Origin of the sequence: Methylobacterium sp. 37f (genome assembly GCF_023093475.1) — a bacterium.
Lineage (GTDB): Bacteria > Pseudomonadota > Alphaproteobacteria > Rhizobiales > Beijerinckiaceae > Methylobacterium.
This window is the reverse complement of the sequence record NZ_JAGHKN010000027.1, coordinates 1-56,841: the sequence shown is the minus strand read 5'-3', so window position 1 is coordinate 56,841 and position 56,841 is coordinate 1. Positions and strand designations below refer to the sequence as shown.

General features: G+C 67.2%; 53 protein-coding genes and 1 tRNA gene (1 of these 54 only partly in view). 37 read left to right on the top strand and 17 right to left on the bottom strand.

Annotated features, from left to right (window positions below; all coding sequences use genetic code 11):
- The 3 genes in view from J7U37_RS17310 to J7U37_RS17300 are tightly spaced (at most 3 nt apart) and all read left to right on the top strand, a layout consistent with a single transcriptional unit that may run on beyond the window.
- On the top strand, positions 1-2,106 hold the 3' portion of the coding sequence (locus tag J7U37_RS17310) for an ATP-binding protein (protein ID WP_247636499.1). The gene continues 282 nt to the left of window position 1, outside the view; only the last 2,106 of its 2,388 coding nucleotides appear in the window; its start codon lies beyond the left edge, outside the window; its stop codon occupies positions 2,104-2,106.
- A gap of 3 nt (positions 2,107-2,109) precedes the next feature.
- On the top strand, positions 2,110-2,574 hold the full coding sequence (locus J7U37_RS17305; RefSeq protein ID WP_056184535.1) for a response regulator: 465 nt from the start codon (positions 2,110-2,112) through the stop codon (positions 2,572-2,574).
- Complete coding sequence (locus J7U37_RS17300) at positions 2,556-4,328, top strand: hybrid sensor histidine kinase/response regulator (protein ID WP_082507898.1); 1,773 nt, start codon at positions 2,556-2,558, stop codon at positions 4,326-4,328. The genes J7U37_RS17305 and J7U37_RS17300 overlap by 19 nt, the downstream gene beginning before the upstream one ends.
- 209 nt (positions 4,329-4,537) lie before the next feature.
- On the opposite strand, the gene J7U37_RS17295 is transcribed toward J7U37_RS17300, so the two are convergent.
- The 8 genes from J7U37_RS17295 to J7U37_RS17260 all read right to left on the bottom strand — a co-directional run bounded on the left by J7U37_RS17295 (position 4,538) and on the right by J7U37_RS17260 (position 13,602).
- Entirely contained in the window at positions 4,538-6,115 is a 1,578-nt protein-coding gene (locus J7U37_RS17295; protein WP_056184537.1) for a mechanosensitive ion channel domain-containing protein, read from the bottom strand.
- Positions 6,116-6,131: 16 nt separating this feature from the next.
- Positions 6,132-7,022, bottom strand: coding sequence for a DUF3365 domain-containing protein (locus tag J7U37_RS17290; protein ID WP_056184540.1), 891 nt, complete (start codon positions 7,020-7,022; stop codon positions 6,132-6,134).
- Between the two features lie 254 nt (positions 7,023-7,276).
- Positions 7,277-7,519, bottom strand: a complete 243-nt coding sequence (locus J7U37_RS17285) for a hypothetical protein (protein ID WP_247636488.1) — start codon at positions 7,517-7,519, stop codon at positions 7,277-7,279.
- A gap of 83 nt (positions 7,520-7,602) precedes the next feature.
- A complete protein-coding gene (locus J7U37_RS17280; RefSeq protein ID WP_247636487.1) occupies positions 7,603-8,508 on the bottom strand; it encodes an NmrA family NAD(P)-binding protein in 906 nt (301 codons plus the stop codon).
- A gap of 140 nt (positions 8,509-8,648) precedes the next feature.
- Positions 8,649-9,380: an MIP/aquaporin family protein gene (locus J7U37_RS17275; protein WP_247636486.1), complete on the bottom strand. Its 732-nt coding sequence runs from the start codon at positions 9,378-9,380 to the stop codon at positions 8,649-8,651.
- A 74-nt stretch (positions 9,381-9,454) separates the two neighbouring features.
- Positions 9,455-10,960 (bottom strand): glycerol kinase GlpK, encoded by a 1,506-nt coding sequence (glpK, locus tag J7U37_RS17270; RefSeq protein ID WP_056481930.1) that lies wholly within the window; start codon positions 10,958-10,960, stop codon positions 9,455-9,457.
- A gap of 196 nt (positions 10,961-11,156) precedes the next feature.
- A complete protein-coding gene (gene glpD, locus J7U37_RS17265; RefSeq protein WP_247636485.1) occupies positions 11,157-12,689 on the bottom strand; it encodes a glycerol-3-phosphate dehydrogenase in 1,533 nt (510 codons plus the stop codon).
- A gap of 85 nt (positions 12,690-12,774) precedes the next feature.
- Positions 12,775-13,602, bottom strand: coding sequence for a DeoR family transcriptional regulator (locus tag J7U37_RS17260; protein ID WP_247636484.1), 828 nt, complete (start codon positions 13,600-13,602; stop codon positions 12,775-12,777).
- Between the two features lie 393 nt (positions 13,603-13,995).
- On the opposite strand from J7U37_RS17260, the gene J7U37_RS17255 reads away from it, so the two are divergent.
- Positions 13,996-15,150 carry an MFS transporter gene (locus J7U37_RS17255; protein WP_247636483.1) on the top strand — a complete coding sequence of 385 codons (1,155 nt, stop codon included), beginning with the start codon at positions 13,996-13,998 and terminating at the stop codon, positions 15,148-15,150.
- A gap of 122 nt (positions 15,151-15,272) precedes the next feature.
- Here J7U37_RS17255 and J7U37_RS17250 read toward each other — a convergent pair whose 3' ends face one another.
- Both J7U37_RS17250 and J7U37_RS17245 read right to left on the bottom strand, forming a co-directional pair.
- Positions 15,273-16,067 (bottom strand): ABC transporter, encoded by a 795-nt coding sequence (locus tag J7U37_RS17250; RefSeq protein WP_247636482.1) that lies wholly within the window; start codon positions 16,065-16,067, stop codon positions 15,273-15,275.
- A gap of 320 nt (positions 16,068-16,387) precedes the next feature.
- A tRNA-Arg gene (locus J7U37_RS17245) sits at positions 16,388-16,464 on the bottom strand.
- 102 nt (positions 16,465-16,566) lie between these two features.
- Here J7U37_RS17245 and J7U37_RS17240 point away from each other — a divergent pair.
- The 8 genes from J7U37_RS17240 (at position 16,567) to J7U37_RS17205 (ending at position 25,533) form a co-directional block, all read left to right on the top strand.
- The gene (locus J7U37_RS17240) at positions 16,567-16,752 is read left to right on the top strand and encodes a hypothetical protein (RefSeq protein ID WP_247636481.1); all 186 of its coding nucleotides are present in this window, start codon (positions 16,567-16,569) and stop codon (positions 16,750-16,752) included.
- 271 nt (positions 16,753-17,023) lie between these two features.
- On the top strand, positions 17,024-17,113 hold the full coding sequence (locus tag J7U37_RS17235; protein ID WP_247636480.1) for a K(+)-transporting ATPase subunit F: 90 nt from the start codon (positions 17,024-17,026) through the stop codon (positions 17,111-17,113).
- Between the two features lie 50 nt (positions 17,114-17,163).
- Positions 17,164-18,879 (top strand): potassium-transporting ATPase subunit KdpA, encoded by a 1,716-nt coding sequence (gene kdpA / locus J7U37_RS17230; protein ID WP_247636479.1) that lies wholly within the window; start codon positions 17,164-17,166, stop codon positions 18,877-18,879.
- Between the two features lie 3 nt (positions 18,880-18,882).
- Entirely contained in the window at positions 18,883-19,110 is a 228-nt protein-coding gene (locus J7U37_RS17225) for a hypothetical protein (protein WP_247636478.1), read from the top strand.
- A 104-nt stretch (positions 19,111-19,214) separates the two neighbouring features.
- A complete protein-coding gene (gene kdpB / locus J7U37_RS17220; protein ID WP_247636498.1) occupies positions 19,215-21,326 on the top strand; it encodes a potassium-transporting ATPase subunit KdpB in 2,112 nt (703 codons plus the stop codon).
- Between the two features lie 32 nt (positions 21,327-21,358).
- Complete coding sequence (locus tag J7U37_RS17215; protein ID WP_247636477.1) at positions 21,359-21,964, top strand: K(+)-transporting ATPase subunit C; 606 nt, start codon at positions 21,359-21,361, stop codon at positions 21,962-21,964.
- A gap of 36 nt (positions 21,965-22,000) precedes the next feature.
- Positions 22,001-24,781: a sensor histidine kinase KdpD gene (locus J7U37_RS17210; protein WP_247636497.1), complete on the top strand. Its 2,781-nt coding sequence runs from the start codon at positions 22,001-22,003 to the stop codon at positions 24,779-24,781.
- Positions 24,782-24,831: 50 nt separating this feature from the next.
- Positions 24,832-25,533, top strand: a complete 702-nt coding sequence (locus J7U37_RS17205) for a response regulator transcription factor (RefSeq protein WP_056184566.1) — start codon at positions 24,832-24,834, stop codon at positions 25,531-25,533.
- On the opposite strand, the gene J7U37_RS17200 is transcribed toward J7U37_RS17205, so the two are convergent.
- A complete protein-coding gene (locus tag J7U37_RS17200; RefSeq protein ID WP_338011506.1) occupies positions 25,488-25,790 on the bottom strand; it encodes an RAG2 PHD domain containing protein in 303 nt (100 codons plus the stop codon). The two genes, J7U37_RS17205 and J7U37_RS17200, sit on opposite strands and share 46 nt — an antisense overlap.
- Before the next feature lie 371 nt (positions 25,791-26,161).
- Between J7U37_RS17200 and J7U37_RS17195 the strand changes: the two genes are divergently transcribed.
- The 8 genes from J7U37_RS17195 to J7U37_RS17160 all read left to right on the top strand — a co-directional run bounded on the left by J7U37_RS17195 (position 26,162) and on the right by J7U37_RS17160 (position 31,330).
- A complete protein-coding gene (locus tag J7U37_RS17195; protein ID WP_247636476.1) occupies positions 26,162-28,126 on the top strand; it encodes an oligopeptide transporter, OPT family in 1,965 nt (654 codons plus the stop codon).
- 34 nt (positions 28,127-28,160) lie between these two features.
- Positions 28,161-28,679, top strand: coding sequence for a DUF2243 domain-containing protein (locus J7U37_RS17190; RefSeq protein WP_247636475.1), 519 nt, complete (start codon positions 28,161-28,163; stop codon positions 28,677-28,679).
- Positions 28,676-28,846: a hypothetical protein gene (locus tag J7U37_RS17185; protein WP_247636501.1), complete on the top strand. Its 171-nt coding sequence runs from the start codon at positions 28,676-28,678 to the stop codon at positions 28,844-28,846. Before J7U37_RS17190 ends, J7U37_RS17185 begins: the two co-directional genes overlap by 4 nt.
- Positions 28,847-28,949: 103 nt before the next feature.
- Positions 28,950-29,150, top strand: coding sequence for a hypothetical protein (locus J7U37_RS17180; RefSeq protein ID WP_056184573.1), 201 nt, complete (start codon positions 28,950-28,952; stop codon positions 29,148-29,150).
- A gap of 181 nt (positions 29,151-29,331) precedes the next feature.
- Positions 29,332-29,841 carry a ferritin-like domain-containing protein gene (locus J7U37_RS17175; protein ID WP_056184574.1) on the top strand — a complete coding sequence of 170 codons (510 nt, stop codon included), beginning with the start codon at positions 29,332-29,334 and terminating at the stop codon, positions 29,839-29,841.
- Between the two features lie 196 nt (positions 29,842-30,037).
- On the top strand, positions 30,038-30,499 hold the full coding sequence (rplM, locus tag J7U37_RS17170) for a 50S ribosomal protein L13 (RefSeq protein ID WP_056184577.1): 462 nt from the start codon (positions 30,038-30,040) through the stop codon (positions 30,497-30,499).
- A 2-nt stretch (positions 30,500-30,501) separates the two neighbouring features.
- Positions 30,502-30,981, top strand: coding sequence for a 30S ribosomal protein S9 (gene rpsI / locus J7U37_RS17165; protein ID WP_056184579.1), 480 nt, complete (start codon positions 30,502-30,504; stop codon positions 30,979-30,981).
- Between the two features lie 97 nt (positions 30,982-31,078).
- Positions 31,079-31,330 carry a hypothetical protein gene (locus J7U37_RS17160; protein ID WP_247636474.1) on the top strand — a complete coding sequence of 84 codons (252 nt, stop codon included), beginning with the start codon at positions 31,079-31,081 and terminating at the stop codon, positions 31,328-31,330.
- A 21-nt stretch (positions 31,331-31,351) separates the two neighbouring features.
- Here J7U37_RS17160 and J7U37_RS17155 read toward each other — a convergent pair whose 3' ends face one another.
- Positions 31,352-31,864 (bottom strand): hypothetical protein, encoded by a 513-nt coding sequence (locus J7U37_RS17155; RefSeq protein ID WP_056184638.1) that lies wholly within the window; start codon positions 31,862-31,864, stop codon positions 31,352-31,354.
- Positions 31,865-32,085: 221 nt separating this feature from the next.
- Here J7U37_RS17155 and argC point away from each other — a divergent pair, with 221 nt between their 5' ends.
- Together argC and J7U37_RS17145 are read left to right on the top strand one after the other, a co-directional pair.
- Positions 32,086-33,024 (top strand): N-acetyl-gamma-glutamyl-phosphate reductase, encoded by a 939-nt coding sequence (argC, locus tag J7U37_RS17150; RefSeq protein ID WP_247636473.1) that lies wholly within the window; start codon positions 32,086-32,088, stop codon positions 33,022-33,024.
- A gap of 960 nt (positions 33,025-33,984) precedes the next feature.
- Positions 33,985-34,524: a MucR family transcriptional regulator gene (locus tag J7U37_RS17145; protein WP_056184585.1), complete on the top strand. Its 540-nt coding sequence runs from the start codon at positions 33,985-33,987 to the stop codon at positions 34,522-34,524.
- A 234-nt stretch (positions 34,525-34,758) separates the two neighbouring features.
- Here the strand turns inward: J7U37_RS17145 and J7U37_RS17140 are convergent, their stop codons facing one another.
- Together J7U37_RS17140 and J7U37_RS17135 are read right to left on the bottom strand one after the other, a co-directional pair.
- Positions 34,759-35,469 carry a L,D-transpeptidase gene (locus J7U37_RS17140; RefSeq protein ID WP_247636472.1) on the bottom strand — a complete coding sequence of 237 codons (711 nt, stop codon included), beginning with the start codon at positions 35,467-35,469 and terminating at the stop codon, positions 34,759-34,761.
- 349 nt (positions 35,470-35,818) lie between these two features.
- Positions 35,819-37,129: an MFS transporter gene (locus J7U37_RS17135; protein WP_247636471.1), complete on the bottom strand. Its 1,311-nt coding sequence runs from the start codon at positions 37,127-37,129 to the stop codon at positions 35,819-35,821.
- Positions 37,130-37,374: 245 nt separating this feature from the next.
- On the opposite strand from J7U37_RS17135, the gene J7U37_RS17130 reads away from it, so the two are divergent.
- Complete coding sequence (locus J7U37_RS17130; RefSeq protein ID WP_056184591.1) at positions 37,375-38,550, top strand: MFS transporter; 1,176 nt, start codon at positions 37,375-37,377, stop codon at positions 38,548-38,550.
- 27 nt (positions 38,551-38,577) lie between these two features.
- Here J7U37_RS17130 and J7U37_RS17125 read toward each other — a convergent pair whose 3' ends face one another.
- Positions 38,578-39,834 carry a hemolysin family protein gene (locus J7U37_RS17125; RefSeq protein ID WP_247636470.1) on the bottom strand — a complete coding sequence of 419 codons (1,257 nt, stop codon included), beginning with the start codon at positions 39,832-39,834 and terminating at the stop codon, positions 38,578-38,580.
- A gap of 385 nt (positions 39,835-40,219) precedes the next feature.
- On the opposite strand from J7U37_RS17125, the gene J7U37_RS17120 reads away from it, so the two are divergent.
- Genes J7U37_RS17120 through J7U37_RS17065 form a run of 12 tightly spaced genes read left to right on the top strand, consistent with a single transcriptional unit; the run spans position 40,220 to position 53,260 of the window.
- Positions 40,220-41,332: an SDR family NAD(P)-dependent oxidoreductase gene (locus J7U37_RS17120; RefSeq protein ID WP_247636469.1), complete on the top strand. Its 1,113-nt coding sequence runs from the start codon at positions 40,220-40,222 to the stop codon at positions 41,330-41,332.
- Positions 41,329-42,393: an NAD-dependent epimerase/dehydratase family protein gene (locus tag J7U37_RS17115; RefSeq protein ID WP_247636468.1), complete on the top strand. Its 1,065-nt coding sequence runs from the start codon at positions 41,329-41,331 to the stop codon at positions 42,391-42,393. Before J7U37_RS17120 ends, J7U37_RS17115 begins: the two co-directional genes overlap by 4 nt.
- Entirely contained in the window at positions 42,390-43,682 is a 1,293-nt protein-coding gene (locus J7U37_RS17110; protein WP_247636467.1) for a TIGR04295 family B12-binding domain-containing radical SAM protein, read from the top strand. Before J7U37_RS17115 ends, J7U37_RS17110 begins: the two co-directional genes overlap by 4 nt.
- Positions 43,667-44,797 (top strand): glycosyltransferase family 4 protein, encoded by a 1,131-nt coding sequence (locus tag J7U37_RS17105; RefSeq protein WP_247636466.1) that lies wholly within the window; start codon positions 43,667-43,669, stop codon positions 44,795-44,797. The genes J7U37_RS17110 and J7U37_RS17105 overlap by 16 nt, the downstream gene beginning before the upstream one ends.
- Complete coding sequence (locus J7U37_RS17100) at positions 44,794-45,918, top strand: glycosyltransferase (protein ID WP_247636465.1); 1,125 nt, start codon at positions 44,794-44,796, stop codon at positions 45,916-45,918. Before J7U37_RS17105 ends, J7U37_RS17100 begins: the two co-directional genes overlap by 4 nt.
- Positions 45,915-47,021, top strand: coding sequence for a glycosyltransferase (locus J7U37_RS17095; RefSeq protein ID WP_056184605.1), 1,107 nt, complete (start codon positions 45,915-45,917; stop codon positions 47,019-47,021). The genes J7U37_RS17100 and J7U37_RS17095 overlap by 4 nt, the downstream gene beginning before the upstream one ends.
- The gene (locus J7U37_RS17090; protein ID WP_056184608.1) at positions 47,018-48,139 is read left to right on the top strand and encodes a glycosyltransferase; all 1,122 of its coding nucleotides are present in this window, start codon (positions 47,018-47,020) and stop codon (positions 48,137-48,139) included. Before J7U37_RS17095 ends, J7U37_RS17090 begins: the two co-directional genes overlap by 4 nt.
- Positions 48,136-49,239, top strand: coding sequence for an inositol-3-phosphate synthase (locus J7U37_RS17085; protein WP_056184610.1), 1,104 nt, complete (start codon positions 48,136-48,138; stop codon positions 49,237-49,239). Before J7U37_RS17090 ends, J7U37_RS17085 begins: the two co-directional genes overlap by 4 nt.
- A complete protein-coding gene (locus J7U37_RS17080) occupies positions 49,236-49,823 on the top strand; it encodes a histidine phosphatase family protein (protein ID WP_056184612.1) in 588 nt (195 codons plus the stop codon). Before J7U37_RS17085 ends, J7U37_RS17080 begins: the two co-directional genes overlap by 4 nt.
- 10 nt (positions 49,824-49,833) lie before the next feature.
- On the top strand, positions 49,834-50,598 hold the full coding sequence (locus tag J7U37_RS17075; RefSeq protein ID WP_247636464.1) for a TIGR04290 family methyltransferase: 765 nt from the start codon (positions 49,834-49,836) through the stop codon (positions 50,596-50,598).
- Positions 50,595-51,509, top strand: a complete 915-nt coding sequence (locus J7U37_RS17070; RefSeq protein WP_247636463.1) for a beta-xylosidase — start codon at positions 50,595-50,597, stop codon at positions 51,507-51,509. The genes J7U37_RS17075 and J7U37_RS17070 overlap by 4 nt, the downstream gene beginning before the upstream one ends.
- Entirely contained in the window at positions 51,506-53,260 is a 1,755-nt protein-coding gene (locus J7U37_RS17065; RefSeq protein WP_247636462.1) for a hypothetical protein, read from the top strand. The genes J7U37_RS17070 and J7U37_RS17065 overlap by 4 nt, the downstream gene beginning before the upstream one ends.
- A gap of 26 nt (positions 53,261-53,286) precedes the next feature.
- Here J7U37_RS17065 and J7U37_RS17060 read toward each other — a convergent pair whose 3' ends face one another.
- Complete coding sequence (locus tag J7U37_RS17060; RefSeq protein ID WP_247636496.1) at positions 53,287-53,655, bottom strand: PaaI family thioesterase; 369 nt, start codon at positions 53,653-53,655, stop codon at positions 53,287-53,289.
- A 212-nt stretch (positions 53,656-53,867) separates the two neighbouring features.
- On the opposite strand from J7U37_RS17060, the gene J7U37_RS17055 reads away from it, so the two are divergent.
- Entirely contained in the window at positions 53,868-54,296 is a 429-nt protein-coding gene (locus tag J7U37_RS17055) for a CoA-binding protein (protein WP_247636461.1), read from the top strand.
- A 198-nt stretch (positions 54,297-54,494) separates the two neighbouring features.
- The gene (locus J7U37_RS17050; protein WP_247636460.1) at positions 54,495-55,496 is read left to right on the top strand and encodes a (p)ppGpp synthetase; all 1,002 of its coding nucleotides are present in this window, start codon (positions 54,495-54,497) and stop codon (positions 55,494-55,496) included.
- Positions 55,497-55,524: 28 nt separating this feature from the next.
- Here the strand turns inward: J7U37_RS17050 and J7U37_RS17045 are convergent, their stop codons facing one another.
- Positions 55,525-56,799, bottom strand: coding sequence for an MFS transporter (locus tag J7U37_RS17045; protein ID WP_247636495.1), 1,275 nt, complete (start codon positions 56,797-56,799; stop codon positions 55,525-55,527).
- Positions 56,800-56,841: the final 42 nt, after the last annotated feature.

Below are 56,841 nucleotides of genomic sequence, written 5' to 3'. Positions count from 1 at the left end.
GAAGGTCTCGGGGCCTACGATCTCGCGGTTCATTGTCCGGGCGACCTGGGTTCGGGCGATCCTGCTGCGGGCGATCCTGCTGCGAGCGATCTTGCCGTCCTCGAATTCGAGGCGGTCCCGAACGCGCTCGCCTCCGAGCACAGCCTGGACGCGCTCTATCCGCGCCTCAGCCGCTTCGTCGAGGGCCTGCACGAGGCCGCCTCCGTGGCGGAGTTGTGCGATCTCGTGGCGGTCGACATCCGCCACATCACAGGCTTCGACCGAACCCTGGTCTACCGGTTCGACCGCGACTGGCACGGTACCGTCATCGCCGAGGACGGGAACGGCGCCCTGCCCTCCTATCTCGACCTGCGCTTCCCCGCGACCGACATTCCGGCCCAGGCCCGGGAACTCTACCGTCGCAATCGCCTGCGGATCATCCCGGATGCGGGCTATCGGCCGGTGCCGATCCTGCGGGAGGCCGCGCTCGCCGACGCTGAGCCCTTCGACCTCAGCCAGTCGATCCTGCGCAGCGTCTCGCCGGTGCATGTCGAATATATGCGCAACATGGGCACGATGGCATCGATGTCGGTGTCGATCCTGGTCGACGGTGCGCTCTGGGGCCTGATCTCCTGCCACAATCGCGAGGCCCGCCGGGTGCCTCTTCAGGCCCGCAACGCCTGCGACTTCCTCACCCGCATCTTCGCGCTGCAGCTCGCCGCCAAGGAGCGCGGTGCCGAGGCCGAGCAGCGCCTGCGGCTGGGGGCGATCCAGGCCCAGCTGCTGGGCTATATGGCGGAGGAGGAGAACTTCGTCGACGGCCTGCTGCAGCATCCCGACGACGTGCTGGCCCTGGCCGGCGCCTCCGGAGCGGCGGTGATCACCTCCGACAGCTGCCGGCTGATTGGGGCGACCCCGCAGGAACCCGAGGTTCGGGCGATCTACCAGTGGTTGTCCAGCGGCCCCGGCGGTGCGGATCTCGTCGTCACCGACTTCCTCGGCGAGGCCTATCCTCCGGCGCGGGCCTTCGCCGCGCGGGCAAGCGGCCTCCTGGCGATCTCGATCTCGCAGAAATACGCCAGCTACGTGTTGTGGTTCAGGCCGGAGGTGGTGCGCACCGTCAAGTGGGGCGGTGATCCCACCAAGGCGGCGGTGCCTGATCCGGCCGGTGGGCCGCAGCGCCTGCACCCGCGCAAATCCTTCGAGACCTGGAAAGAGACGCTGCAGGGCCGCTCCCTGCCCTGGTCCCGTGCCGAGACCGACGCAGTGAAGGATCTTCGGACCTCCGTGCTCGGCATCGTGCTGCGCCGGGCGGAGGAACTCGCCTCCCTCAGCGAGGAACTGCAGCGCTCCAATAAGGAGCTGGAGGCGTTCTCCTACTCGGTCAGCCACGATCTGCGCGCGCCCTTCCGGCACATCGTCGGCTATTCGGAGCTGCTGCGCTCGCGCGAGGGCAGCCGCCTGTCCGAGAAGGGCCGGCACTACATCGACACCATCGTGGAGGCCGCTTTCTCGGCCGGCACCCTGGTGGACAACCTGTTGCGCTTCTCGCAGATGGGCCGCAACGCCCTGAACCCGGTCACGGGCGACCTCAATGCCCTGGTCGAAGAGGTTCGCCGCTCGACCCTGCGGGACGCTGGACCGGACCGGACCATCCATTGGACGGTGGGGCCGCTCGGCCGGGTCCATGCCGACCCGGTGATGCTGCGCCTCGTCATCGAGAATCTGCTTTCGAACGCCATCAAGTACACCCGGCACCGGGCCGAGGCGACGATCGAGATCGGGCGCCTTGAGGCGCCGACGACCGGCCTCGATCCGGAAGGCGCCCCCTCCGGTCAGGCGGTGTTCTTCGTCCGCGACAACGGCGTCGGGTTCGACATGGCCTATGTCGGCAAGTTGTTCGGCGTGTTCCAGCGCCTTCACCGGGTCGAAGAGTTCGAGGGGACTGGCATCGGCCTTGCCAACGTCCGCCGCATCGTCGAGCGCCACGGCGGCCGCACCTGGGCCGAGGGTGCGGTGGATGCTGGCGCGACTTTCTACTTCACCCTTCCGACACCGACTCCGGTCCCCAATCCGAATGCCGGGGGCAGGTCCCGTTCGCCGAGGAATTCGAGGGAAGCACGCTGAGCCATGGCGGACCTGAAGCCGATCCTCCTCGTCGAGGACAATCCCAACGACATCGAACTCACCCTCGCGGCGCTGGAGAAGAGCCAGCTCGCCAATGAGATCGTCATCTGTCGCGACGGTGCCGAGGCCCTGGATTTTCTGTACCGCCGCGGCGCCTACGAGATGCGGGACAGCCGTGATCCTGCGGTGGTGCTTCTCGACCTCAAGCTGCCGAAGGTGGATGGCCTGGAGGTCCTGGCCCAGGTCAAGGGCGATATCCGCACCCGCGCGATCCCGGTGGTGATGCTCACATCCTCGCGCGAGGAGACCGATCTGGTGCGGTCCTACGATCTCGGCGTGAACGCTTTCGTGGTCAAGCCTGTTGGGTTCACGGAATTCTTCGAGGCGATCCAGGATCTCGGCGTGTTCTGGGCGGTGCTGAACGAGCCGCCGCCGCACCGTGGAGGAGGATGGCCATCGAACACGTGACGCAGCGCGATCCGGATCGGGAGATGCAGGACGGCTTCGGATCGGAGCCGTTGAGAATCCTTCTCCTGGAAGACAGCGACCTCGACACGGAACTGCTCGGCGCGGTGCTCGACGATCTGGGCCACCCCTACGACCTCGACCGGGTGATGACCGCGGCCGACTTCACCACTGCGGCCGACCGGTGCGAGCACCACCTCATCCTGGCCGATTACGTGTTGCCGACCTTCGACGGCCTCAGCGCCCTGGCGATCGCCCGCGCCCGCTGCCCCGGAATCCCTTTCGTGTTCGTATCCGGGACGCTCGGTGAGGATGTCGCTGTGGAGGCCCTGAAGCGCGGGGCCACCGATTACGTCACCAAACAGCGCCTCGACCGCCTGCCCCGCACCATCATGCGGGCGCTCGCCGAGGCGCGCGCCTATGCCGAGCGTGAGCGCGCCCTGCGCGACCTGCGCCACCTCAACGAGACCCTGGAGGCGCGGGTCGAGGCCCGGACCAGCGAACTCGCGGCCAGCAATGCCGAGCTGCATCGCCAGATCGTCGAGCGCGAGCGGGTCGAGGAAGCTCTGCGGCAGGCCCAACGCCTGGAGGCGGTCGGGCAGCTCACCAGCGGCGTTGCCCACGACTTCAACAATCTCCTCACGGTGATCTCCGGCAACATCGCCTTCCTGGAGCGGGTGGTGAACGACGAGCGCTCGCAGCGCCGCCTGACGATGATGCGCGGAGCCGCCGACCGGGGCGCTCGCCTCACCGCCCAGCTCCTCGCCTTCTCGCGGCGGCAGCGTCTCGAGCCGACGCCGGTGGAGCTGAACCAGACCGTCTCCTCCATGCGCGACCTGCTTCAGAGCTCGATCGGCGGGGCGGTACGGATCGAGATGACGCTGCAATCCGACCTGTGGTCGGCCCTCGTCGATGCGACGCAGATCGAACTCGTGATCCTGAATCTCGCGATCAACGCCCGCGATGCCATGGCGGTGGGCGGTTGCCTCACCATCGAGACCGCCAATGTCAGCCTGACCCCGGCTCCGACCCGCGCCGAGGAGCCGGCCCCCGGCGAGTACGTGATGCTGGCGGTGAGCGACACCGGCACCGGCATCGCCCCCGAGGTCCTGGCCCGGGTCTTCGAGCCGTTCTTCACCACAAAGGCGGTCGACAAGGGCTCGGGCCTCGGCCTCGCTCAGGTCTACGGCTTCGTCAAGCAGTCCGGCGGCGGCGTCCGCATCGACACTCGGCTTGGCGAGGGAACGTCCGTCCGGGTCTACCTTCCGCGTGCCGAGGGCGGGTCCGACGCCGCCGAGAGTCCGGCTCCGGGGATCGACTGCGCCGCGCAGCGCAGCGCAGGGGACCGGCCCGTGGTGCTGGTGGTCGACGACGACAGCGCGGTCCGCGAGGTCACCACCACCATCCTGTTCGAGGCCGGCTATCAGGTCCGCGAGGCGGGCTCCGGCCTCGCCGCCCTCGCCTCCCTGGAGGGGGATCCCTGCGTCGACCTGATCGTGCTCGACTTTGCCATGCCGGGCATGAACGGCGCCGAGGCGGCCTGCGAGATCCGGCGGCGCTGGCCGCACCTTCCGGTGATGTTCGTGACCGGCTACGCCGACACCACCGCCCTGATGCAGGCGGGCGAGGTCGGCGCCGACCGCATCGTCCAGAAGCCGTTCCAGGACGGCGAACTCCACCGCAAGGCGGCGGCGATCCTGGCCGGCAGGCCCGCCCCGGCGGCCCTGCGGCTCGTCTCGAGCCGCAACTCGGCCTGAAAGCCCATCCGGCAAGTCATCAGGCGCGTTCAAGCCTTCGGACGAGGATCATGACGGCTGCGGCGTTGAGGAAGGCTTGAGTCGAGGCGAGGGTCGCTTCGAGGGCCGTCTCTCCGCCCGCGTGTCTGCCGCGTATCGAAGTTGGTACCACGGCGCGCGCGGCTCTTCGTCGCCACAATTCCCGCTCCGCGCACCCAGAACCGCGAAGCTCAGTGGATGTCCACCCTCGTCGGTGCATCGCCTTGCGACGCCGGGGCGTTCGCCGGCATCCCGTCCGGCGGGGCGATGCCGGGATCGATGGGCCGGCGCGCGAGATCGACATCGTGCGCGGCAAGATCGGCGTCGTGCGCGGCGAGATCGGCTGGTGTGATCACCGCGCGGTCGATGGCCTCGCCCAGGGCGGCGGCCGAGAGGTGCAGGATCTCGCAGCGACGGTTGCTCACGATCCGACCGTTGCCGGGCGTCGACGGGGCGAGCAGGCGCGCGAAGCCGATGCCGGCGCCGGGTTCGAGCCGGCGGGAGGTGTGGCGCGGCGCCTCGGCCAGGAAGACCTCCCGGTCGGGTTCGTCCTGGATATGGCTCGCCAGGGCGAGGTGCAGCAGGCGCGGGTCGTCGGTCCGCGTGGCATAGCCGTGCGCCAGGGCGTAGGCGTAGGGGCCGAGATGACGGGCGGCGCGCTCCCCGATGACGGCGAGGGGCGCTGCGGCCATCCGGACGGTGCCGTGCTCGTCCGGCCCGTCATCCATCAGACGGGCGAGCTGCGCGCGTTCCGCGTCGAGGCGCGCCTCGCGTTCCTCGCGCGCCGAGCCGCGCAGGAGGAGGGCCGCGCCGCCTCCCAGGGCGATCTCTTCGCCGGGGCCGTAGCTCCGGCGTTCGCCGAAGGGCAACAGGCGGGCGACGAGATCCTGGGCGAGGCGCGGCAAGGGGGCGACGAGGTGCCCGTCGTCCCGAGGCGGAACGCCCCAGCCCGCCATCGCAATGCCCTTGCGGGATAGGGCATACCAGAGGCGGACCTGCAGGTTCGAGGCGATGTTGCTCCGCTCCAGGCATTCCAGCGTGTAGTAGCGGGCGCCGTAGCGCAGGAAGCCGCGCTCCGGATCGGGGCCCAGGAGGACCGCCGAGGGCGGAAACGCCAGGTGGATCTTCGGCACACCGCTGCGGAGCACATCCTCGGTCACGGCCAGCACATCCATCGGCGGGACGTGGGAGCGGACCGCGAAGAAGACCGTGTGTCGGGACGGCTGCCCACCGGGGACGATCTCCACGGCATCCGTCGTCAGCCCGTTATTGGGCAGGACGATGCGGGTGTTGTTGCTCGTCCTGAGGAACACCGAGCGCCACTTGAGTGCGACGACCTCGCCCTCGATCGGGCCCTTGAAGATGTAGTCGCCGACCCGGAGCTGGCGTTCGAGTTCGAGCGAGAGGCCGGTGAACAGGTTGCCGAGGGTCGCCTGGAGAGCCAGGCCGAGGATCAGGGTGACGACGGCCGAGGTCGCCAGCAGACTGGTGACGTTGAGACCCAGGGCGTAATGCAGCCATCCCAGCGCGGTCGCTGCATAGATCACCATGGCCAGCATGGTGTGCAGCCGGTCGGAATGACTCCCCAGACGCGCGCGCGCGGCGAGCAGGCGCAGCAGCGCCCGTTCGAGCAGCCGGGCCAAGGCGAGGGCGCTGAGACCCGTCGCGAGGGCGGGCAGGAGAGTCTTGGCGAGGCCGTCGTCGGGCGCCACCGTGAAGTCGAGCAGCCAGACGAGGGCGGCCAGCGCGATGAAGACGAGGGTGGACATGGGGCCGCCGGTTCCGTCAGGCGTCGGAGCGCGGGCGCGACGAGCGCGTCGCCGCGTCGAGGCTGGTCTTCAGCCGCGTGATGGAGCGTTCAAGATCGTGGAACTGCCCGTCGAGCTCCCGGCCGCGCCGCTGCGGCGCCGGCCCCAGGTTCAGGCTGACGGATTGGGCCACGCCCGTGATGGTCTCAAGCGGCCCCGTCACGTAGCGGCGCAGCAGCAGCAGGAAGATGGCCGTCGTCAGGACGAAGACGCAGACGAGGGACCCCACCGTGGTCAGGACCCCGTTGAGGGCGCGCGTCACGATCGGGCTCTTGGGGACCTCGACGAGCTGAATGCCGATCACATCCCCGAGTTGCCAGTTGAAGCCGTTGCCCGCCCCGTACTTGGCGACCATGGCGGCCGGTGCCGCCTCGGGGGTGGAGTGGCATTCCAGGCAGGCCGGGTCGGTCAGCCGCAGGGGCCGGCTCACATAGAAGCGTTTGACGGTCGCGGTCCCGGTCTCTCCCGAGAGCTCCGTCCGGGCCGGGTTCTCCTGGAACGCCCGGAACAGGCCGACCTCCCAATCGGCTGCGCGGTCGGCCGTGTTGGTCGGATTGAGCGACCGCTCATGATAGCTGTAATCCGGAAATTCCTTCTGGAGCCCGGCCAGGGTCTTCTGCGCGCCGTAGGACGGCACCGATTGCGGATGGAAATGGGCTTTGTCGTCGAGTTGCTTGATCAGCGGCGCCACCTCCTGCGCCGTGTAGCGGCGCACGGACAGGGCGATGGTGAGGAGAACGCTGGCCTTCTCCTGCATCTCCTCCTGCGCCTGGCGGAACTCGAGGGTGAAGGAGATGTAGCCCGCGATGCCCACGCCCAGGGCGAAGCAGAAGGCGAGGATCAGACCGAATCGAGCCTCGATGCGCATGCAAGCCCTGTTCAAAAAACGGCCCCGGGCCTGCGCGGCCACAACCGGGCCGGCGCCACACGGGGCCTTCGACACTGTGATCGCGCATCGAGCCTGTGCCGATGCCGCCTGGACGCGCCGGGAGAGCGACGCTGCAACATCCAATCACGTCATGTCGGATTAATGAACCCGGCCGCCCAAGATCCGGTAAAATTCAGTCTCGTGTGTCCGGCGCACCATGGTCAGCCGAGACGGGATCGTGTTGTTCGCCGATGTTAAGTGAGGTTTTGAGGTTGGGCGGTCACGTGTCGCGCGATGACTTCTTTCAGGATTGCGGCTTTTGAAGCAATGGTGTTTTGCCTGGCGCAAAAGTCGAAGTCTTCGAAAATAAGATTTCGAAATATGCCGGCGTTCATCCGGTAAGTCGTCAGGCGCGTCCAAGCTTGCGGACAAGGATCATGACGGCCGCGGAACGGAAGGCCTTGGCGACGAATGGAAAACTCCGACGTGACAGGCACGACATCGGTCCGGTGTCATCCCGGCCCCTCGAACCCGCACCACCCCTGATCGGACGGGCTCCGAAGGGCCGACGCGAGGCCGATCAGAGACCCTGGGCCAGCACCGTGCGGGCGTCGGTCCAGGACACCGTCCCGTAGCGACCGTTGTCGAGCGGCGCCAGCTTGCCCCGCCCGCTCGCCATGTCGCGCAGGTACTGCATGCCCTGCCAGGCCGGAAAGACGGCGTCGCTTGCCGGGGTCAGAGCGCGCACCACGCGGATCAGCAGCCCGAGCCGACCGAGTCCCCCGGCCCGCCACAGCCCGAAGGGTCTGCCGGTCAGGTCGGACATGGTCGCGGCCAGTTCGCGGGCCGTCACCACGTCTCCGGCGATGCGCAGGAAGCGCGGCGCTGCGGGGTCGAGGGCGGCCGACGCGGTGTAGCGCGCGACGTCGTCCTTCGTGGTGAAGTCGAAGAGCTGGTCGGCATCGCCCCAGTACAGGACCTTGCGCGGCCGTTGCAGCACGATCGGGGCGTCCCCCGTCAGCAGGTCCGCGAAGGCCCCGTTGAGGATCGAGGTCGCACGGATCGGGGTTCGGTCGACCCGCGCCATGAAGGCGCGGCGCAGGTCGAGGTTGCGATTGTCGCCGGGCTGGGTTCCGGTGAAGTCGAGGGAGAAATCCGACGGAATGAAGCGCGGCACCCCGGCCGCCACCGCCGCGTCGAGCAGGCGCCCCTGGGCGTCGCGGATGACCGGCTCCAGGCCGTTGAGGGCGGAGACGACGCAGTCCGCGCCGCGACAGGCCGCCACGAGGGCGGCCGCATCCGCGTAGTCGACGGCGACCGCCGTCACGCCGGGCACGGGGACCGTGGAGCCGCTCCGCACCAGCGCCCGGACCTGGACGCCGCGGGCCAAAAGGGCCGTTGCGATACGGCCGCCGAGATCGCCTCCGATCCCCGCGAGGGCGACGGTCTGTGCGTCGGCGGGCAGGTCTGACGGTGTGGAGATCATGGACGGCCGTGGTGCTCCATCGGCGAAACCCGTTCCTGGCACGAGCCGGGACGCCGCTGCGCCTCAAGGTAGGGGCGGCGCCAGAAAATCCAGGCCGTTCAAGGAATCCAGGCCGTTCCGGAGATCCAGGCCGTCCCGCCTCAGAACCCGATCGCCAGCACGACCAGGGCGGCGAGCGTCGCCCCGATGGCCGGACCGGCGACGGGGATGAGCGCGTAACCCCAATCCGAGTCGCCCTTGCCGGCGATGGGCAGGATCGCGTGGGCGAGACGGGGACCGAGGTCGCGTGCCGGATTGATCGCGTAGCCCGTGGTTCCTCCGAGCGACAGGCCGATGCCCCACACCACCATACCGATCAGGTAGGGCGCGAGCCCCGTCGGAATGGAGCCCGCCGCGCCCACGCTTCGCGACAGCAGGGCGCCGACGATGAGGATCAGCAGGAAGGTCCCGACGATCTCGCTCACCCAGTTCGCGATGGGGTGGCGAATGGCAGGATCGGTGCAGAAGCAGGCCCGCTTCGCGCCCTGATCCGCGGTGACGGCCCAGTGCGGCAGGTAGTGCAGCCAGACCACGGTGGCCCCCAGGAAGGCGCCGATCATCTGGGCCGGCACGTAGGTGACGAGCGTGTCCCAGCGGCCCGAGGTGATGGCCGCCGCGAGGGTGACGGCCGGGTTGATGTGGGCATCCGGGCTGCCCGCTGCGGTCGCGACGAAGATGCCGGCCAGCACGGCGAAGGCCCATCCGGCGGTGATGGCGATCCAGCCGGCACCCTCCGCTTTCGAGCCGCGCAGGAGCGCGCCCGCCACCACCCCGTTGCCGAGGATGATCAGCACCATCGTGCCCAAGAGTTCGCCCAGGAATGGCGACGTCATGGCGTGTCCTCCGACGTGGTCTGTAAGGGAATCCGTGAGCGCGCGATCGCGCGGGCCTGCCTGCGGCGCCCGCCTCAATCGTCCTGCATGTCCCAGTCGAAGGCGCGCTTCACCGCCCGCTTCCAGGTCGCGGTGATGCGTCGGCGCTGGGCCGCCTCCATGTTGGGCTCCCATCGGCGGTCGACGCCCCAGTTGCGGACGAGGTCGTCGGTGCTCTTCCAGTAGCCGGTGGCGAGGCCGGCGGCGTAGGCGGCCCCTAGGGCCGTGGTCTCGGCCACCTTCGGGCGGACCACCGGCACGTCGAGGATATCGGCCTGGAACTGCATCAGGGTGACATTGGCGACCATGCCGCCATCCGAGCGCAATTCGCGTACGGGAATGCCCGAATCCGTTTCCATCGCCTCCAGCACCTCATGGGTCTGGAAAGCGGTGGCCTCCAGGCAGGCGCGGGCGATGTGGCCGCGATTGGCATAGCGGGTCAGGCCGATGATCAGCCCGCGGGCGCCCTCGTTCCAGTGCGGAGCGTACAGGCCGGAGAAGGCGGGCACGAAATAGACGCCGCCATTGTCCTCCACGGTGGTGGCCAGGCGCTCCACCTCGGCGCTGTCCTGAATCATGTGCAGGTTGTCGCGCAGCCACTGCACCAGGGCGCCGGTGATCGCGATCGAGCCTTCGAGCGCGTAGACCGCCGGCTGTCCGTCGAGCTTGTAGCCGAGGGTGGTGACGAGGCCACAGGTGGAGGGCACGGGTTTTTCGCCGGTGTTCATCAGGGCGAAGCAGCCGGTGCCGTAAGTGTTCTTGGCCTCGCCGGGCTGGAAGCAGGTCTGGCCGAACAGGGCCGCCTGCTGGTCGCCCAGGATGCCGGCGATCGGCACGCCCGCGAAGGGCACGCGGGTCTCGCCATAGACCTGGGACGAGGAGACGATGTCGGGCAGCATCGCCCGCGGGATGGCGAAGGTCGCCAGCATGCCGTCGTCCCAGGCCAGGGTCTCGAGGGACATAAGCTGGGTCCGGCTGGCATTGGTCACGTCGGTGACGTGAAGGCCGCCCTCGGGGCCGCCGGTCAGGTTCCACACGAGCCAGGTGTCGATGTTGCCGAACAGGACATCCCCGGCTTCGGCCTTCTCCCGCGCGCCGTCCACGTGGTCGAGGAGCCAGCGCAGCTTCAGGCCGGAGAAGTAGCTCGCCAGCGGCAGGCCGGTCAGCGCCCGGAAGCGGTCGCGTCCGCCGTCCCTGGCGAACTCGGTGACCAGCCGGTCGTTCCGGGTGTCCTGCCAGACCAGGGCGTTGTGCAGCGGTTCGCCGGTCCGCCGGTCCCAGATCAGCGTGGTCTCGCGCTGGTTGGTGATGCCGATCGAGAGCAGATCCTTCGGCGTCAGGCCGGCCGCGTCGAGGGCGTCCCGCATCACGTCCTGCGTATTGCGCCAGATTTCGAGTGGATCGTGCTCCACATGGCCGGGCCTCGGATAGAGCTGTGCGTGCTCCCGCTGCTTGCAGACGATGAGGTGTCCTTCCCGGTCGAAGACGATGAAGCGACTGCTGGTGGTGCCCTGGTCGATGGCGCCGACATACTGGGTCATGGCTGTCTTCCTCCCTCGGACGGGTGCGTCGCTCGTGTCCCGGGCCGGTCTTCAGGCCGGCTCCGGACGGCAGCGGGTGGTTCTGTTCGTGCTGCTCCGGGTCTTCCGTCCCGGTATCTCTGATTTCCTGGTGTCTTTGATTTCCCGGTACCTTTGGTTTCGATGTCTCTGCGGTTCCGACGTGTCGAAGGCCGTCTCAGGCCGCCTCGGCCCGGCGGCTCAGGTAGGCGGTGAGACGTGCGGCGCTGTCCGGGCCGGTGCGCAGACCGAGCTTCGAGCGCCGCCACAGGATGTCCTCGGTGGTTCGCACCCACTCGACTCGGACGAGATAATCGACCTCCGCCGCCGTCAGACCGCCGTCGAAGGCTTCCCCGAGATCCGCAAGGCTGCGCGCGCCCTTGACGATGGAGCGCGCCTCGGTGCCGTAGGCCCGGGCAAGGCGCTTGGCGGTCTCGGTCGGCAGGAACGGGGCCTCGCGGGAGAACGCCGCCAGGAAGGTGTCGAAATCGGCCTCCGGCATCCCCCCGCCCGGTAGGATGGCATCCCCGGTCCAGGGCCGTTTCAGATTCGGAAAATGCGGTGCGATCTTCTCGATGGCGTGCTCCGCCAGGCGCCGATAGGTGGTGATCTTGCCGCCGAAGACAGAGAGCGCGGGGGCCTGCCCGCCCGAATCTTCGAGGTCCAGCACGTAGTCTCGGGTCACCGCCGAGGCGTTGGCTGCCGCATCGTCGTAGAGCGGGCGCACGCCGGAATAGCTCCACACCACGTCCCCGGGACCGATGGATGTCGTGAACGAACGGTTGATGCAGTCGCACAGATAGCGCGTCTCTTCGTCGGAGATGGCCACCGGTCCGGGCTCGTTCGCGTAGGGAACGTCCGTGGTGCCGATCAGCGTGAAGTCGCGCTCATAGGGAATTGCGAAGATGATGCGCTTATCGGGTTGCTGCAGGATGTAGGCCTGATCGCCCTCGTAGAGCTTGCGCAACACGATGTGGCTGCCCTTGATCAACCGGACCGCCGCGCGGCTGTTGACGCCCAGCGTCGTGCCCAGGGTCTCGCTGACCCAGGGTCCGGCGGCGTTGACGACGGCCCTGGCCCGAAGGGTCTCGGTCTGTCCGGACGCCTCGTCGCGCAGCGTCGCCGTCCAGGTCCCGTCGATGCGTCGGGCCGTTTCGACGCCGGTGCGGGTGCGGATCTCGGCGCCCCGCGCTCGGGCATCCATGGCATTGAGCACGACGAGGCGGCTGTCCTCGACCCAGCAGTCGGAATAGACGAAGCCCTTGCTCAGACGATCCTGCAACGGGGCGCCCAGGGGCGATGTTCGCAATCGAACCATCGTCGACCCCGGCAGCGTCCGCAGGCGGGCGAGGTGGTCGTACAGGAATAGGCCGACCCGCAGCATCCAGGCCGGACGCAGCCCCTCGTCGTGCGGCAGCACAAAACGCAGCGGCCAGATGATGTGGGGCGCCAGGCGCAGCAGGCGCTCCCGCTCGGCCAGGGCTTCGCGCACCAGGCGGAACTCGTAATATTCGAGGTAGCGCAGGCCGCCATGGATCAGTTTCGTACTGGAAGACGACGTGAATTCAGCCAGATCCCCCCGTTCGCAGAGCAGGACCGACAAACCGCGCCCGGCGGCGTCGCGGGCGATACCGGTGCCGTTGATGCCACCCCCGATGACGAGCAGATCGTAGGGGGCCCCCGGCCCCCGTACGTTCGAAACTGTCGTCATGGTTCTCCTCCGACTCGCGTCTGTTGCTCGAGTCGGAAGAATATTGCTTTGCGCCGTGATTTTCGCAAGCGAAAACTGACGTTCGTTACGGTTCGTCCGCTCCCGCCACGGCCAGCGTCACGCCGTGGCGCTCCATCAGGGCGATGATCTCGGGAGGCGGCAACTGGTCGGTGAAGAGGGTGTCGATCTGTTCGAGGCGGCCCACCTCCACCATGGGACGACGGCTGAACTTGGTGTGATCCGCCACCAGGAAGGTCTGGCGGGCATGCTGCAGGATGGTCTGGGTCGCCCGCACCTCCTCGTAATCGTAATCGAGGAGCGCCCCGTCGGCGTCGATGCCGCTGATGCCGATCACCGCGACATCGACCCGGAACTGGCTGAGGGTGTCGCAGGTGAGCTGGCCCAGCACCGCCCCGTCGCGGTTGCGCATGGTGCCGCCCGCCACGACGATGCGAAAGGCGGTGGTCGCCGCCAGCCCGATGGCCACGTTGAGGTTGTTGGTGATGATGCTGAGGTCGTCGTGCTGCGCCAGTTCCCGTGCCACGGCCTCGGTGGTGGTGCCGATGTTGAGGAAGACCGAGCAGTGCGAGGGGATCCGGCCTGCTGCGAGCCGGCCGATCCGTGCCTTCTCGGACAACAGAGTGGTGCGCCGGTCGGCGTAGTCGATGTTCTCGACGCTGGACGGAAGGCCGCCGCCGCCGCGGTAGCGTTCCAGCCGGCCCGCGGCGCTGAGCTCGTTGAGATCGCGCCGGATGGTCTGGACCGTGACGGCGAACTGGCTCGCCAGGGCTTCGATCGTCATGAAGCCGCGTTGGCGTATGGCCGCCACGATCGCGGCGCGGCGACTCTCCACGGCCGATGTCTCGGTGCTTGTTCTTCGCTCCAGGCCACCCCGCTCGGTCAGACGGTTCATGGAGCCTCCGGTCGCAATCCTGGGATACCAAGTTACACAGGTATGTTCGCAAACGAAACCGGCCGTCGGCCTGGACCGCGTCATGGCTGCGATCCGGTTCCAAGCCGAAATGCTGGCGCTGTCCAGCGACCAAATTCCGAACGCGAGCGATGTCGTCGGCCCGGGGCTTGGCCCTCTACCGGAGGCCAGCGCGGGGCATGCCGGCGCATTTGCGACCCCGCTGGCCGCTCGTCTATGCAGGCCGAGAGCGTCACCTTCGATCCGAGGCGGCCCTGCCCGTTTCCGTCCAATCTCTTCCTCTCACGAAACAATTCTCATGAGCGGCCACAGCGCGTGACGTCCGGAACCGCAGAACCGCGCCCTGCACCGCGCGCGCCGACGCTGGCCGGAAACATGGCGCTGGGTTTTACCCAGATCGTCCTGTGGGGCGGGTCCTTCTTCTTGATGGCGGTGGTGGCCGACCCCATCGTGGGCTCGACCGGCTGGCCTCAAGGCGTGGTGGTGAGCGCCCTGTCCCTGGCAATCCTGGTCTCGGGGCTGTGTTCGCCCTGGGTCGGGCGGAGGATCCGCCGGCACGGCGGTCGCCCGGTGCTGATCGCCGGCACCCTGACCCTCGCGCTCGGGCAGGTGGGTCTTGCCCTCGCGCCGAACCTGCCGGCCTTCCTGCTCGCCTGGGTGGTCATTGGCCTTGGCATGGCCGGTGCCCTCTACGATCCGCTCTTTGCCGCGATCGGGCAGGCCTATGGCGCAGCGGCGCGGAGCGCGATGACCCAGATCGCGATCGCGTCCGGCTTTGCCATCACCTTATGCTGGCCCGCAACGAGCTTTCTCGTCGATGCGCTCGGTTGGCGCCTGACCTGTGTCGTCTACGCCGCGCTGGCGGTCGTCCTGGTGGTGCCGCTCTTCGCCTTTGCCCTGCCGGCCGGGACCCGGACCGAGCCCTCGCCGCCCGCCGCGAATGCTGCTCCGGGCAAGCCGGCAGCCCCCTGTCGCTTGCCGGGCGAGTGCATCCTCGCCGTCACCTTCACCAGCGCGGCGGTGATCATGACGGCGGTCTCGGTGCAATTGCTCCTCCTGCTTCAGGCGAAGGGCCTGACGGCCGGCACCGCCGTTGCGCTCAGCACGCTGATCGGACCCGCGCAGGTGGGCGCCCGCATCCTCGAACTCGTGTTCGGACGTCGGGCCCATCCCGCCTGGGCCCTGCTGGTGTCAAGCGGATGTGTCGGCCTCGGGCTCCTGCTTCTGGCCGTTGCGCCCGCCTTGGCATGGCTCGCGATCGTGCTCTACGGTGCCGGCAACGGCATGCGCACCGTCGTGCGCGGCACCCTGCCCCTGTCACTCTACGGTCAGCACGACTACGCCGCGGTGATGGGCCGTCTGGCGCGGATGCCGCTTCTGGGACAAGCGGCGACGCCGCTGGTCTGCGGCACCCTCTCCGCCTGGTTCGGACTCGATCTCCTGCTGGAGATTCTGCTGGCGATCGCCACGCTGAACATCCTCCTGTCGCTGATCGTCGCCCGCCGCACCCTCGGCGCCCAGGTCCGATAGCCGGTGAAGTCCGATAGGCGGTGGAGGTTGCGCGCGTCGGGCTTGGAAGGCCTGGCCGTGCGATTCAGGCGCATCGCCGGATGCTCAGCCGCAACATGATCCGTTTGCAGAAACGGGCCGAATTACTGGAATCGACGGACGACGGTGCGTTCCATGAGCAAGCCTAGGCAGAGAGATCCCGAACCCCAAGCCATGACGTAGAAATAATCGACCGTGACTCCGAGCGAGGGATTGTAGGCGAGTCGGACCCACTCGATGATCTGGACCACCGGATTCCATTTGAGAATTTCATAGATCTCGTTCGGAAGCATATGCGGTAAGAAAAACACGCCGGATGTCATGTATATCGAAATGGTGAATACAATATATCCCCATAGCCATCCAGGGAAGAATGACATGATGCCGATGTTGATGGCACCCATGCCAAGTCCCAGGAGAAGGGCCATGAGATAGCCTTCGATCGCCCGAGCCGGATCTTCAGGTATGGGGTCAACGCCTAGCAGCAAAAGTATCCCGATGATGATCAGCAAGCCCTGGAAGCCTTTTACGGTTTCAACAATGAACCGTGCGATCATAATGTCGAAGGATTTTACCTGTGGGTAGTACATCAACGGTTTATTGACGAGAATTGCCTTCATCGCTTCGCGCGACGTGTACTGAAAAACTAGAGCTGGAACGGCGCCGGTCGCAACGAACAGGATCGGGTTGTTGCCCATCGGGGATGGCATGTTGCGGAACAACATGACAGCAACCATCAGAAAGATGTGCGCCACGGGCCAAAGAACGACGACGACGTAGCCCCAGTAGGACGCGCCGAACCGCGTGCGCATGTCGCGTAGCATCAGGGCGCGAATGACCTCCGCGTACACCGCCAGATCGCTCCGTTTGGTGGATATGGGTGAGGTCGGTGGCAGCATGTCCGGTCCTGATTGGCGTGCGCTGAACAGCATAGCTGGGCACTTGGACCAAATTGTGGGTCAGGCACGAAGGCTGACGGCACCTCTGAAGGTCCATGACGCCCGATAAGGGCGGGGGCATGCGGTGTCACGGCGCCGTTCGCCTGGCTTGAGGCACGCCGACTGGATTTTGTTATGCACAGCTCGGCCTTAGGGAATCCGCCCATCGGATGATCGGCTTCGGTCGCGAGCCGCCGTGCCGCAACCTCCGGCCAATCTGCGGAGAACAGGCATCGCGGGTTTCGGATCTGGGGACGAGCCGGACATCGCAGATCAGGGGATGGCGACCCCGGTTGGGCTCGAACCAACGACCTGCCGCTTAGAAGGCGGCTGCTCTATCCAGCTGAGCTACGGAGTCAGGGGTGCCGGCCTCCATCTACCACCCGTCTCCGGATGTGTCATCCGCCGGGAGGACCCGGCGTTTCACGCCTTCTCAACCCGGGCGCGGCAGGATCGCGTCATGCTGAAGCTCTCGCCCCCGCGCGCCCTCACGTTCCTCCTGTCCCTCGTGCTGATCGGGCTGGCCATCGCCAGTCTGTCGCTGCGCATCCCGATGATCGGTCCGACCGTCGTCAAGTTCAGGGTCTGGTTCTTCGTCGCCGCCTACGTCCTTCTCGCCCTCGGCGTCGTCTCGAAGCGCCTTTAGGCTCGCCCCATCGCGCCCAGTCGGGCCACGATCCTTATGCGATCCTGATAAGAACGGACCGCGCGCCCTCTCGAACCCTAACGCCATTCCCGTCCATCCTGGTGGCCGACCGGATCGATCGTGACATCGCACGTTCGATCCGACGGACCGGATCGGACGCACCATGCTCGACATCGTCTTCCTCGCCGCCGGGCTCGCCTTCTTCGGGCTGGCCGCCGGCTATGCGCTGCTCTGCGAACGCCTCTGACACGGCTGCCAGGAGCCCCGCACCATGACCTTCGATCTGACCCTCGGCGCCCTCGTGACCCTCGGGCTGCTCGGTTACCTCGCCTACGCCCTCGTCCGCCCCGAGCGGTTCTGACGGCCGCGCCCAAAGCGATCCCCCCGGATCCTCCTCCAGGACGACGTTTCATGACACTCAACGGCTGGATTCAGGTCGCGCTGTTCTGCGCGGTCGTGCTGGCGCTCGTCAGGCCCCTCGGCGGCTACATGACGCGCGTCTTCCAGGGTGAGCGCACCCTGCTCTCTCCCGTGCTCGCCCCGGTCGAGAGGGGGCTCTACCGCCTCGCCGGTCTCGATGCCCGGGGCGAGCAGGGCTGGCGCGCCTATGCCCTCTCGATGCTGGGCTTCCATGCCCTCGGCTTTGCGGCCCTGTACGGCCTGCTGCGCCTGCAGGACGGATTGCCGCTCAACCCGGCCGGGCAAGGCACCGTGGCGCCGGATCTCGCCTTCAACACCGCGGCGAGCTTCGTCACCAACACCAACTGGCAGAATTACGGCGGCGAGAGCACGCTGTCCTATCTGTCGCAGATGCTGGGCCTGACCCACCAGAACTTCCTGTCCGCCGCCACCGGCATTGCCCTCGCGGTCGCGCTGGTCCGAGGGTTCAGCCGCGCCTCGGCTCGCACCATCGGCTCGTTCTGGGTCGATCTCACCCGCTGTACCCTCTACGTGCTGCTGCCGCTCTGCGTCCTCTACACCCTGTTTCTGGTTTCCCAGGGCGTCCCCCAGACCCTCGGACCCTCCATCGCGGCGACGACACTGGAGGGAGAGACCCAGACCCTCGCGCTCGGCCCGGTGGCGAGCCAGGTCGCCATCAAGATGCTGGGCACCAACGGCGGCGGCTTCTTCAACGCCAACGCCGCCCATCCCTTCGAGAACCCGACCGCCCTGTCGAACTTCGTCCAGATGGTCTCGATCTTCGCCCTCGGGGCGGCGATGACCAACGTCTTCGGCCGCATGGTCGGCGACGAGCGCCAGGGCTGGGCTATCCTGGGCGCTATGGGCCTGCTGTTCCTCGCCGGTGTCACGGTCGTCTACTGGGCGGAAAGTGCGGGTAGCCCCGTCCTTAACGGGCTTGGCCTCACCGGCGGCAACCTGGAGGGCAAGGAACTGCGCTTCGGCATCGTCGCCTCGGCCCTGTTCGCCGTGGTCACCACGGCCGCCTCCTGCGGTGCCGTCAACGCCATGCACGACAGCTTCACGGCGCTCGGCGGCCTGATCCCGATGATCAACATGCAGCTCGGCGAGATCATCGTCGGCGGCGTCGGCGCGGGCCTCTACGGCATGCTGGTCTTCGTCATCGTGGCGATCTTCGTGGCCGGTCTGATGGTCGGCCGTACGCCGGAATATCTCGGCAAGAAGATCGAGGCGCGCGAGGTCAAGATGGCCATGCTCGCCATTCTGTGCCTGCCCCTGATGATGCTGGGGTTCACCGCGCTCGCCACCGTGCTGGCCGCGGGCCTCGCCGGGCCCGCCAATGCCGGCCCGCACGGATTCTCGGAGATCCTCTACGCCTTCACCTCGGCGGCGGCCAACAACGGCTCGGCCTTCGGCGGCCTGAGCGGCAACACGCCGTTCTACAACACCACCCTGGCGATCGGCATGCTGGTGGGCCGGTTCTTCGTCATCCTCCCGGCCCTCGCGATCGCCGGCGCGCTGGCCGCCAAGAAGACCGTTCCGGTCTCGGCCGGAACCTTGCCGACCCATGGCGGCCTGTTCATCGGCCTGCTGGTCGGCGTCATCCTGATCGTCGGTGGCCTGACCTTCTTCCCCTCCCTGGCGCTCGGCCCGATCGTCGAGCACCTCGCCGGTGCCGCGGGCCAGACCTTCGCGACGGGGGGCTGAGCCATGCGCGCCGCCATCCCGTCGCGCCGTCCCCGGCACTGGCCGCATCGTCCGCCGGCGCTGCGTCACCCGGATGGGCCGACATCGGCCTCCCGTCCCGCATCGCCCGCATCCGGAGGCGGGCCGGTCCGGCTCTCGGATCTGATCCTGGCCCTGCTCGGGGTCAGCCTCCTGGGCGCCCTCACGCTGATGGCGGCGTTCGATCTTGCGAGCCGTGCGCGCGCGCTCTGACCCGCCTTACGCCCGAGCCTGACGCCCCCGCCTCATGCACCGGGCGCACCGCGCCCGCCTTTTCGCGATTTTTCGTGGACATCCCCGCCATGCCTCGCCCCGCCATGCCTCGTCCTGCTTCCTCTCTGTTCCATCCCGCGCTGGTCGGGCCCGCGCTTGTCGGCGCGCTGCGCAAGCTCGATCCCCGCATCATGGTGCGCAACCCCGTGATGTTCGTGGTCGAGGTGGTCGCCGCCCTGACCACGGTGCTCTTCGTGCGTGACCTCGCGACGGGCGCCCCCGGGCTGGCCTTCTCCGGCCAGATCATCCTTTGGCTCTGGTTCACGCTGATCTTCGCCAACTTGGCCGAAGCTCTGGCCGAAGGGCGCGGAAAGGCTCAGGCCGACAGCCTGCGCCGCACCCGCACCGAGATGACCGCCAAGCGTCTCACCGGCGCCGGCGCGGCCTGGGAGGCGGTGCCGGGGACCGACCTGAAGGTCGGCGACCTCGTTTTGGTGGAGGCCGGCGACCTCATCCCCTCCGACGGCGAGGTCGTCGCCGGCGTCGCCTCCGTGAACGAGGCGGCGATCACCGGCGAATCGGCGCCGGTCATCCGGGAATCCGGCGGCGACCGCTCGGCGGTGACGGGCGGGACGCAGGTGCTGTCGGACGTGATCACCGTGCGCATCACGGCGGCGGCGGGCTCCACCTTCGTCGACCGCATGATCGCGCTGGTCGAGGGCGCGTCGCGCCAGAAGACCCCGAACGAGATCGCCCTCAACATCCTGCTGGCGGGCCTGACGCTGGTCTTCGTCTTCGCGGTGGCGAGCATCCCGAGCTTCGCCAGCTATGCCGGCGGCGCCATTCCCCTGGTGGTCCTCGTCGCGTTGTTCGTCACCCTGATCCCCACCACCATCGGGGCGCTGCTCTCGGCCATCGGCATCGCCGGCATGGACCGCCTGGTGCGCTTCAACGTGCTCGCCATGTCGGGCCGCGCCGTCGAGGCGGCGGGCGATGTCGACACCCTCCTCCTCGACAAGACCGGCACCATCACGCTCGGAAACCGGCAGGCCACCGAGTTCCGGCCGGTGACCGGCGTCGCCGAGCAGGACCTGGCGGACGCGGCGCAACTCGCCTCGCTCGCTGACGAGACTCCCGAGGGCCGTTCGATCGTCGTGCTGGCCAAGGATCGCTACGGCCTCCGCGCCCGGGACATGGCCAGCCTCAACGCCACCTTCGTGCCCTTCACGGCGCAGTCGCGCATGTCCGGCGTCGATCTCGACGGCGCCTCCATCCGCAAGGGCGCGGTCGAGGCGGTGATCGCCGCCCTGGCGCCACAGCCGATCCTGGCGCCGCAGCGGATCCTGGCGCGAGGTGGTTCAAACGCCGCCCTCGCCGACCGGCCGGCCGAAAACCTGGCGGCGATCGACGAGGTCCGCGCCCTTGCGGAGACCATCGCCAAGGCCGGCGGCACGCCCCTGGCGGTAGCCCGCGACGGGCGGCTGCTCGGTGTCGTCGCCCTGAAGGACATCGTGAAGGGCGGTATCCGCGAACGCTTCGCCGAGTTGCGCCGCATGGGCATCCGCACGGTGATGATCACCGGCGACAACCCGATGACCGCCGCCGCCATCGCGGCGGAAGCCGGCGTCGACGACTTCCTCGCTCAGGCGACCCCGGAGGACAAGTTGGCGCTGATCCGCAAGGAGCAGTCGCAAGGAAAGCTCGTCGCCATGTGCGGCGACGGCACCAACGACGCCCCGGCCCTCGCTCAGGCCGATGTCGGAGTCGCCATGAACACCGGCACCGTCGCGGCCCGCGAGGCCGGCAACATGGTCGACCTCGACAGCGATCCGACCAAGCTCATCGAGATCGTCGGCATCGGCAAACAGCTCCTGATGACCCGCGGGGCGCTGACCACGTTCTCGATCGCCAACGACGTGGCCAAGTACTTCGCCATCATCCCGGCGATGTTCCTGACGCTGTACCCGCAGCTCCAGGCGCTCAACGTGATGGGGCTTGCCTCGCCGCAGAGCGCGATCCTCTCGGCGATCATCTTCAACGCCCTCATCATCGTTGCGCTGATCCCGCTGGCGCTCCGGGGTGTGACCTATCGGGCCGTCGGAGCCGCCGCCCTCCTGCGGCGCAACCTGCTGGTCTACGGCCTCGGCGGTATCCTCGTGCCCTTCGTCGGCATCAAGGCGATCGATCTGGCCGTGAACGCCCTCCACCTCGCCTGACCCGTCCCGCGTTCCCAACCCGAGTGGTTCCCATGCTCGCCTCGTTTCGCCCTGCCCTCGTCCTCTTCGTCCTCCTCACGGCGATCACCGGCCTCGCCTACCCGCTGGCCATGACCGGACTCGCCGCAGCGCTGTTTCCCGGGAAGGCCGCCGGCAGTCTGATCACCCGCGACGGGACCGTCGTCGGCTCCAGCTTGATCGGCCAGTCCTTCACCAGCCCGCGCTATATCCACGGCCGCCCCTCGGCGACGGTCGCCGCCGATCCGGTCGACGCGACCCGGACCGTCCCGTCGCCCTACAACGCCTCCAACTCGGCCGGCTCCAATCTCGGCCCGACCAGCGCGGCTCTGGCCGAGCGGGTGAAGGGCGACCTCGCGACCCTGACGGCGGAGAATCCCGGCGCGACCGTGCCGGTCGATCTCGTCACCGCCAGCGGTTCCGGCCTCGATCCGGACATCTCGCCCGAGGCCGCCCTGTTCCAGGTGCCGCGCGTGGCCCGCGCCCGCGGGGTGAGCGAGGACCGTGTCCGCGCCCTCGTCACCGCCCAGGTCGAGGACAGGACCCTCGGCCTCCTCGGCGAGCCGCGCGTCAATGTCCTGGCGTTGAACCTCGCTTTGGACGCCGGCCTCCGGCAATAATCCGGTCGGACCGATGCACAGGATGAGATGGCGCCGATGATGGAGGACGGACGCGAGCGCCAGCGCCCCTCCCCCGACGCGTTGCTCGACCGGGCACGCCGGGACGCGGCCGGTCGCGGGCGTCTCAAGGTCTTCCTCGGCGCCGCCCCCGGCGTCGGCAAGACCTACGAGATGCTGACCATCGGGCGGGCGCGTCTGAAGGCCGGGGCCGACGTCGTCATCGGCTTGGTGGAGACCCATGGTCGAAGCGAAACCGAGGCCCTTGTCGAAGGCTTCGAGGTGGTGCCGCGCCGTCAGGTCGGCCATTCGGGCGGCACCCTCGCGGACATGGACCTCGACGCCCTGCTCGCCCGGCGACCCGCCTTGGCGCTGGTCGATGAGCTCGCCCACACCAACGCGCCGGGCTCGCGGCACCCCAAGCGCTACCAGGACGTGGAAGAACTGCTCGATGCCGGCATCGACGTGCACACCACCCTCAATATCCAGCACGTGGAGAGCCTGAACGACGTCGTGGCCCAGATCACCCGTATCCGGGTGCGCGAGACCGTACCGGACGTCATCCTCGACCGGGCCGACGACATCGAGGTGGTGGACCTCAACCCCGCCGACCTGATCGAGCGCCTGAAGGCCGGCAAGGTCTACGAGCCCGCCCATGCGGAGCGTGCCCTGCGGCACTACTTCGTCCGTGAAAATCTGACCGCTTTGCGCGAGCTGGCCCTGCGCCGCACTGCGGACCGCGTCGACGACGAACTCCTCAGTCACATGCAGGCCAACGCCATCGCGGGGCCGTGGAGCGCCGGCGAGCGGGTGATGGTCTGTGTCAGCGAGGACCCCCGCTCGGCCGGGCTGGTGCGCTACGCCAAACGCCTCGCCGATCGTCTGCACGCGCCGTGGACCGCCGTCACCGTGGAGGGCACGCGCAGCCTCGGGTCGAGCGAGGCCGACCGCGACCGGGTCGCCGAGGCCCTGCGCCTTGCCGACCGCCTCGGGGGCGATGCCGTGACCCTGCCGGGGAGCTGGCGGGTCGCCGACGACCTGCTGGCCTATGCCCGCACCGCCAACGTCAACCACATCGTCGTCGGCAAGGCGACGCGGTCATGGTGGTTCGAGCTGGTCCACGGCTCCGTGGTGCACGATCTCGTCCGGCGCAGCGGCGTCATCAGCATCCACGTCGTCGCCGGCGAGATGGCCGCTGCCCCTGCCTCCGCCAGACCGGTGGCGACCGCTCCGGCCAGGACAGGCTTCAACGGGGCAGGTTTCAACGGGGCAGGCTTCGACAGGACAGGCTTCGACAGGGCCGGCTACGGCTTCGCCGCGCTGGCGACGCTGGCCGGCCTCGGCCTCGCGCTGGCGCTGAAGCCCTATCTCGGAGTCGAGAACGCCGACCTGTTCCTGCTGACGGCGGTGGTGGCGGTGGCGGCGCGCTTCGGCCTGTGGCCCTCGCTCGCCGCCGTGGTCGCCGCCTCGCTGGCCTACAACTTCTTCTTCCTGCCCCCGGTCTACACCTTCACCATCGCCGACCCGACCAACGTCGCGGCCTTCCTGCTCTTCACCCTGGTGGCGGTTCTGGTCTCGAACCTCGCTGCGCGGGCCCGCACGGTCGCGGTCATCAGCCAGCGCCGGGCGCGGGCGACGGAGCGCCTCTACGGCTTCAGCCGCAAGCTCTCGGGCTGCGGCACCCTTGATGACGTGCTCTGGGCCACCTCGGCCCAGATCGCCACGATGCTACGGGTGCGGGTGGTGCTACTGCTGCCCGAGGGTGATTCGATCGCGGTGCGGGCCGGCTATCCGCCCGAGGACCGGCTCGACGCGGCCGATCTCGCGGCGGCGCGCTGGGCCTTCGCCAACGACCGGCCGGCAGGGCGCGGCGCCGACACCCTCCCGGGCGCCCGCCGCCTGTTCCTGCCGGCACGGACCGGCCGCGGACCCATCGGCGTCATCGGCCTCGATACCGACGGCACCGGGCCGATCCTGACCCCCGAGGATCGCCGCCTGTTCGACGCCCTGGCGGATATGGGAGCGCTCGCCATCGAGCGGGTCCGGCTGGTGGAGGACCTGGCGCGGGCGGCGCGCGACGCCGAGACGGACCGGCTGCGCCAGGCCCTGCTCACCTCGATCTCGCACGATCTGCGGACCCCGCTCGCCGCGGTCCTCGGCGCGGCCACCACCCTGCGAGACCTCGACACCGTGCTGGACCCCGAGGCCAAGGGCGACCTGCTGGCGACGGTCATCGCCGAATCCGAGCGGCTGAACCGCTTCATCGTCAACCTGCTCGACATGACCCGGCTCGAGGCTGGCGCGGTGGCGGCCAACCTCACGCCGCAGGATGTCGCCGAGATCGTCGACACCGCCCTTCGCCGCCTTGGCGCGATCCTCGGCGGACACCGGGTGGTGCTCGATCTTCCCGATGCCCTGCCGGCCCTGCGCCTCGATCCCGTCCTGTTCGAGCAGGTGCTGGTCAACCTCCTGGACAACGCGGCGAAATACGCGCCCGCGGGCTCGACCGTGACGGTCGCGGCCGGCGTGACGTCCGAGCGCGCCGGCGGCCCGATGCGCGTTCGCCTCCAAGTGCTGGACGAGGGCGAAGGTCTGCCCGAGGGCGAGGAGGAGCGAGTGTTCGACAAGTTCTATCGGGTGCGCAAGGCCGACAGCGTGCGGGCCGGGACCGGCCTCGGCCTTGCCATCGCGCGCGGCTTCGTCGAGGCGATGGGTGGGACCCTGAGCGCGGCCAACCGCCCGGATCGCGCCGGTGCCGTCTTCACCCTCGTGCTGCCGGTTCCGGTGGACGGCGGCCGCGCACCGGACATTGCCGCATGAGTCGCGCCCGATGAGATTCACCGCATGAGCCTCGCCATGAGATCCGCCGCATGAGCCTCGGCATCCTGGTGGTCGACGACGAGCCGCCCATCCGCAAGCTCCTCCGCACCGGGCTGGCGACGCAGGGCTACACCGTGTTCGAGGCGCCGAACGCCCGCACGGCCCTCGACATCCTGGCGCGCGAGACCATCGCGCTGATCATCCTCGATCTCGGCCTGCCGGACATGCGGGGGCACGATCTCCTGCGCCGCATCCGCGCCGACCACCGCGACCTGCCCGTCGTGGTTCTGTCGAGCCGCGACGACGAGTCCGGCAAGGTCGAGGCCCTCGATCTCGGCGCCGACGACTACGTCACCAAACCGTTCGGCATGGGCGAACTCCTCGCCCGCCTGCGGGCGGCCCTGCGTCACCAGCTCGCGGTCCAGGGCGAGCGCGCCGTCTTCGCGGTCGACGGCCTCAGCGTCGACCTCGTGCGCCGCATCGTCCGCGTCCACGGGGCCGAGGTGAAGCTGACCCCGCGGGAATACGATTTCCTCCGCGTCCTGGTGCAGCATGCCGGCAAGGCCTTGACCCATGCCCAGCTGATGAACGCGGTCTCGACCTCGTCCGACCCGCAATACCTGCGGGTCTACATGCGCCAGCTTCGCCAGAAGCTGGAGGCCGATCCGGAGCGCCCGCGGATCCTGCTCACCGAGACGGGCGTGGGCTACCGGCTGCGCGCCCCCGACGACGAGGGCGGCCCGGCCCGCTGATCGAGGGCGACGGCGCTGGTCCCGCCGAGATGCAGTTCGACGCCGTCGGCCGCGATCCGCACTGCGTCCGGCCGGTGGGCCGTGGCATCGACCGCGTAATGCAGCGCGTCCTGGCGGCTGCGGAACAGGCCTCCGGCGCGGCCGTGGATCTCGGCGGCGACCCAGCATCCCTGCCGGTCCTGGCCGATGACGAAGCACGACGTGCCCCCGTCGATGTCCGGGAGCGCGGGGGCCGGAGGGATGAGCGAAGCGGGCATGGGCGTTCGGGGCTTGCGCGATCCATCCTCGGGACCGCCCGCCTGAACTGCACCCGGACGCGTGAGGATTCGAGCGGGTGTGCGGCCGCGTTTCATGAGCGTTCCATCAGGATCGCGATCGAGCGGCCCGCCTCGGTGGCGGGTTCGGGAAGGCCCGTGGCTGCCTGTCACGGGCCGTCCGTCCGGTAACCTATGTGGTTTGCAGGCCGAGCCGGGTTCCGCACCATGTCGGGGCGTGGCGGCGCCGGAACCGTGCGGTCGGACCCGGTGACTCAGGACCGCGTGCACAGGTTTTCGGTCCCTCGCTTCTGCCCCTCCGCCGCTGACCGGGCCACCCTCACCGCGAGCCGTTCCATGAAGTTTCCCGTTTCGTGAAGACCCCACCGGCGCACGCGGCGGAGCTGACCCTGCGTGGTCTGCTCCTCGGGGCCGTGATCACCGTCGTGTTCATGACGGCGAACCTCTACATGGGCTTGAAGACCGGGGTGACGTTCTCGACCTCGATCCCGGCCGCGATGCTGTCGATGGGCGTGCTGCGGCTGGTGGGCAACGCCAACATCTTCGAGAACAACATCGTCCAGACCCAGGCTTCGGCGGCCGGCACCCTGTGCAACGTCATCCTGGTGCTGCCCGGGCTCGTGCTGATCGGCCACTGGAGCGACTTCCCCTATTGGCAGACCACCGGCCTCTGCCTGATCGGCGGGCTTCTGGGAATCGCGTACTCGATCCCCCTGCGCCGTGCCCTGGTGATGGGCGCCGGCCTGCCCTACCCGGAAGGAACGGCGGCAGCCGAGGTGCTGCGGGCGGGCGACAGCTCCGGCGATGCGGCGCCCCGCGGCGGCCTGCGTCCGCTCCTCGGCGCGGCGGCGCTGGCGGGCCTCGTCGGCCTGTCCACCACGGGCTTCCGGGTCCTGGCCGACGGGATGCACGCCACCGTGGCGGCCGGGTCGGCGCTGTTTCGGTTCGGCACCGGCTTTTCCCTGGCCCTGGTCGGCGTCGGCTACCTTGTCGGGCTCGGCGCCTGCCTCGCCCTTCTCACCGGCGTCGCCATCGCGTGGGGTGTCGCCGTGCCGGTCCTCACCGCGCTGGGGTCCGCCTCCGGCGAGGGCGCGGATGCCGCCGCACGGGCGGTCTGGTCGGATCAGGTCCGGCTGATCGGGGCCGGCATCATCGCGGTCGGCGCCCTCTGGACGGTGGCGAGTCTCGCCCGCCAGATTGCCGGCAGCATGAAGGCCGCCTTCGCGAGCGCGCGGACGGGCGGCGCGGAGATCCCCCGCCAGGAACGCGACCTGCCGATCACCTGGGTGGCGGGCGCGACCCTGGGCCTCGCCGCCCTTCTGGCCGGGCTGTTCTGGATCTTCGCTTCGGGTGCCGATCTCGGGGCGCTGCACATCGCCGTGGTCGCGGTCGCGACCGTGTTCGCCGTGCTGTTCGGCTTCCTGATGGCGGCGGCCTGCGGCTACCTCGCCGGGCTCCTCGGCTCTTCGAGCAGCCCGATCTCCGGCATCGGCATTCTCACCACCCTGGTCACCGCGCTGCTGATCCCCCTCCTGATCGGGCGCTCCGCCGGGCCGGAGGGCGACCGCTTCGTCATCGGGCTGGCGCTGCTCCTCGCCGCCGTCGTGGTGACGACGGCCTCGATCGCCAACGATAATCTGCAGGACCTCAAGACCGGGCAGCTCGTCGATGCCACCCCCTGGCGCCAACAGGTAGCCCTGATGGCCGGGGTCACGGTCGGCGCCCTGGTCATCGCCCCGCTGCTGTCGCTGCTGTATCAGGCCTACGGCTTCGCGCAGGCGCTGCCCCGGCCCGGGATGGACCCGGGCAACGCCCTGCCGGCGCCGCAAGCCGCCCTGATGACCCAGATCGCCAGCGGCATCGTCCACGGTGAGCTGCCCTGGACGATGGTGCTGGTCGGCGCCGCCCTCGGCGTCGTCTTCGTGGTGATCGAGACGCTCCTGCGCCGGCGCGAGCTTTCCTTCCCGGCGCTGACGGTGGGAATCGGCATCTACCTGCCCCTGGAAGTGGTGGTGACGATCGCCGTCGGGGGCGTGATCGGCTGGCTGGCGCGCCGCCGGCTCCGCGCCGGGCCAGGCTCCGACGAGGCCGAGCCCCTGGCCCGGCGCCGGGGCGTTCTGATCGCGTCCGGCTTCCTGGTCGGCGAGAGCATCGTCGGCGTCCTGCTCGCCGCCGCCGACACCCTGTCGGGGCGCAGCTCGTCCCTCGTGCTCGTCGGACCCGATTTCGCGCCGGTGGCGACCGGTCTCGGCGCCGTGGTCTTCGCCGCGATCGTCCTCGGCTTCCAGCACCTGGTGTCCCGTGCGCCGCCGGCGTGACGGACGCGGGCTCCCGTCCCCGATGAGGCATCGCATGACCGCTCCGGTTAGCCCTTCGCCCCTTGGCCCCGGAAGCGCCGTCCCCGGCCCGGACGCGCCTCGCTTCCCCATCGCGGCCGGCTTGCTGTTCGGCCTCGGCCTCGGTGGCTTCTTCGACGGCATCGTGCTGCATCAGGTGCTGCAATGGCACCATATGCTCAGCAGCTGGTACCCGATCACCTCGATCGAGAACCTCGAGCGCAACACTCTGTGGGATGGGATCTTCCACAGCGCCACCTACGTGTTCGTGGTGTTCGGCCTGTTCCTGCTGTGGCGCAGCGCCCATCGGCGCCACCTGCGCTGGTCGAGCCGGAAGTTCGCCGGGACCCTCCTGATGGGCTGGGGCCTGTTCAACACCCTCGAGGGACTGATCGATCACCAGATCCTCGGCGTCCACCACGTCAACGAACGGGTGCCGCCCCCGCAGTGGCTCGCGTGGGATCTCGGCTTCCTGGCCTGGGGTCTCGTGATGCTGATCGTCGGGTTCGTTCTTGTTCGGAATGCCCGCGCGTGATGCCGCCCCGGACCTTTCGGGTGATCATCCCCTGGCGCGAGGGCCTGCCCTGGCTGGCGCTCGCGGCCGGACTCGTCCTGGCGACCCTTCCGATCTGGCGTCCCCTGCTCTTCGGCCGGGATCTCAGCCTCGACGACCTGCTGACCCTCCGGTGTCTCGGCGTGTGAGTGTTTCGCGGCCCGAGCTTGACCCGGGTGCCGCCGCGCGGGAAGGCACGGCATTGAACCGGCGCCCCCGCCCGAATTCCAGTTCACCCCCAGGATTGCCCCGATGGCCACGCCACGAGACCTCAAGGTGCAGATGGCTGGCGAGACCCGCGCCCGCGAACGAGCCCAAGCCCTGGCCGCCACGCAGGCTGCAAAGGCGCAGCGGGCCGAGATCGCGGCGCGCGCCGCGGAGGCCGAGCGCGACGAATGGAAGGCCCGGGCGCTCGCCGCCGAGGCGGAACTGGCCCGCCTCAAACCGGCCTGAGCGCGAGCGCGTCAAGCAAGCTGGACCGTTCGTCTCCACATCGCACCGGTTCGGTCTCGGTGATGCTTTGTCGCGGACTGGTCTATAACAAATGCCAACCCGTTATGCGGAACAGGAGCCCAGCTTCTGATCTTCTCGTGACGACAGCGAATGCATTCGCGACGACGAGGAGATCTTCCACGTGACCATCGATACGCGCGAAATTTACGTGACCGCCCTGAAGAATACCCATGCGCTCGAGATGCAGGCGCTCCAGATCATGGAGCGTCAGGTCGAGCGTCTGCAGCGCTATCCCGAAATGGAGCAGGCCCTGCGCCGCCATATCGAGGAGACCCACGGTCAGCGTACCCGGATCGAGGAGGCCTTGCACAGCCTCTCGGAAAGTCCCTCGACCATCAAGGAGGGCGTGCTGGGCTTCGTCGGCAACATGATGGCCCTCGGCCATACGCCGGCGCAGGACGAGATCCTGAAGAACGCCTACGCCAACCACGCCTTCGAGAATTTCGAGATCGCCGCCTACGAATCGCTGATCGCCATCGGCGAGGCGGCTGGGCAGCAGACCGCCCTCACGGGCTTCCAGCAATCGCTCCGCGAGGAGGAAGCGATGGCCCGCAAGGTGCGGGAACTCGTGCGCCCGACCACGCTGCGCTACATCGACCTGACCACGGCGGGCGAGAAGGCGGACCGCTGATCCGGCCTGCGGTATTTGGGTACCGCATGCCCGAAACGCTTCGAATAATTGCGCTTTTCGGGTTTTCGAGGACCCAAAACCTGAACGATGCGGGTTGACGAATCCGCTGCATGTCCCTAGAGGAACCGTCAACGCCGCCGCGTCCCGCACGCGGCGGCGCATCGTTTTGTTCAGACACCATACGGAACGCCACGGGATGAAGACCTTTTCTCTGAAGCCCGCCGACGTCGACAAGAAGTGGATCATCGTCGATGCGGAGGGCCTGGTCGTCGGCCGGCTCGCCTCCATCGTCGCCATGCGCCTGCGCGGCAAGCACAAGCCCGCGTATACGCCCCACGTCGATTGCGGCGACAACGTCATCGTCATCAATGCCGAGAAGGTGAAGTTCACCGGCCGCAAGCGCGAGCAGAAGGTGTACTATCACCACACCGGCTACCCGGGCGGCATCAAGGAGCGCACGGCCAAGTTCATCCTCGACGGTCGCTTCCCCGAGCGCGTCGTGGAGAAGGCCGTCGAGCGCATGCTCCCGCGTGGTCCCCTCTTCCGCCAGATCATGGGCAACCTCCGGGTCTATAAGGGCTCCGAGCATCCCCACACCGCCCAGCAGCCGCAGGCGCTCGACGTCGGCAGCCTCAACCGCAAGAACGTGAGCGCTTGATCATGGCGACCCTTCAGTCCCTCTCCGACCTGAACCGCGCGAACGTCGAGTCGCCGGAGAACGCCGCTCCGGTCCACGTCCAGAAGCTCGATGCCCAGGGCCGCGCCTACGCCACCGGCAAGCGCAAGGACGCGGTCGCCCGCGTCTGGATCAAGCCCGGCACCGGCAAGGTCGTGGTCAACGGCCGCGCCGTCGAGGTGTATTTCGCCCGTCCGGTGCTGCGCATGATCCTGCGTCAGCCGCTCACCATCGCCAACCGCGTCGACCAGTACGACATCACCGTCTCGGTGCATGGCGGCGGTCTCTCGGGTCAGGCCGGCGCCGTGCGCCACGGCCTGTCCAAGGCGCTGACCTACTACGAGCCGGAGCTGCGCGCTCCGCTGAAGCGCGAGGGCTTCCTGACCCGCGACAGCCGCGTGGTCGAGCGCAAGAAGTACGGCCGCAAGAAGGCTCGCCGCAGCTTCCAGTTCTCGAAGCGCTGAGGCGCTCCGTCACGATGTATCTGGGCAGGGCGGCTTCGGCCGCCCTTTCCTTTTGAGCCGCCGCCTTTTGAGCCGCCGCAGAGAGACACGGATCCCCATGGCGAAGCCCTTCCGACGCGTCACCCGGCCCGACGCCTCCGCCGTCACCCTCTGCCTCGCGGAGACCGGCGGCGCGCAGACGGGCGAGGTCAAGCTCGCCGACGGCCGCCTGTTCAGCACCACCGGCATCATGCCCATCGCGCAGGCCTTCGGGGTGGCCGTCCACGTCGCCAACGAGGGCGGTCTGGAGATCGTGGTGATCGATCCCCAGAACCTGTGGAAGCCCTCCTGGGGTGAGCTGATCGCCTGACGGTGTCGGAGGCCTGATCGGTCAGGCGTGCAGGGCGTGCTCCAGTTCGCCCTTCGACATCTTCGAGCGGCCGGGAATGTTCTTGTCCCGGGCCGCCTTCATCAGGTCCGCCTTGGTCCGGCCTGATCCCGCATGGGTCGATTTCCGTGCCGCGGCGGTCTTCTTCGCGACGTCGGCCGGCTGCTTGGAGAACTGCTTGCCCTTGGCCGAATCAGCCTGCTTCTTCCGGGTCGAGCGGTCGTACTCGGATTCCGACACGGACTCGCGGGCCTTCTTCGGCAGGTAGCGTTCACCGGTCTCGCCGCTCTTCTCGCCGGACTTCGTGTCCCACTCCTCCTCGGTCCACTGCTTCAGGTGGTTGTCCTCGGACTTCTTGCCCTTGTAGCCGCCGCCGGCGTCCTTGTAGGCCTTGGTGGCCGCTTGGGCCTTGCGCGCCGACCATTGGCCCGGCTTGCCGCCCTTGTCCGAGTCCGTAACCTGCTTTTTCACCTTGTCCCAGAGCTTGGGATCGGTCTTTTCCGCGCTGGCTGACATCTGCATGACCTCGATGGAACGTCTCGTCATGCCTCAACCGGACGGTCGCGCGCCCCGTTCCAGGTCCGGGACCGGGATACACAGGCTTGATCGACTGTCATCATGCGTTAGTCGCGTGGGGGCCAAGACATTGACTTGAGGAAGCGTCCCGGCCACGTCGCTCCGGCAGGTCGGCGCAGGATCATTCCGCAGCGACGCGGCGAGAAGGATGTCAGGTGGCCATGAGCGAGAGCGGCGCGGGGCACAAGCCCACGATCTTCATCGACGGCGAGGCCGGAACCACGGGCCTCGGCATTCGCGAGCGCCTCGAGCGCGAGGGCCGCGTCACTCTGAAGAGCATCCCGCATGAGAGCCGCAAGGACGCGGCCGTCAAGCGGACGCTGCTCGAGGCGGTCGACCTCGTCGTCCTGTGCCTGCCCGACGCGGCCGCGAAGGAGACCGTGGCGCTGGCCGACACCCTGCCGGGCGGCGGCCCGCGCATTCTCGATGCCAGCACCGCGCACCGGGTCGATCCGGCCTGGGCCTACGGCTTCGCCGAGTTGGCGCCGGCCCAGGCGCAGGCCATCCGTCAGGCGCGGCGGGTCGCCAATCCGGGCTGCTATCCGACCGGCGCCATCGCGCTGATCCGTCCCCTGGTGGAGGCCGGGATCCTTCCGCCCGATCATCCGGTCAGCATCAATGCGGTCAGCGGCTATAGCGGCGGCGGCAAGAGCATGATCGAGTCCTACGAGGCCGGACAGGGCGAGCCGTTCCTGCTCTACGGCCTCGGCCTCGGGCACAAGCACCTGCCGGAGACGCAGACCTATGCCCGGCTCACCCGCCGGCCGATCTTCATCCCGTCCGTCGGCAACTTCCGCCAGGGCATGCTGGTGAGCGTGCCGCTCCACCTCGACACCCTGCCGGGAGCCCCTCGCGCCGCCGATCTCGAGGCGGCCCTGGTGGCCTATTACGAGGGCCAGGATCTGGTGCGGGTGGTCCCGGCCGACGGCACCGAGAGCATCGAGCCGGAAGCGCTGAACGACACCGACCGCCTTGAATTGCGGGTCTACGGCAACGAGACCCATCGGCAGGCGGTCCTGGTCGCCCGCCTCGACAATCTCGGCAAGGGTGCGTCCGGCGCAGCCGTGCAGAATATCGGGCTGATGCTCGGTCTCGACTGACTCGCGCACGCATCGGCCGTTCCCGATGCCCGCAGGCCCGCGCCGCAGGCCTGCGGGCACACCCGTGCGCGGGATCGTGCCGCCAAGCCACGTTTGACGCGATCGTGATCCGACATCGCGGGCGGCCTCGACGGGTCGAGGCCGCCCGTTCGTCTTGCGCGATACCTCGGGCCGCGCGTTCCGGCCCGACCCGGAGATCGAACCGCCCTCCTCCGTACCGGCGGTCGAAGGTGCACGGGTTCCGCGTGTTGCTGCATTCTCCGTAGGATGCCGGCAGAGTTGCGGTGCAGCACCCAGCATCGCCTCAGTGCTGATCCCTCGCGACGACGGTGTTTGATCAACCATCCGTGAGTGACTCAGCCCGCGCCAAGACGGCGACCGGGCAAAGTCGATGTGCCATCTGGCCAGGATTGATTCCGGCCCGCCGCGTAACGGAATCACTGCGTTCCAAACCAAGCTTTTCTCGTCGCGGCGGCATAAAGACGGTCAGCTTCATTGCGAACACCATAAATTTGTTTTATCGCATGAAACGCAATGTCCAATGTTCTTATTGAGATTCATGGTGAGACCTTCGGGGTAAGGATCGATTTTTCGCGAATTCCTTTGTGGAATAGTCCGCGTCCGGAGCGTGACGATCGACATGCGGACCGGCCTTTCCAGGATCTCCACGCGTCGATCCGAACCGGCCAGTGGTCCTTGGCGCGGCGACGCTGCTTTTCAGCAGGAACGGGACAGGTCGTGCAGGCCCTTCGTCTCCACACGCAGGACACGTGACAGTCTTGTTGGTCAACCGGGGCGCGATTGATCACATCAGTGCAGGCCATGCGCGAAAAATTGACAAATGATCCACAGCGCGCCGAGGGAAAACCTCGCAATCTTTGATACAACATCTTGCTTGCAAAAAGATCTGAGCCTACGCTTTAAGACAACTCCAACAGATATGCAGATCGGTGGCGCCACATGAACGAAACAGACAACGACTCAGCTCGGCTCATCACCCTGGCGGCCGATATCGTCTCGGCCTACGTCAGCAACAATCACGTTCAAAGCGCCGAGTTGCCCAAGCTCCTCAGTGATGTTCATGAGGCGATCCGTGGCGTGACCAACAGCGGCTCGTCCGCTGCCGAAGCCGGCCCGCCGAAGGCGACCCCGCAGGAGATCCGCCGCTCGATCTCGTCGGACTACCTGATCAGCTTCGAGGACGGAAAGCAGTACAAGACCCTGCGCCGACACCTGACCTTGCGTGGACTGACCCCTGAGCAGTATCGCGCCAAGTGGGGCCTGGCGCCCGATTATCCGATGACCTCGGCCAGCTATTCCGAGCAGCGTTCCGAGCTGGCCCGCGCCCTCGGCCTCGGCCAGCAGCGCCGCAAGGGCATCGCCAAGAGCGCGCCGGAAGAGACCGTGACGGCCGAACCCCCGGAGGAGCCCGAGGCCGAGGCCGAGGCCGCTCCCGCAGAGAAGAAGCGTCGCGGTCCCCGCAAGAAGGTCGACGCCTGATCTGACAGATCTCTGCCCGCCCGAGCGGCACGGTGCAGAGATCACGTCGGTCCTCGCGATAACAGACAGGTCGGCTTGAGGGACGCTCGAGCCGGCCTGATCTTTATGCGGGCCGAATAGCGCGCCCCGTGAAGGTGGGCCGACGCTTCGAATGGATGCGGACAGCTGTGCTGGAGTTTGTCAGGGATTGGGGGAAACCGGTCATCCCGACAGGACAAGCAAAAACGACAGACGCTAGGCCGGCAGCACGACCACCTTCGCCTTCAGCGGCGTACGCGCGTAGAGGTGGATCATGTCCTGCGTGAGCAGGCCGACGCAGCCACTGGTGATGCCGCTGCCGATGGTGTCGGGCTCACTGCTGGCGTAGATCGTGTAGAGCGTATAGGCGCCGTTCTGGTAGAGGTGCAGCGTGCGGGCGCCGAGTGGGTTGTCGAGACCGCCCGGCATGCCGCGGGCATATTGGGCGGCTTCCGGCTGGCGCCGGATCATCTCCTTGGGCGGTGTCCAGGTCGCCCATTCGGATTTGCGGCCGACATAGGCATCCCCGCTCCACAGGAATCCGTCGCGGCCGACATTGGCGCCGTATCGCGTGGCGGCGCCGTCCCCCTCGATGCGATAGACATAGAAATTGCGCGGATCGACGACGATCGTGCCGGGTGCCTCCTTCGACTCATACCGAACCGTCCGGCGATAGTATTTCGGATCGACCTTGCTGATGTCGGTCGCCGGAATCGGAAATTTCTCGTCCGGCATCGCTCCGTAGGTCTTCGCTGCCTCGGCGAGGACCATCCCATCGGGTGTCACGCAACCGGCCAACCCCAGGGTTCCAAGGCCGACGGCCGAGCCGACCAGGAACGCGCGGCGGTCGAGAAATCCGGCCCGCTGGGGAGATGGAGCGAGATCCTGCGTCTGGCCGGCATCCGCCCGTCTACCTGTCAGGGTCATGATCTTCGAAGTCCCGGGTCAGTCGGTCCACCCTGCGGGATGGCTCGATCGAAAGCGTCGCGGCGTTGCGCGGGTGATGCGTATTGCCAAGCTCAGATTGCCCCGGTCCGGCTGGGCTGACAAGCTTTACTCGGTCTCCGTGGCCCTTGTCCTGTTCGAAGCCCGGCATGTTTCGGGCGATTCTTCCGGATTCCGCATAGCCACCGGCCTTGCACCGGGACTGAAACAGTCGGGCCACAGTATCGTGGTCGCGCGATCCACACCGCATCCCTGCAGCCGACGGAGTTGATGCGGATCGGCCGACGCCAGGATCGGCGCGAACGGATCGAAACAGTACGGGCCTTGCCGGTCATGCCGCCGCGTCGGACTCCATGTCCTTGCCACGGGTCTCCGGCATCCAGAGGGCCGCGAGAGTTCCGACGATGCTGAAGGCGACGAGATAGTAGGCCGGCGCCAGCTTGTCGCCGGACAGGGCGATGAGCTTGTTCACCAGGTAGTTCGTGCTGCCGCCGAAGATCGAGACCGAAAAGGCGTAGACGATCGAGAGGCCGGCACTGCGCACCGCGCGCGGCAGCGATTCCGGGATCGCCACGATGATGGCCGCCGCATTGATCGAGGAAAGGGCGGAGAGCAGGAAGGTGACGGCGTAGACCGAGGGGCCTGTCGGGTCGCGCACGAGCCAGACGAAGGCCGGCAGGGTCAGCACGACGATGAGGACGCGCGGCCAGATCAACACCGCGCGCCGCCCGATCCGATCGGCGAGCCAGCCGCCGATGAGCGGAAACACGATGGAGGCGAGGCCGAGGGCAATCGGCACCGCCGTCGAGATCGTCTCCGTCAATCCCAGCGTCGCCTGGGCGTAGACCGGCATGTTGGTGCCGATGGCATTGGACACCGTGGAGGCCGCGATGATCAGGAAGGTCAGCGCGAGGAGCCGCCCATGTTCGCGCACCAGACGCCGCACCACGCCGAAGGTCGAGGCAGCGGCGGCGGGATCGGCCCGTTCGCCGGCGGTCTCGGGCAGGTGACTGCGGATGATCAGGCCCACCGGCACCACGCCGATGCCGAGTGCGAACATCACGCGCCAGCCCCAGTCGCCCATCGCGGCATCGCCGACCGCGAAGGTGAGGGCCGAGGCGCAAAGGCCGGCGATCAGGGCCGCGCAGCCCTGGCTGGCGATCTGCCAACTCGCCACGAAGCCGCGGTGCTTCGGGGGCGCGGCCTCCAGCAGGTAGGCGGTGGAGGGGCCGACCTCGCCGCCGAGAGCGAGCCCCTGGATGAGCCGGCCCACGATGACGATGACCTGTGACCAGCCGCCCAGGGTGGCGTAGCCGGGAGCGGCCGCCAGCATCACCATGCCGATCGCCATGAGCGCGATGGTGATCAGCATGGCGGGCTTGCGCCCGGTCCGGTCGGCGAAGGCCCCGATGAGGATGCCGCCGATGGGCCGCATGACATAGCCGATGCCGAACAGAGCCAGGGAGGCGAGCAAGCTATCGGTGGCGTTCTGCGAGGGGAAGAAGGTCTCGCCGATCGACTTCGCAAAGAAGGCGTAGATGGTGAAGTCGTAGAATTCGAGGGCATTGCCCAGGACGACGGCCGCCACCGCCTTTCGCTCCAGGACCGGGTGCAGCCCGGTGTTCGTTGCATCCGTGTTCATGGCCGGGTCCCTCGCGTCAGCGTGGCCTATGCCGGCCGCGATGGAGGAGTTCCAGCAGAACTTTCGGATCGCATTCGGCCGACGCTTGGGCTCCCTGACCTCGACGCATCGCTGGTCCGGGCTGCCTCGTGTTAGCCCCTGGATCTGACGTTGCACTGCAGCGATCCGGTCTCGCGCCGTCCCGGTGCAGCCCGATCCCGTGCCCGAATCCCGATTTCACGCCCCGATCCCATCGCAAGGCACCGATGCTGTCCCGCTCCTCGACGTTGTCCCGCCCGATTCTGGCCCTCGCGGCCGCCTCCTTCGGCATCGGCACCACCGAATTCGTCATCATGGGTCTTCTTCCGGATGTGGCGGCGAGCTTCGGCGTCAGCGTTCCGCGCGCCGGCCTGCTGGTCTCCGGCTACGCTCTCGGCGTCGCGGTCGGGGCTCCCATCGTCGCCATCGCCACCGCACGTCTGCCGCGCAAGACCGCCCTGCTCGTCCTGATGGCGGTGTTCCTCCTGGGCAACCTCGGCTGCGCCCTGGCCCCGACCTACGATCTCCTGATGCTGGCCCGCATCGTCACCGCCTTCGCGCACGGTGCCTTCTTCGGCATCGGCGCCGTGGTGGCGAGCAGCCTGGTGCCGCGCGAGCAGCGGGCCCAGGCCGTGGCGCTGATGTTCGCCGGCCTGACGCTCGCCAATGTCCTGGGTGTGCCCTTCGGGACGGCATTGGGCCAGGTCGCCGGCTGGCGCGCCACCTTCTGGGGCGTCCTCGTTCTCGGCGTGGCGGCGGCGGGGGCGATCCTGGCCTTCGTGCCGGGCGGTATGCCGGGCTCGCGCGGCGGCCTTGCCGGCGAATTCCGCTCCCTCCGGCGCTGGCCCGTGCTGCTGCCGATGCTGATCAGCACGCTGGCCTCCGTGAGCCTGTTCACGGTGTTCACCTACATCACCCCGATCCTGGAGGATGTGAGCGGGCTGACGCCGACGCAGGTGACCGGAGCCCTGCTGCTGTTCGGAGTCGGCCTGACGGTCGGAAACCTCGCCGGAGGCCGCCTCGCCGACCGGCGCCTGATGGCGACCGTCATCGGCAGCTTCGCGGCCCTGGTGGCCGTTCTGGCGCTGTTCGCCTTCACCGCGCAGGCGGCGATCCCCGCCGTCATCACGCTGCCGATCTGGGGCGCGCTGGTCTTCGCCGTCGTGGCGCCCCTCCAGGTCTGGGTGGTGGAGGCGGCAACCGATGCGCCCAACCTGGCCTCGACCCTGAACCAGGGGGCCTTCAACCTCGGCAATGCCAGCGGTGCGGCCCTCGGCGGGGCTCTTGTCACGGCCGGCTACGGCTATGGCAGCCTGCCCTGGTTCGGCTCCGCCATCGCGCTCCTGGCCCTCGTGCTGACCCTGACGGCCCGGCCGCGCGGGACCCGTCCGGTTCCGGCCTGAGCGCCGGAGCGGGTCGGGACCGGAGCATCAGGTCAGCGGCGTCGCCAGGACCTTGTCGATGCGCCGGCCATCCATGTCGACGACCTCGAAGCGCCAGCCATGCGACTCGAAGTGATCGCCGATGCCGGGAATGCGGCCGAGGCGGAAGATCACGAAGCCCGCGAGCGTGGTGAAATCGTCGGAATCCGGGTGCTCGGCGAAGGCGAGACGGTCGAAGGCCTGGGATGCCGGCATCATGCCGTCGATGAGGAGCGAGCCGTCCTCGCGCTCGACCACGTTCGGTTCGTCGCCGACCTCGGGGATGTTGCCGGCGATCGCTTCGAGCAGGTCGGTCTGGGTCACGATGCCTTCGAGGCTGCCGTACTCGTCGACGACCACCGCCATCCGCACGGGCTTGGCCTGGAACGTCTCCAGCACCGCCAGGATCGACATGCTCTCGTGTACGACGATCGGCGGCTGGGTCGCCGCCAGGACGCTGATCGGCTTGCCGTCGAGGAGTTGATTGAGCAGGTCCTGCTTGCGCACCACCCCGACGATCTCGTCGACTTCGCTGCGGCTGACCACCAGCTGGGCATGGTCGCATTCCCGCACCGACCTCAGGATCGCGTCGGGCTCCTCGTCGGCATCGACCCACTCGACCTCGTGTCGCGGGGTCATGATATCGCGCACCCGGCGCTCGCCGATCGAGAAGATGCGCTGGACCGCCTCCTGCTGCGCCTCGCGGATCAGGCCGGCCTCCTGGCTCGCCTGGACCAGTAGGTTGAGTTCGGCGGTGGAGTGGAGCGAGCCTTCGCCGTGCCCGGCCTGCAGGCCGAACAGCCGGACGACGCCGTTGCCGAGACCGTTGAGGAACAGGATCGCCGGGCGGAACACGAACAGGAACAGGCCGAGGGGCCGCACCACCGCGAGCGCGGTGCGCTCGCTGCGCTGGAGTGCGAGGCTCTTCGGGGCCAACTCACCGAGCACGATGTGCATCGACGTGATGATGACGAAGGAGATGACCACCGCGATGGTGTGGGCGGCGGTGGTGCCGACCGGCTCCGGCAGGAAGCTCAAGGCCGGCACGATGATGTGCGCCAGCGCCGGCTCGCCGACCCAGCCCAGCGCCAGGGACGAAATGGTGATGCCGAGCTGCGTCGCCGCCAGGTAGGCGTCGAGCTGGTCGGTGGCGCGCTGAAGAGCGGCGGCGTGTGTGCGCCGCTCGGTGACCAGCTCGGCGACCCGACTCTTGCGCACCGAAACCAGGGCGAACTCGGCGGCCACGAAGAAACCGTTGGCGAGCACCAGGGCGAAGACGGCAACGAGGCCCAGCCCGGTCGCCCATGCGTCGTCGAAAATCGTCGTCTCCCCTGGTCAGCGGCGGATCTCTACCAGCTCCGCAGGTGACGGGCCACCGCGATCACGCACCCGACGATTTTCCCTGTGACCTCGACACGACCCTTCAAAATACAACCGTGCGCCTTCGCGCGCATCACCCCGTCCGCGAGCCAACCCAGAGGTGGCTCCATTCTTTAGGAACAAAGCTGATGCGGCACGGTTCTCGCGATGAATAGGCATTCCGTCCGACAAACGGGACATTGTCTCAGCAAATCACAGTATTAACATTTGTTATTTAAGATAAATAACGCAAGTTAATGCCATGATTCCTAGCTTAGGGCAAAGCAGCTTCGTGAAAGAAACAATCTTGATCACGGGTGGAGCCGGATTTATCGGCCGCCACCTTGCGAAGGCCCTTCTCGAGCGGGGCTATCGCATCCGCGTCCTCGACAGCCTGATCGAGCAGGTCCACGGCCCCTCCGGGAATACCAGCACCCTGCCGAAGGAAGTCGAAGTCATCATCGGCGACGTGCGCGACGCCAGCGCCGTCGCATCGGCTGTCAAGGGCGTTGATCGGGTGGTTCATCTCGCTGCTGAGGTAGGTGTCGGTCAGAGCATGTACGCGGTGGAGCGCTACGTCTCCGTCAACGATTGCGGCACCGCCGTGCTGTTCGAAGCGCTTATCAATCAACCAGTTAAGCGAGTCGTCGTCGCCTCCTCGATGAGTGTCTACGGCGAGGGGCTGTACCGCACGGTGGACGGTGCACTGGTGGATGATGCAGTGCGCCGCTCACGGCGGCCCGGCGAGCCTTGGGATCCACTCGATGCGCAGGGACGTCCCATGCGGCCGGTTCCCACGCCCGAAACCAAACTGCCCGCTCTCGCCTCGGTTTATGCCCTGACGAAGTACATGCAGGAGCGCCTAACGCTCACCCTCACGCCAGCCTACGGGATGGAGGGCGTGGCGCTGCGCCTTTGGAACGCCTACGGGCCAGGTCAGGCACTCTCGAACCCCTACACGGGCGTGTTGGCGATCTTCGCGGCGCGCATCCACAACGGTCAGCCGCCGATGATTTTCGAGGACGGCGAGCAACGTCGGGACTTTGTCCATGTGGAGGATGTCGCGAGGGCCTTTGTACTGGCTCTTGAGCATCCCGCAGCTGCCGACCAAGTCTACAACGTCGGTAGCGGCGTGGATCGCTCCGTACGCGACGTCGCCCACCTCCTCGCTCAAGCAATGGGGCGTCCGGATATCATTCCCGAAACGACCGGCCAGGCTCGCTCCGGCGACATCCGGCATTGTATCGCCGACATCACCCGGATCGAGCGCGAGCTCGGCTTCCAGCCTCAACAGGACTTCGCCGCGGGCTTGGCCGAACTCGCCGCCTGGGTAGCAAAGCAGCAGGCCGTAGACCGGGTCGCGGAAGCGCGGCGCGAGCTCGAAGCACGTGGGTTGGTGGCGTGACCGGCCGTCCTGTCCTCATCACCGGCGGCGCGGGATTCGTTGGGGCGAATCTCGCGGATGCGTTGGCGCGCGATGGACAGCCGGTCCTGGTCTATGACGCGCTCGTTCGGCCTGGGGTGGCCCGTAATCTTGCTTGGCTTCAGGCCCGCCATCCGGGTCTGATTCAATCGATCACCGCCGATATCCGAGACTCTGAAACCTTGAAGCGGGCAGTGGTTGGAGTCGAAGCTGTTTTCCACTTCGCCGCACAGGTTGCTGTTACGACCAGCCTGGAATCGCCTCATACAGATGCCGAGGTGAATCTGGTTGGGACACTCAACCTGCTTGAGGCGATCCGTGCGCAGGACCGTCGGATTCCGGTCCTGTTTGCTTCGACCAATAAAGTCTACGGCGATCTGCCCGAGATTACTCTCGACCGTATCGGTGACGCCTATCTGCCTGTCGATCATGCTCTTCGTGCGCGGGGTATCGGCGAGGAGCGACCGCTCGACTTTCATACGCCCTATGGTTGCTCCAAGGGCGCGGCGGACCAGTACGTGCTCGACTACGCCCGGAGCTTCAACCTCCCGACGGCAGTGTTCCGCATGAGCTGTATCTACGGTCCGCGCCAGATGGGAACTGAGGACCAGGGTTGGGTTGCCCATTTCCTGATCCGCGCTTTGGAGGGGTTGCCCATCACGCTTTACGGAGACGGTGCACAGGTGCGCGACATCCTGCACGTACGTGATGCGGTGGCGGTGTATCGTTCGGCCCTGGCGCGCATCGATGCGATCAAGGGGCGTGTCTTCAATCTTGGGGGCGGCCCGCCCAACGCCGTCAGCCTTTTGCAGGTCCTCGATCACATCTCTGCCCTGACCGGTCGGCCCATCGAGCGCCATGTCCGTGCCTGGCGGCAGGGCGACCAACGCTACTACGTCTCGGATACGCGAGCCGCGAATACGGCCCTCGGGCTCGGCGCCGTCATGGACTGGCGGGTCGGCATCGCCGATCTGGCGCGTTGGCTCGCTGAAGAACGTGGGATGACGTTGGGCCTGACACCCTTGGCAGGCGCTGCCGAATGAAAGTGGCTCTCGTCAATCCTCCGTGGGACTACCGCAACAGCATCTACTTCGGGTGCCGCTCGCCGCACCTGCCTCTGGAACTCGGCTACAGTGCCGCGTTGCTTGAGGCCGCCGGGCATGAAGCCCTGATCGTCGACGCTCATCTCGACGCGCTGACAGCAGTTCACGCCGCCGAAAGCGTCGCCAATTTCACTCCAGACCTGACTGTCGTCACGACCGCGCCAACGTACCTGTTCTGGCGCTGTGCGCCGCCGGAGTTGCGGGTGCCGCGTGGCTTTCTCGATGTTCTTGCGGGCCGAGGCGGCCGCACCGTCGCAGTTGGTCCGCACGGCTCGACGACGCCGGGGCCAACCCTCGACAAGCTTGCGTGCGATATCGTTGTGCGCGGGGAGTGTGAGGAAATCGTCGCACGCCTCGCCGATGCGGAGGACCTGAACGCGGTACCAGCGGTCGCGTTTCGCCAGGACGGATCGCTCGTGGTGACGGGTCCCCCGCACGCGAGCCGTTTCACGGACCTGCCGGCTCTGCGTTGGCCAGACCGCTGGATCTCCCGCCATACCCATCATCATCACCGGTTCGACAGCCCACCGGACGGGCCCGGCGCCGAGATCGAAGCTTCTCGTGGTTGCCCTTATCATTGCAGCTTTTGCGCGAAGATCGATTTTCGGGATGCCTATCGTCGACGCGATCATGGTCATGTTCTCGAAGAGATCGATGGGCTGATCGCGCAGGGCGTGACTTACCTCTACTTCATCGATGAGATCTTCCTTCCGCAAAGGCCGCTGCTGGAGGCGCTGGTTACCCGGAACGTGCGCTTCGGTGTTCAGACCCGTATCGATCTCTGGAAGCCTGACATGCTCGACCTCCTGGGTGCTGCCGGCTGTGTCTCCATCGAGGCCGGCATCGAGAGCTTGACCGAGGCTGGTCGAGCTGCCCTCGACAAGAAGTGTCGCGCCTCCACCGACAATCTTGCCGAGCGACTGATCTATGCCAGGCGCAGCGTTCCCTTTGTCCAGGCCAATCTCATCGCCATGGCAGGCGATGATCCAGCGATGGTCCGTAAATGGCGCGACCGGCTCCGCCGAGACGGTGTCTGGGCCAACGATCCGGTGCCGCTCTATCCCTACCCAAGTTCGCCGGATTATCGGCGCCTCTGGGGAGAACCCGACGACCAGGCCTGGGAGCGCGCCCATGCGCATTACCTCGCGCAGTTCGAGCGCTTCAGCGACATCCAGGAGGAGCAGCCACTGCCGCTTCGAGAACTGGAGGCCGTATGCGGATGCCGCTGAGGGATCATCCGCATGTCCTGATGACCGCCGATGCACTGGGCGGAATCTGGCAATACAGTCTCGATCTCGGTGAGGGCCTGGTGCGACGAGGCTTCGTTGTCACGATCGCCTTGCTGGGGCCGGTTCCAAGCCGCGAACGTCTCTTGGCGGCCGAAGCTGCCAGCGGCTGTCGGATTCTCGCCACCGGTTTGTCCCTCGACTGGATGGCAAGAGCGCCTGCAGAGGTGCGGGAGGCCGGAGCCGCTCTCGCACGTCTCGCTGTGACGTTGAACGCGGACATCGTCCACCTTCACTCTCCGGCGCTTGCCTCGCGGGACTATCACGTCCCGATTGTGGCCGTCTGTCATTCCTGCGGGGGGACATGGTGGGAGGCCGTCGAGACCGGCCCTCTACCCCCCGACCTAGCTTGGCGTCGCGATCTCACAGCCGAGGGATGCGCCATTGTGGATGTCTTGCTGGCACCGACACACGCTTTCGCGGCGGCAACGCAACGCGTCTACGGTTTGGTTGAGCGCCCGCTCGTGGTGCGCAATGGGCGTCGCTCTCCCATTGGCCACAGCCACTCTCTCCCGCCCCAGCCCTACGTTTTTACCGCGGGGCGTCTGTGGGATCGTGCCAAGAACGCGGAGACCCTCGATCAAGTGGCCGCGCGCCTTGACTGGCCGCTCCGCGCGGCCGGCCCGATGGAGAGCCCCGGTGGTGAGCGTGTGGAGGTGATGTACCTCGATTGTCTCGGTCGTCTCGACGATCAGGGCATCGCGGCCCAACTCGGCGAGCGGCCGATCTTCCTGTCGCTGGCGCGGTACGAGCCCTTCGGCCTGGCTGTGCTGGAGGCGGCCAGCGCAGGATGCGCGCTGGTTCTCTCCGATGTAGCGAGTTTTCGCGAGTTGTGGGAGGGAGCCGCGCTGTTCGTCGATCCCGAGGATGCAGGGGGGGCGGCAGCGGCAATCCGGGGGCTGGTCGAAGATCCCGACGAACGTCTCCGTCAGGGTTCTGCAGCCCGCACGCGTTCCAGTTGCTACGGGGTCGACGCGATGACGAGCGGCGTAGTCGCGGTCTTCCGCGGATGTTGGACGGGAACGCCTGTCCGTTCCCTGGCGGGGGCGGCCGCATGAGGATCGCCTACTTCACCCACTCGCTCGCCTCATGCTGGAACCACGGCAATGCCCACTTCCTCCGCGGTGTGCTGCGCGAACTGATGGCCCTTGGGCATGCTGTCGAAGCTTACGAGCCGGAGGGCGCCTGGAGCTTGGAGAACCTGATCCGCGACCATGGATCCTCCGGAATGGAGGCGTATCGCAGGGCTTATCCGGACTTGAACTCGGTGATCTATCCTCAGGTCGGCTCAGTTGTCGATCGCGTTGCGGATGCGGATGTCGTCGTCGTTCACGAATGGAACGCTCCCGAGCTCGCCGCTGCTTTGGGCGCACGGCGCAAAGGCGGAGCTCGCTACACGCTTTTGTTCCATGACACCCATCACCGCGCGGTCAGCGCGCCTGACGAGATGCGTCGCTTCGACCTTTCCGGCTTTGATGGTGTTCTCGCGTTCGGAGAGACCTTGGCCTCGGTCTATCGGGATTGGGGATGGGGGCAGCGTGTTTTCGTATGGCATGAGGCCGCCGACACCCGATTGTTCCATCCTCCAGCCGTCGAAAATGCGCGGGCCGGCTTGATCTGGATCGGTAATTGGGGTGATGACGAGCGGAGCGAGGAACTCGAAGCCTACCTTTTCGCCCCGGCGAACGATGCTGGCCTCGACCTCGATATCTATGGCGTCCGCTACCCGAAGTCGGCAATCCGGGCTCTGGAGCGCCACGGCGCGCGCTATCGCGGCTGGGCGCCGAACGCGCTGGCGCCGTCGCTTTTCGCGCACCACCTCGCTACGATCCATGTGCCGCGTCGCTTCTACGTCCGGCATCTTCCAGGTATCCCGACGATCCGTGTCTTCGAGGCGCTGGCCTGCGGTATTCCCCTCGCCTGTGCGCCCTGGGATGACACGGAAGGCCTCTTTCGGCCGGGGACCGATTATCTGCTCGCCCGCGATGGAGCCGCGATGGCGCGTCACCTGAAGGCGCTTCGCGAAGACCCGGACTTGCGCGCATCCCTTCGGGCGAACGGCCTCGCCACCATCGCGGCGCGTCACACCTGCGCGCATCGAGCCGTGGAGTTGCTCGGCATCGTCGCGGGCCTTCGCGCACCCGGGATATGCATCGAACCACTGGAGAGATCCGCATGAAGATCGCCTTCTACGGCTCCAGCCTCCTGTCATCCTACTGGAACGGCGCAGCGACCTATTATCGTGGCCTGCTCAGCGACCTCGCGCGGTATGGCCATCGCATCACCTTCTACGAGCCCGATGCCTTTGATCGCCAGCAGCATCGTGACATCGATCCGCCGCCGTATGCCGAAGTGAAAGTCTATTCCACCACGCTGGAGGAGATGCGTAGCGTGGCTGCGGAAGCGGCAGCGGCTGATGTCGTGGTCAAGGCGAGCGGCGTCGGGATCTTCGATGACGAGCTCTTACAGGGGGTTATCGCAGCGTCGCGACCGGAGGCAATCCGCATTTTTTGGGACGTTGACGCGCCAGCGACCCTCGCCGAGATGCGCAGCAATCCCGATCACGGGCTGCATCGTGCTATGCCGGAACTCGACCTCGTACTGACTTATGGTGGCGGACCGCCGGTTATCACCGCCTACGAACAGTTTGGCGCGCGCCGCTGCATTCCAATCTACAACGCGCTCGATCCTTCCACGCACCACCCGGTTCCTCCCGAACCGCGTTTTGCCGCAGACCTCGCCTTCCTCGGGAACCGCCTGCCTGATCGCGAGGCGCGGGTCGACGCCTTCTTCCTCGATGCTGCAATCCGGCTGCCGGGTCGACGCTTTCTGCTGGGCGGAAGCGGCTGGGAAAGTCGAGGCCTGCCGACCAATGTGCACCACCTCGGTCATGTCTACACGCGGGAGCACAACGCCTTCAACACGACGCCGCTGGCGGTGTTGAACATCGCTCGCGAAAGCATGGCGGCGGTGGGCTTCTCGCCGGCCACCCGTGTGTTCGAAGCAGCCGGAGCTGGAGCTTGCCTCATTACCGATGCCTGGGACGGGATCGAACTGTTTCTTGAGCCCGACAAGGAGGTACTGGTCGCGCGCGACGGGCGCGAAGTCGCCGAGCACCTTGCGGCTTTGACGCCGGCCCGTGCGCGACAGATTGGCGAGGGCGCGAAGGCCCGGATCAGCGCCGATCACACCTACGCGCGGCGCGGTGCTGAGGTCGACGCGATCTTAAGAAGCGAGGCTAAGCGGAAGGGCACCCTGACGCCGGCACGGAGCGTCGCGTGAGCCGCCCTCTCCGCCTCGTGGTTCTCGGGCTGAGCCTGTCGTCTTCCTGGGGCAACGGCCATGCCACGACCTACCGCGCTCTTCTGAAAGCCTTTACCGCCCGCGGCAACGACGTGCTGTTCCTGGAGCGCGACGTGCCCTGGTACGCGGAGCATCGCGATCTGGCTGAACCAGGTTTCTGCCACTTCGCGCTCTATCCGGATCTTGCGGCGCTGGAGGAGCACCGGGAGGCGATTGCATCGGCCGATGCGGTCATCGTCGGGTCTTACGTGCCCGACGGCATCGCCATCGGCGACCGTATCTTCGATTGGTCCCGTGGGCTTCGGGCCTTCTACGATATCGACACGCCCGTCACACTGGCACGCCTCGAAGCTGGGGATTGCGCCTACCTCGCTGCACACCAGATCGCGGAGTACGACCTTTATCTGTCCTTCACCGGCGGCCGGACCCTCCGCCTCCTGGAGGAAGCCTATGGCTCACCGATCGCCCGTGCCCTGTACTGCTCCGTCGATCCGCAGGCCTATCCTGCGCTGGAGCGTGAGGTGGTCTACGATCTCTCCTACCTCGGGACCTATAGTCTCGATCGCCAGCCAACGCTGGAGCGCCTGCTGATCGAGCCGGCGCGCCGTTCGCCGGACCTCCGTTTCTGCGTCGCCGGGCCGCAATATCCGGATGGGATCGATTGGCCGGCGAACGTCACGCGGATCGCGCACCTGCCTCCTGACCGGCACCCGGACTTCTACGCGGCAAGCCGCTACACCCTGAATGTCACCCGGGGGGACATGATCCGCGCGGGCTACAGCCCGAGCGTACGTCTGTTCGAGGCGGCCTGTATCGGCACAACCATCATCAGCGACACATGGGATGGCCTCGACACCATCCTGACGCCGGGCTCCGAGATCATCACGGCGCAGGAGCCTGAGGACGTGCTGTCGATCCTGCGGCTGCAGCCGGAGGCGGTTCGCCGTCGCATCGGCACGGCAGCCCGAACGCGGGTCCTTGCCCGCCACAGCGCCGCGCAACGCGCTGCGGAACTGGAGGCGATCCTACGCGGCGCTATCGCGGCGCGCGTCGTGACGACGGCAGGCCCTGATCTGCTGGAGGAGGTCGGCGCATGACCACAGGTTCGATCCGCGTCGGCCTCGTCGGGGTCGGCAATTGCGCCTCATCCTTCGTGCAGGGCCTGCACCATTATCGCGAGGCCGACCCGGCCGAGACCGTGCCGGGGCTCATGAACGTGTCGCTCGGCGGTTATCACGTCCGCGACATTGCAGTGGTGTCGGCCTTCGACGTCAATACCCGCAAGGTGGGACGCGACCTTGCCGATGCGATCGGTGCCCCCCCGAACAACACGATCCGTTTCGCGGAGGTGCCGCCGTCCGGCGTCATGGTGCAACGCGGACCGACCCTCGACGGGCTCGGGCGCTACATGCGCGAGGACATCGTCGAGGCGGAGGATCCCGCCATCGATGTCACGGCCGAACTGGAGCGCACGCGCACGCAGGTGCTGGTCTCCTATCTGCCGGTCGGCTCGCAGGCCGCTACGGAATACTACGCCCAGTGTGCCCTCGATGCCGGCTGCGCCTTCGTGAACTGCATCCCGGTATTCATCGCCTCAGACCCGGAATGGCGGGGGCGGTTCGAGGCGCGCGGGCTGCCGATCCTCGGCGACGACATCAAGAGTCAGGTTGGCGCGACCATCGTGCACCGGATGCTCGCCAACCTGATGCGCGAGCGCGGGGTGCGTCTCGACCGCACCTACCAGCTTAATTTCGGCGGCAACGCCGATTTCAAGAACATGCTCGAGCGCGAGCGCCTGGAATCGAAGAAGATTTCGAAGACCCGGGCGGTGACCAGCCAGCTCGATGTGCCCCTCGATCCCGACGATATCCATGTCGGTCCGAGCGATCACGTGCCCTGGCTGACGGACCGGAAATGGGCTCAGATCCGCCTGGAAGGCACGGCCTTCGGCGGGGTGCCCCTGTCGATGGAGCTGAAGCTCGAAGTCTGGGATTCGCCGAATTCCGCCGGCATCGTGATCGACGCGGTGCGCTGCGCTCGGCTGGCGCTCGACCGTGGGATCGGCGGGGCACTGATCGGTCCGTCGAGCTACTTCATGAAGGCGCCGCCGCAGCAATTCACCGACGCGGAAGCACGGGCGCGCACACGCGCCTTCATCGCCGGCGAGCCGGAATCATCCGCCGTGGAGGCGGCGTGACCCGGATCGTCCTGGTCCGCCACGGCAGCCATGACCGGTTGAACCGCATCCTGTGCGGGCGGATGGAGGGCGTTCGTCTGAGCGAGCAGGGCCGGCGCGAGGCGAATTTCGTCAGTGCCGCTCTGACCGGAACCGGGGCGACGGCGCTGCTGTCGAGCCCGCGGGCGCGCACGCTCGAGACGGCGGCGCCCATCGCCAGGACTCTCGAACTGGGCATCGCCGAGGAGCCCGGCCTGGACGAGATCGATTTCGGCGATTGGACCGGCCGGCCCCTGGCCGATCTCGCTGCCGATTCACGCTGGCAGGCCTGGAACACCCGCAGAGCGGACAACCGTCCGCCCGGCGGCGAGAGCATGGGCGAGGCGCAGGTTCGCGCCATGGCGGCCCTGACGGGGCGACCGGAGGGATGCCTGATCGCGGTCAGTCATGGCGACGTCATCCGCGCCGTCCTGCTGCATGTCCTCGGGCTCTCCGTCGCGTCCTATGATCGCCTCGTGGTCGAGCCGGCCTCGATCAGCGTCGTCGAGCTCTGGCCCGGGGGCGGCCGGGTTTACAGCCTCAACGGCACGGCTCACCTGACATGAGGGGTTCGCCATGATGAGATCCGAGGATCGCCTGCGGGGCGAGATCGACGCGCTCGGCCCGTGGTTCCACAACATGAACCTCGACGGCGTCTGGACCGCCCCGAACCATTTCCTCGGGGATTATCCGGCGCTCAAATGGCGCGGTTTCGCCGATGCTCTTCCGGCGGACCTGACGGGAAAGAGCGTTCTCGACATCGGCTGCAACGGCGGCTTCTACGCCATCGAGATGAAACGACGGGGCGCGGCGCGGGTCCTCGGCCTCGATTCCGATGCGCGCTACCTGGCGCAGGCCCGCTTCGCCGCCCGGGTGACGGGACAGGACATCACCTTCGCGCAAGGGTCGGTCTACGACGTCGGGGCGCTGGGCGAGCGCTTCGACGTCGTGCTGTTCATGGGCGTGCTCTACCACCTGCGGCACCCGCTCCTGGCGCTGGACCTCATCCGCGAGACCGTGGCGAAAGACCTGCTGGTGTTCCAGTCGATGCAGCGCGGCTCGCGCGAGGTGGTGCCCGTGGCCGGCGACTACGATTTCTTCGAACCCGCGCCCTTCGCCGAACCCGGTTACCCGAAGCTGCACTTCATCGAGGAGCGCTACGCGGGCGATCCGACCAACTGGTGGGTGCCCAACCGCGCCTGCACCGAGGCCATGCTGCGGGCGAGCGGCTTTGCCATCGTGGGGCACCCGGAGGAGGAGGTCTATCTCTGCCGTTGCGCGGAGAAGGCCGAGCCCGGGGCGGTCTATCCGGCGCGCCCGGCACAGGAGATCCCAGCGTGATCGAAGCCGCGATGCTCTGGAACGAGCCCAACAACAAATCCCATTGGGACCCGGAGCTTGACCCCGAGTGGCGCCTGTTCGCCGAGATGGTGAGCGCCGCCGGCCATGCCATCCGGGCGGAAAACCCGAGCCTGCCGCGGGTGCTTGGCGGGATCTCGCCGATCGATCCGGGCTTCATTCGGCGCATGGAGCGGGCGGGCGCCCTCGATGCGGTGGATGCCGTGGCGGTGCACGGCTTTCCCCTCGATTGGAACCTCTGGCAGGTCCACGAATGGCCGGCCAAGATCGCCGAGATCCGGGCGGTGACGCACCTGCCGGTCTGGGTCTCGGAGGTGGGCATTTCGACCTTCGGCGCCGAGGAGGTGCAGCGCTGGGGCGTCGACCGGACGGCGGAGCTGCTGATCGGCCAGGCGCCGCGCATCCACTGGTACAGCCTCTACGATCTGCCGCGCGAATGGGAGGCCACCACCCGCCATCGGGAGGCCGAGGGCTCCTCCTATTACCGCCATTTCCACATGGGCTTGCTGCGCCAGGACGGCACGCCGAAGCTGGCCCTGGAGGCGTTCGCCCGGCATACCCCGGCGTTGGGGCTGTGCCAGTGGTTCCACTACGAGGACCACCGCTTGGACGAGGCGGTGGCCTGGATGAAGCACCTCGGGGTGACCTACCTGCGTACCGGCCTGTCCTGGGCCGACAGCTTCCGCCCCAACGCCCTCGATTGGTTCGATCGGCAGATGCGGGCGCTGGAGGATTTCGACGTCACGGTGACGTTCTGCTTCACGCCGGAGCATCGCGGGCTGGCGCCGCACCACACCAGTCCGCCCCAGGATCCCAACGAGTTCGCCGAATTCTGCGCCGCGATGGTGCGCCGCTATGCGCCGGGGCGGGTGAGCGCTGCCGTCCACCGGTGATCGTGTTCGGCAAGCGGGATCGCCCCCAAGACCCGCGCGACCTCATTGCGGAGATCGCGGGCGGGCTCGGGGCGGCGCGAGACGCCGAGGGCCTGCGCCGGCACGAGGCCCTGGCGGCGGCTTTGATCGCGGCCGGGATGTTGCTGCAAGGCCTTGCGGATGCTGACCTTTCGGCCCGCGGCACCGATGCCCCCTCCCCGGCCCAGGACGGCGCGACGGGGCTGATCCTGCGGCTGGCCGAGGCGGTCCTGGCCTCCTGGGCGGGCGGATTTCACCGCGACGTGCCGGATCTCGACGGGGCTCTTGCGGACCTCGCCGGGCTGGCCCTGCCGCCGGAGATCGCCACGCGATGGGCCGAGGGCTTTGCGTTTTACGCAATCTATCCAGAGACTTACGGGATCGCCGCGCGGGCCGCGGGGCTCGCGCCGGACACGCTGGTGATCGGCCTGCGCAGCATCGGGGCGCCGCTCGCCGCCATGGTGGCGGCCGGGATCGGCAGCCGGCGCCTGATCACGGTGCGGCCGGTGGGGCACCCGTTCCGGCGGCACCTGGCCCTCTCGGAGGCGGTGGAGGCGACGATCCGGGCGGCTCGGAATGTGGCCGTGGTGGACGAGGGGCCGGGCCTGTCGGGCAGCTCCTTCGGGGCGGTGCTCGATGCGCTCGACCGGCTCGGGGTGGCGGAGGATCGGGTCACCCTGTTCCCGAGCCACGACGGAATGCCGGGGCCGCAGGCCTCGGAAAAGCACCGCCGGCGTTGGACGCGGATGGCCCGCCGGACCCTGTCGTTCGACGCCTGGGCGGGCGCGCCGAAGCGGCCGGACCAGGCGCTCGGGACCTGGGTCACCGACCTCGTGGGGGGTGAACCGGCGCCCCTGGAGGACATGTCCGGCGGGGGCTGGCGCCGCCAATTCTGGGCCGATCCGGCCGACTGGCCGCCGGTGAATGCCTGGCAGGAACGACGCAAGTTCCTGATGCGACAGGGAAACACCACCTGGCATATCAAATTCGCCGGTCTCGGATTCGAAGCCCGGCGCAAGCACGCGACGGCCCGGGCGCTCCAGGCGGCCGGGTTCATCCCGGAGGTGGCGGGCCTGCGCCACGGCTTCCTGGTGGAGCGCTGGTATGGGGAGGCGGTGCCCCTGCGGGCGGACCAGGGGGAGGCCTGGATCGCCCGGATCGGCGACTATCTGGCCTTCCGGGCCACGGCGTTTCCGGCCCCGCCGGAGGCCGGGGCGGACCTGTCCACGCTGGTGGCGATGGCCCGGCACAATGCCGGGGAGGCCCTGGGCGCGGAGCGGGCGCGGGCTCTGGAGCGGTGGTCGGAGGTTCGGCTCGCGGCGCTGGAGCGGGGGGTGCGACGGGTCGAGACCGACAACCGGATGCAGCCCTGGAAGTGGCTGACGCTGCCCGATGGGCGGCTCCTGAAGGCCGATGCGCTCGACCATGCGGCGGGGCACGACCTGATCGGGGCGCAGGATATCGCGTGGGATCTGGCCGCCGCGATCGTCGAGTTCGACCTGCCCAAACCGGCCGGCGTATACCTGCAGGGTCGCGTCGAGGTCACACGGAATCGCCTCCTCGATCCGGCCCTGATCGATGTCATGCTGTGCTGTTATGTGGCATACCAGATAGGTGCGCTCACCCTGGCCGTGGGTGCCACCCGCGACCCCGCCGAGGCCGCCCGGCTGGGGCGGCGCCGCGCGGATTTTCGTCGCCGCCTGCACGAAGCGCTTGACGCCTTTGGCGGCTGAACACCCTGCGGCACGGAAGTTCGGCCTCAGCGATTCGGCGGGATCGCGTAGGTGCCGGTGGCGTGGCAGACCAGGGGGGCGCCGTCCGGCCCGGTGATGTGGACCTCGCCGACCGCGAGGCGCCGGCCGAGCTTGAGCAGGCGGGCGGTGCCGAGCAGCCCGGTGGGTCCGGGCCTGCGCAGGAAGTTGAAGCTGAGGCTGGTGGTGACGGCGAGCGCCACCGGGCCGAGGCTGGCCAGGATCGCCGCATAGAGGGCGTAGTCGGCCAGCGCCATCATCGACGGACCGGAGACCGTGCCGCCGGGGCGGAGATGGCGGTCGTGGTGGTCCATCCGCATCCGGGCGAGGCCGGGGCCGACCTCCACGAGGTGATAGGTCCGGCCGCCGGCCTCCATCTGCGGGAAGGCCGAGTCGAGGAAGGCCACGGTCTCGGCGAGGGACAGGGCTTGCGGCAGCGCGTCCGGCGACGGATCGGGCGAGGCGGCGGAGGCAGGTTCGGGCGAAGTGTCGGGCAAGGTGTGGGGCAAGGTGTCGGGCAAGGTTTCGACCCAGTGTTCGGACAGGCTTCACCTTGCAGCATGCTCCGGCATGCCCGACAAGATCGGGGATGAGCCCGAACCACGACGCCTACGACCCCGCCCTGATCCGCCGGGTACTCACCGAGACCCGCAGCATCGCCCTGGTGGGCGCCTCGGCCAATCCGGCCCGGCCGAGCCACCACGTCATGGAATTCCTGCTGGCGCGCGGCTACCGGGTGATCCCGGTCAATCCCGGGCTCGCGGGGCAGAGCCTGCTCGGCCAGCCCGTCATCGCCCGCCTCGCCGACCTGACCGAGCCCGTCGACATGGTCGAGATTTTTCGCAGTTCGGATGCGGCGGGTGGGGTGGTGGACGAGGCTCTGGCTTTGCCTTGGGTGCCACGGTTCATCTGGATGCAGATCGGGGTGCGGGATAACGCCGCTGCGGCGCGGGCCGAGGCGGCGGGGTGTGTGGTGGTGATGGATCGGTGCCCGAAGATTGAGGTCCAAATCCGATAATCAAACAAAATGACAGGCTTGAAAATATTTTGCAAAAGAGTGAGTATGTATTAATCTAGAGCCATTTAAAAATAATTGGGTCGATTTATGTCTTCATTAGATTTTGATCTTGAAAAAAGCTTATTCAGGGAATTTTAGGATAATAACAGAATAAAGTTGGAGTTAGCAAAAAATACTCTGGTTTCTCTGATAAATTCTTTGACCGCCGCCTCCGATGTTGTAAAAATCTCAAAGATCGAGGGAAGAGTTAAAGAGAGAGAGGAGTGTGTCAGTAAATTTTCTAGAAAATATCGCACAGACCTTGAGAATAAAAACCAGGAGTACAGCATTAAAGACCATATAACGGATCTAATAGGGGTTCGGATTGTTTGTCTATATGAAGATGAGATATTACACATAAAAGATATCATTAGTTCGAATTTTGTAATAACAGGTGTAACGGATAAGATAATTGAAGTAGAGGGAACGGAAGCAACGTTTGGCTACAAAGGATTGCATGTCGATTTGAAGCATAATTCCAACCGGCTTAATCTTCCAGAATATTCAATTTACAAAGATTTTAACGTCGAAGTACAAATAAGAACAGTAGTTCAAGACTCATGGAGCATAATTGATCATAAAATAAAATATAAAAAATCTATTCCAAATGATTTGAAGCGACGTATCAATACTCTTGCTGCTTTGTTTGAGCTTGCCGACCGAGAGTTTCGCGCTATTCGGGATGCGACTATTGTGGAGATACAGAAAGCAGAAACATCGGAAATCGAAGTTGAGTTTGAAGTCGAGGCGCCTTCTATAAGCTCCGGAGTGGTAGTATCAACAATAGGAGATTTGGTTGGCATAAACACTCTCGATGCTTTTAGCTTCGAGAAGGTCGCCAAGATATTTTTCAAAGATTTTGAATTTGAGCCTTACAAAGTGGATGGCTTTGTGCAGGAAATCGTTAGATGCAGACCCTATATTACGAGAGCGAGCTTCAACCGAATTCTCAAGGAGAATATCTTGGAAATAAACAAATATCGAGATGAAACGGGAATTTCAATGAATCCGTACACGATAATTAGGCACTGTCTTTACAAAGGAGATAAGGCAAGATTTAGAAGCATCCTGAGTTCACACGCTCGATCGAACTTTCGGCAATGGGAGCAGGGTCAAATTTACTTAGGACTAAGTGATGGGTCGCCAGATACGTCAAAGTAATAATACAAATATAGAGTTCTGATCTGTTTCATGAAATTGGGCTAAACTGGGTCTCCGCCATCAAAGCCACAGCCACAAAGCTAATCCCAGCCGCGATAGCCAAATACAGCCCCACCCAACCCACACCGCCCCATTCCGACAGCCGCTGCGCCAGATACGGCGCGGCGGAGGCGCCGAGGATGCCGGCGAGGTTGTAGGTCACGGAGGCGCCGGTGTAGCGCACGCGGGTGGGGAACAGTTCGGGCAGCAGGGCGCCCATGGGACCGAACAGCCAGCCCATGGCGAACAGGCCGAGGCACAGGAAGCCCAGGACGAGGCCGCCCTGGCCGCTGCCGAGCATCGGGCCCATCAGCAGGCCGAGGCTGGCGGTGAAGACGAGGCCGGAGAGCAGGACGGGGCGACGGCCATAGCGGTCGGCGGCCCAGCCCGAGAGCGGGATGCCGAGGCCCATGAACAGCACGGCGACGCATTCGAACAGCAGGAAGGTCGGCCGGGTGAAGCCGAGGGTCGAGACGCCGTAGCTCAGGGCGAACACGGTGGAGAGGTAGAACACCGCGTAGCAGGCCACCATCGCGAAGGTGCCGAGCAGGGTGGCGCGGATGTATTTCGTGAAGATCACCGCCAGCGGCACGCGCTCGGGGGCGGCCTTCTCCAGGGCGGCCTTGAACACCGGGGTCTCGGTGAGTTTCAGCCGGACATAGAGCCCGACGCCGACCAGCACGGCGCTGGCCAGGAACGGGATGCGCCAGCCCCAGGCCTGGAAGTCGGCCGGGCTCAGGGCCAGGGCGAGGCCGAGGAAGCCCAGATTGGCGGTGATGAAGCCGACCGGCGCCCCGAGCTGCGGGAAGATGCCATAGAGGGCGCGCCGGCCCGGCGGGGCGTTCTCCACCGCCAGCAGGGCCGCGCCGCCCCACTCGCCGCCGAAGCCCACGCCCTGGGCGAAGCGCAGGACGCAGAGCAGGAAGGGCGCCCACCATCCGGCGGTGGCATAGGAGGGCAGGCAGCCGATCAGCACCGTCGACAGGCCCATGATCATCAGGGAGGCGACCAGCGTGGCCTTCCGCCCAACCCGATCGCCAAAGTGCCCGAAGAACGCGGCGCCGAGGGGGCGCGCGATGAAGGCGATCGAGAAGGTGGCGAAGGCCGCCAGCGTCTGCACCGCCGGATCGCCGGGCGGGAAGAAGATCGGCCCGATCACCAGCGCGGCGGCGGTGGCATAGACGTAGAAGTCATAGAACTCGATCGCGGTGCCGACGAAGCTGGCGATGAGGATGCGGGCGGCCGGAACGGTGTCGCTGGGCAGGGTCGGGCGGCTGGCGGGCTGGCGGAGGGCTGTGTGGCGGGG

Bases quoted from the DNA above. Each gene is read 5' to 3' on its own strand.
- J7U37_RS17305 (WP_056184535.1), top strand. From the start codon at position 2,110: ATGGCGGACCTGAAGCCGATCCTCCTCGTCGAGGACAATCCCAACGAC.
- J7U37_RS17300 (WP_082507898.1), top strand. From the start codon at position 2,556: ATGGCCATCGAACACGTGACGCAGCGCGATCCGGATCGGGAGATGCAG.
- J7U37_RS17295 (WP_056184537.1), bottom strand. From the start codon at position 6,115: ATGTCCACCCTCGTCTTCATCGCGCTGGCCGCCCTCGTCTGGCTGCTC.
- J7U37_RS17290 (WP_056184540.1), bottom strand. From the start codon at position 7,022: ATGCGCATCGAGGCTCGATTCGGTCTGATCCTCGCCTTCTGCTTCGCC.
- J7U37_RS17280 (WP_247636487.1), bottom strand. From the start codon at position 8,508: ATGATCTCCACACCGTCAGACCTGCCCGCCGACGCACAGACCGTCGCC.
- J7U37_RS17275 (WP_247636486.1), bottom strand. From the start codon at position 9,380: ATGACGTCGCCATTCCTGGGCGAACTCTTGGGCACGATGGTGCTGATC.
- glpK (WP_056481930.1), bottom strand. From the start codon at position 10,960: ATGACCCAGTATGTCGGCGCCATCGACCAGGGCACCACCAGCAGTCGC.
- glpD (WP_247636485.1), bottom strand. From the start codon at position 12,689: ATGACGACAGTTTCGAACGTACGGGGGCCGGGGGCCCCCTACGATCTG.
- J7U37_RS17260 (WP_247636484.1), bottom strand. From the start codon at position 13,602: ATGAACCGTCTGACCGAGCGGGGTGGCCTGGAGCGAAGAACAAGCACC.
- J7U37_RS17255 (WP_247636483.1), top strand. From the start codon at position 13,996: ATGGCGCTGGGTTTTACCCAGATCGTCCTGTGGGGCGGGTCCTTCTTC.
- J7U37_RS17250 (WP_247636482.1), bottom strand. From the start codon at position 16,067: ATGCTGCCACCGACCTCACCCATATCCACCAAACGGAGCGATCTGGCG.
- J7U37_RS17240 (WP_247636481.1), top strand. From the start codon at position 16,567: ATGCTGAAGCTCTCGCCCCCGCGCGCCCTCACGTTCCTCCTGTCCCTC.
- J7U37_RS17235 (WP_247636480.1), top strand. From the start codon at position 17,024: ATGACCTTCGATCTGACCCTCGGCGCCCTCGTGACCCTCGGGCTGCTC.
- kdpA (WP_247636479.1), top strand. From the start codon at position 17,164: ATGACACTCAACGGCTGGATTCAGGTCGCGCTGTTCTGCGCGGTCGTG.
- J7U37_RS17225 (WP_247636478.1), top strand. From the start codon at position 18,883: ATGCGCGCCGCCATCCCGTCGCGCCGTCCCCGGCACTGGCCGCATCGT.
- kdpB (WP_247636498.1), top strand. From the start codon at position 19,215: ATGCCTCGTCCTGCTTCCTCTCTGTTCCATCCCGCGCTGGTCGGGCCC.
- J7U37_RS17215 (WP_247636477.1), top strand. From the start codon at position 21,359: ATGCTCGCCTCGTTTCGCCCTGCCCTCGTCCTCTTCGTCCTCCTCACG.
- J7U37_RS17210 (WP_247636497.1), top strand. From the start codon at position 22,001: ATGATGGAGGACGGACGCGAGCGCCAGCGCCCCTCCCCCGACGCGTTG.
- J7U37_RS17205 (WP_056184566.1), top strand. From the start codon at position 24,832: ATGAGCCTCGGCATCCTGGTGGTCGACGACGAGCCGCCCATCCGCAAG.
- J7U37_RS17200 (WP_338011506.1), bottom strand. From the start codon at position 25,790: ATGCCCGCTTCGCTCATCCCTCCGGCCCCCGCGCTCCCGGACATCGAC.
- J7U37_RS17190 (WP_247636475.1), top strand. From the start codon at position 28,161: ATGACCGCTCCGGTTAGCCCTTCGCCCCTTGGCCCCGGAAGCGCCGTC.
- J7U37_RS17180 (WP_056184573.1), top strand. From the start codon at position 28,950: ATGGCCACGCCACGAGACCTCAAGGTGCAGATGGCTGGCGAGACCCGC.
- rplM (WP_056184577.1), top strand. From the start codon at position 30,038: ATGAAGACCTTTTCTCTGAAGCCCGCCGACGTCGACAAGAAGTGGATC.
- rpsI (WP_056184579.1), top strand. From the start codon at position 30,502: ATGGCGACCCTTCAGTCCCTCTCCGACCTGAACCGCGCGAACGTCGAG.
- J7U37_RS17160 (WP_247636474.1), top strand. From the start codon at position 31,079: ATGGCGAAGCCCTTCCGACGCGTCACCCGGCCCGACGCCTCCGCCGTC.
- J7U37_RS17155 (WP_056184638.1), bottom strand. From the start codon at position 31,864: ATGTCAGCCAGCGCGGAAAAGACCGATCCCAAGCTCTGGGACAAGGTG.
- argC (WP_247636473.1), top strand. From the start codon at position 32,086: ATGAGCGAGAGCGGCGCGGGGCACAAGCCCACGATCTTCATCGACGGC.
- J7U37_RS17145 (WP_056184585.1), top strand. From the start codon at position 33,985: ATGAACGAAACAGACAACGACTCAGCTCGGCTCATCACCCTGGCGGCC.
- J7U37_RS17140 (WP_247636472.1), bottom strand. From the start codon at position 35,469: ATGACCCTGACAGGTAGACGGGCGGATGCCGGCCAGACGCAGGATCTC.
- J7U37_RS17135 (WP_247636471.1), bottom strand. From the start codon at position 37,129: ATGAACACGGATGCAACGAACACCGGGCTGCACCCGGTCCTGGAGCGA.
- J7U37_RS17130 (WP_056184591.1), top strand. From the start codon at position 37,375: ATGCTGTCCCGCTCCTCGACGTTGTCCCGCCCGATTCTGGCCCTCGCG.
- J7U37_RS17110 (WP_247636467.1), top strand. From the start codon at position 42,390: ATGAAAGTGGCTCTCGTCAATCCTCCGTGGGACTACCGCAACAGCATC.
- J7U37_RS17105 (WP_247636466.1), top strand. From the start codon at position 43,667: ATGCGGATGCCGCTGAGGGATCATCCGCATGTCCTGATGACCGCCGAT.
- J7U37_RS17100 (WP_247636465.1), top strand. From the start codon at position 44,794: ATGAGGATCGCCTACTTCACCCACTCGCTCGCCTCATGCTGGAACCAC.
- J7U37_RS17095 (WP_056184605.1), top strand. From the start codon at position 45,915: ATGAAGATCGCCTTCTACGGCTCCAGCCTCCTGTCATCCTACTGGAAC.
- J7U37_RS17085 (WP_056184610.1), top strand. From the start codon at position 48,136: ATGACCACAGGTTCGATCCGCGTCGGCCTCGTCGGGGTCGGCAATTGC.
- J7U37_RS17075 (WP_247636464.1), top strand. From the start codon at position 49,834: ATGATGAGATCCGAGGATCGCCTGCGGGGCGAGATCGACGCGCTCGGC.
- J7U37_RS17060 (WP_247636496.1), bottom strand. From the start codon at position 53,655: ATGGAGGCCGGCGGCCGGACCTATCACCTCGTGGAGGTCGGCCCCGGC.
- J7U37_RS17055 (WP_247636461.1), top strand. From the start codon at position 53,868: ATGAGCCCGAACCACGACGCCTACGACCCCGCCCTGATCCGCCGGGTA.